The organism is Ahrensia sp. 13_GOM-1096m (genome assembly GCF_000620605.1).
GTDB lineage: Bacteria > Pseudomonadota > Alphaproteobacteria > Rhizobiales > Rhizobiaceae > Ahrensia > Ahrensia kielensis.
Genome location: NZ_JIAX01000012.1, coordinates 1 through 57,671, shown reverse-complemented (window position 1 = coordinate 57,671; position 57,671 = coordinate 1). Strand labels below are relative to the sequence as shown.

The following is a 57,671-nucleotide window of genomic DNA, read 5'->3' as shown; positions in this document are numbered from 1 at the left end:
TGCCCATTGGAACCAATTCCCAACAATTGCAGGTCAATCCCGCCATTCTCAGCAATTAAGGCCTCATAACGCTTTGCTTCTGCCTCTGGGTTTGGCGCATCGCCTAACGGTATATGGACGTTGGCATTATCAATATTCAGATAACGAAAGATATGCTTTGCCATATATTCATAGTATGATTGAGGATGGGTTTGGCTCAAACCAACATACTCATCTAGGTTGAAAGTTTTGAGCTTCGAACAATCAACGGCCTCACAATGTTCACGTAGTTTAACGTAAACGGGTTCCATCGTACCGCCGGTCGCTAAGCCCAAATTACAATCCGGCCTAGATCGGATTGTATTTATGATTTCTTCGCTAACTTTCTTTTCCGCAGCTTCTCGTGTTGGGAAAATTAGAACTTTCATTGCCGTTCCTCTTGGTCAGTCGATGCAAGTCGGTTGCCTTCGGCGTCGAAGATATGGAATTCTGAGCTACTAAAGGTCAGCCCAATGTTCTCCCCTATCTTAGGAGAATGCTTGGCAGAAACTTGCAGTGTGACCGGCGTTTTCGCTCCAACGTCAGCGATGATTGTTCGGCTTCCCCCATGGAATTCGTTAAGCGTCACTTTACCTGAGAATTGGCCTGAACCCGGATCGGTTATTGATATTAATTCTGGACGGACACCGAGCTGAATAGGCTGTTTCTTCTGAGAATGAGTGAATTTAATCTTTTGCTGTCCTGAAACCTCAATGGCATTGTCAACCAATTGCGCATCCAAAATATTCATCTTTGGTGCCCCCAAAAACTGTGCAACGAATACACTGGCAGGCTTATCATAAAGATCGGTCGGCGAGCCAATCTGCATGATGCGCCCGTCCTTCAAGACAACGATCTTATCGGCGAGCGTCATTGCCTCGGTTTGATCGTGCGTCACATAGATTGATGTTGCTTTTAAGGAACGATGCAGGGCCGCGATCTCTACCCTCGTTTCAGAACGCAAAGCAGCATCTAGGTTTGACAATGGTTCATCAAACAAGAACGCGGCTGGTTCGCGAACAATGGCTCTACCGATCGCCACGCGCTGCCGTTGCCCTCCTGAAAGAGCAGAAGGTTTACGATCTAGGTAATCTTCAAGTCGAAGAATTCTTGCCGCTTCTGTGATCTTTTCAGTGATCTTCGCTTCAGGCATTTTCTCAGTGCGCAGGGCAAATGCTATATTCTCCCTAACATTCATGTGAGGATACAGAGCATAGCTTTGGAAAACCATTGAGAGCTGACGATCATAGGGTTCTAAATCAGTAACGTCTCTTCCCCCAATGTAAATTTGCCCTGAAGACGTTTCTTCTAGTCCTGCAATAAGCCGTAGGAGAGTTGATTTTCCGCAGCCTGAAGGGCCAACAAAAACGCAAAATTCCTGTTCTTCGACGGTGAGCGAGACATCCTTAATAACTTCAACTTTTCCAAAGGATTTGGTTAGGTTTTCGATACGAATTTCTGACATGAGTTAGCCTTTCACAGCCCCAGCCACCATCGATCCGGTAATCCGGCGATACATGACAAGGCCAATTATAAGTGGAGGTAAGGCGGCGATTACCATTACAGCAGCGGCCACGCCCCATTGGACGCCTCCGCCTGATGTTGCAAAAAAGAATGATGCACCAACGGTCATTGGCACGGCTTTACTTGTGGTCAGCATCAAGCCGAATAAAAACTCGTTCCATGCTGTTATAAAACCGAAAACAAATGTTGTTATAAGCGCAGGACGACACAGCGGAAACACAATACGAACAAGCAGTCGATGGGTACGTGCCCCATCCATTCGAGCAGCTTCTTCCAGCTCAATGGGAAGATCTGCAATCGCATTGACCAAGAGCATTAATGTGAGCGGTAGATTGACAATCGCCAAGATCAAACCGAGCCCCAGCTTGGTATCCAATAGCCCAATCGCGGCATACATCATGTAGAGAGGAATCGCGAATATTATCAGAGGTAATGCTCGCAGATTAACCACGAGTGGAAACAGTATACCGCGACCATAGCCACGCCGGACCATCGGCCAAGCTAATGGAAAAGCAACGAGCATTGGCAAAATTGCGCCAATCAGAGCTGCAACCGTAGAGTTCCACAAATAGTGATACACATTGAGTCTATCGCTGATGGTCAGGACTGTTGCAAAATTCTCTAAAGTTGGGGCTTCTATCCACAGAGAGGGGTTTCTACTAACTTCTTTTGAACTTTTGAATGCAGTTACAAAAGTGGAGAAAACGGGGAAATTTAAAATAAAGGCTGCAATTGCAAACACAACCCAACGTGGGGCTAAACGACTTTTCATTGTGAAGCCCTCCGCATTAGTTTTTGAGCAACAGTTAAAACGATAAATGCTGAAGCAAACAGCAAAATGGCAGCTGCCATTGATTTTCCGATTTCTCCACGCCGCAGGAACGTTTCATAAATATAGATCGACATCGACGTTGTAGATCCACCGGGGCCGGATCCGACAAGCGTGTAGATATTGTCAAAAACCCGAAATCCATCAATGAAACGGATGAAGATTGCGACAAATACAGTTGGCATCATCAGTGGAAGCTCAAGCTTCCAAAAGAGCCGCCAAGGGCGTGTCCCGTCTACGGCTGCAGCTTCACGCATCTCACGTGGTATGGATTGATAGCCAGTTAAGAAAAGAAGGAATGCAAATGGAGTCCATTGAAGTGTTTCTGCCACGACAACGGTCGAAAAAACATTGTTGGGCCCTAAGAACGCAGGTGACCACCCCAACCAACTATAGAAATAGTAAGGAATAGGGCCTGCAAATTCATGTAAAACAAGACGATACATTAACCCCATCATTGCAGGTGCAACGATCATGGGAATTATCAAAATTGCGACTACCCAACCATGCCTTTGAATAAGAGGTGCTAGATAGACAGCCAGTGCGAGCCCGAAAAGACACTCCAAAACTGCCGTTATCACTCCAAACCGAAGTGAGAACCATGCGGCTTTCCAAAATGTCGCGTCCTCAATCACATCCCGGAAATTGCTCAGACCTGAGAATTTTGGAGAGGTCAACGTCTGAAAGGTAGTTTCAGAAAAAGCATATACCAAGCTCAAGATTACTGGAAATCCAAGAATTGCCAAGAGAAACAGGATAGCTGGGCTTGCGAGAAGAGTACTCTCGGAGAATTTGTTATTGGCCATAAGACAGCTCCAATGTGTTGGAAGACACGGCGCACTAAAACATAGCACGCCGTGTCAGGCTGATGCATTACTTCAAGAGATCGGACATTGCCTTCGTGGTATTGCTCAAAGCAGTGTCGAGGTCTTGGGTTCCGGCCCAATATCCAGTGAACTCTTTAGCTTGGGCTTCATAAACAGTAAGCGCGTTAGCAGATGTTCCTCCGGTCATGACAAATCCATAATTGGAAGCGAACTCACCAACTTGCACCAAGTCAGGGCGCACATCGGCAATTTTAGCTGCTGTCGCGGCTGCAAGACCTGGTGCACCACCAGCCTTAGCGTAAGCTAAAGAAGCTTCTTCACTTGAGAGCCACTGCAAAAATGATACAGCACCATCTTTGTTAGTTGCTGCCGCATTCAAGCCCAATCCGAGGCCGTGAATATGCGTGAAACGACCTTTTGGCCCTTCTGGCAGTGCAGATATTCCTGTGTCGGATTGAGCATCTTTGAGATCACCCGCAGCAGCATTCCACTGAACCATGGCTGCGACTTGACCTGCGGAATAAGCTGCATTTGCTTCAGCATATTCATAAGAGGTGGAATCGGGAGGGGTTGCACCTAACTCAAAGAGTTTGTTCGCCATCTCCAAAGCAGTCCGATAGGCTTCACTGTCGACGGTGATGTTTCCATCTGCATCCATCCAGTCAGCACCATAGCTACGTGGCCATGAGTGAAAGACCATCATATTGAAGAGCAGGTTCTTTGCCTGAATAACGGTGCCATACCGTGTTGGGCTATCAGGATTTACAGACTGGCTAAAATATAGAGCATTGGCGACAAAATCCTCCCAAGACCAATCTTCAGGCAATTTTGGCTGAAGCATTTTTCCAAGATGTTTTTGTGAAATTTCACCGTAGAGTTTCTTAGCAGCATCATCGCTCAGTAGTGCATCAATCAGTTCACTTCGATAGTAGAGGAAATGAAGCGAAAGATCGGTCGGAACACCATATTGAGAACCATCAAACTTCATAGTCTCAAGCACTGTATCACCAAAGACTGCTTGAGCTTCGCTCGATAGCGTTAAAGGCTCCATAAAAGGCGCGTACTTGCCGATGGAATATGTTGCAATCAGGTTCACATCAAAAGCGGTACTGCCTGCAGCTAGATCGACTTGCAGCTTATCAAAAAAACCGTCACGTGAAGTAAAGAGCAGTTTCACCTTATTCTCATCAGATACATCTGTTCGAGAATTGTAGATTTCGGAGACGGCTCTTAGGGCTGCCTCTTCAGGGCCGCCCGGCCATCCAAGCACAGTCACTTCAGCCTGGGCAGATAAGGTGCCCGCCATCAATGCTATTGCAGAAATACTCCCATATATCTTAAGTTTAGATTTCATTTTACTTCCTCCTTGTTGAATTTTAATTGTCTTGATAAGTCCGCGACACCTATTACTCCCGCATCGTTTCCAAGCGCAGCTTTTCGAAAGGTTGGGCGCATAAGCGGCTGCAAGTGATCAACACTTTTTTTCAAACGCTCAATGTATCCAGGCGCAAGCCCAACGCCTCCCCCAATGACTGTGATATCGGGATCAAATATAAGCTGCAGATTACAGCAAAGGCGTCCTACTCGGTGAGCTGAGACATCAACGATCTCTTCTGCCCATTGATGGCCTTGTCTTGCTGCTTCAAAAACTGAGCGCGCATCAAATTCATACCCTTGACGACGCGCTTCGCTCGCCATCCAACGTCCTGAAGCACTGTCCTCAAACCGGTTTTCGTCGCCATCAGGCAATGGATAAGTCTGCCCAAAGTGCCCCGCTAAGCCGCTTCTGCCATGCAGAATTTTGCCATTCGAAACCACCCCTCCACCGACCCCGGTTGAAATGGTAAGGAAAACAATATTCAACCCCTGACCAGCACCATGGAGGTATTCACCCCATGCAGCTGCCTGTGCGTCGTTGCAAAGTGCAACAGGTACACCAAGCGCCGTTTCTGCAGCTCTGTGCAGAGCAAAGCGGCCTGGAATTGATAAGGTTTCCGAATTTAGCGTCTGCCAACAATTGTCCTTGATCAAACCGGTCACTGTAATGCCAGCACGATCAAACTGACCCGCCCATCTTTTCGCTAGGATCGCTATCTGGTTAACCCAGTCTTGCGGCTGAGCGTCGCGTTTCGTTGGCGCGACAATACGATCCATCACATTTGGACCATCAACCAGTGTCAAAAGTGTCTTTGTTCCGCCTATGTCAACAGAAAGCACTTTCATTGGTTTTGCTCAATTTTATGCAGAGCAGATCGAATACCTTCTGCGAACCACGATGTTATATGTTCAGGACGGGTGATGGCTGAACCAACGACGACTGCGTTGGCACCTGCCATGACGGCCTGAACCGCGAGATCAGGTTTGTTGTAGCGCCCCTCAGCGATGACGAATTTATCCAGCTTTGAAAGAGCTTCAACGAGTGCCAAATCGGGAGCGACAGGCACTTTCGACCCTACATAGCCAGACATCGTCGAGCCTAGAATATCGCAGTTCAATCTTGCCGCCTCCTCTCCTTCAGCAGCATTAGAGCAATCGGCCATGACCAATTTACCATGAGAGTGGATTCGCTCGACAAGCGCTCTTTGTGTAACAGGACGCGCACGATCAGTTACATCAATGGCAATAATATCAGCACCGGCCTGCGCGAGTGCATCAACATCTTCCAGAGTTGAGGTAATACGCACCTCCGTATCATCGCGGTCGGTTTTGATGAGTCCAATAATCGGGGCCTCAGTCACGCCTCGAACAGCCTTAAGATTTGCCACTCCCTCAATTCGGAGCCCGCTTGCCCCCCCGGCTAGAGCAGCCAGCGCGAAGCAGGCTACAATATCTGGCCTGTCCAGCGGACCTCCATCCACGGGCTGGCAGGAAACCACGAGACCTTCACGGAATTTATTCAAAACTTGGTGCACGCATTCCTCCAAAACTTTTCTCTAAGCAACACCACTTTAATACCAGTTGTCAAGATCATGTTAACTGGTATGCATCACAAAGTGCTTAAATCGAGCAAGCGATGCTGGCATTGGTAAGGGGAGATGCGACCAGAGAAGCCGCATAGAGGGAAATTTAAGGCTAAAATTTCAAGCTGATAGCCAGCAAAGAACCTAGGCGAATTGCTGGCTTTGAAGATCTGAAATAAAGTCGTATCGCTCACCGTGGTAACGGGTTTCTGTGAACTCGACAGCCCGCTCATCTGTCAAATAACAGCGGCGCTCGACAATAAGTAGGGGCTTGCCCAATTCGCTTTCTAAAGCCTCAGCATCTGAACGGGTCATGACACCGGCTCTAATGCGTTGCACACCTCTGACAGGAGAAAAGTCGCTTTTTCTGAGCGCTTCATAGAGTGAATCATTGACAAGATCAGGACTCTTCAGAAACGTTTGCGGAACGACTGCTTTTTCTATTGCGATCGGGATATCATCAGAAAAACGAACGCGGGTCATCCTGACAACATGGTCATTCGGAGAGATACCCAACGCCATTGCTTCGTTGGGTGTGGGCAGAACAACTTGCTTGAACAGCCACTTTTGCCCTGGCGATGCTCCTCTAGCTTTTAATTCTTCAGAGAAACTTGTCAGGCTGGATAAAGTCTTTTCAACTCGCGCAGCAACTGAACTGCGTGTTCCTTGGCGCCTATTCAAAAGACCGCTTGCAGTTAAATCATCTAATGCTCTGCGTATAGTCACACGACTGACCGCAAGACTATTGGCAAGAGATCGCTCGCTAGGAAGAACACTATTGGTTCCAAGCAAATCGGATTTTACAGCTTCCGACAGTGCATCAGCAATTTTTTGATAAAGCGGACGGTTATCTTCCTTATCGTTGAGTCTAAGTTTTACGAACTCTGAAATTTGATCGCTGATAGTCATCTGCACTCCCGTCGACTGGTATGCACCACTACTGCAATGGTATTCAACCCTCCTTCAAGAAAATTGTGAGATTATTTTTTAATAATGATAAGATCGTACCCTTAGCGCGCGGGTCTATAGCGCCATTATCCCCCAAATTTGTCCGCGTCTACAGCGCCCCCACAACCAACTGAATCGAGCACACACAGAAAAACTCGCTTGCTCTTTATTCCTGCTTTGATTGGAGACGCACTATTGTGATCCCCAAAATCATTTAAGCTATCAGTCATGAATACCGATCAATCTATGGCTCAAGCAATACAATCGGATCAGGCCTCATTACGCATTAAATATGCGCCCTCCGGGCCTGAAACCCTACTAGAGAACAGCAAAATTAGTGGTACTGAAAAAAGCGGCTAGACAAGGTTCGTTGATGCTTATGACGATCAGCCTTTGGTGAGCACTTTGGCTCATTGCGAATTTTTAAATTTCAAAAGCTATGTTGCTCAACTCCATGCCGTTGAGCGGGAAGCTGATCCAGCAAAGTAATTGAACGCTTTGAACCGTGTTGCATCAGAAATTGCTAAAATTTCCCAGACTTAACATCTTTTCAAAGCTGACCTATGAAAACGGGCTGAACTACGAAATAATCGTTTTGAAAAAAGTGGAGAACGAACGGCCAATGTCTGACCTAAATAAGCCATGTATCATTTGTGTTGCGATTACCGGATCATTGCCGCGCAAAGCGAATAATCCAGCCGTACCAATCACCATCACTGAACAGGTCGAATCCACGCACGCCGCATTTGAAGCCGGCGCTAGCATTGTCCATGCCCATGTGCGCAATGACGATGAAACACCAACGTCCGATCCCGATAAATTTGCCAAATTACAAGAAGGCTTGCTGAAACATTGCCCCGGCATGATCATTCAATTTTCGACAGGCGGCCGTTCCGGTGCGGGCAAAGAACGCGGTGCTATGCTTTCATTAAAGCCGGACATGGCTTCACTATCGGTAGGCTCGAACAACTTCCCGACGCGTATTTATGAAAACGCGCCTGATCTGGTTGATTGGTTAGCGCATGAAATGATCACTCATAATGTCAAACCAGAGATCGAAGCATTTGATCTATCGCACATCCATCAAGCAGCCTTGATGCACAAAGACGGCCGCATAAAAGACACGCCTTATATTCAGTTTGTCATGGGCGTTAAAAATGCGATGCCTGCCGATAAAGACGTCTTTGACTACTATGTCAAAACAGTAAAACGCCTTTCGCCCAACAGTCAGTGGTGCGCAGCCGGTATTGGTCCAAACCAGATTATCCTCAATGAATGGTCTGTTGCCGCAGGCGGTCACGCCCGCACAGGATTGGAAGATAATGTGCGCATAGACAAAGATACGCTTGCGCCATCCAATGCAGCACTTGTTAAACGCGTAACCGACTTATGTGAAAAATATGAGCGGCCTGTCGCGAACTGGCGTGAAGCGCGAACCATGCTTGGCTTAGATTAAGTTTCCTGTTTTTCGCCTTAGTCACATACCGCATTAAGCAGGGGGTACGTTGGGGTGCAATATTCCCCTTTCAGAACATAGGATTGCGCCATATAACAGCGCCATCTTATGACTTGGCGAAGGCGAAACATGGCGAACGGCATTAAATTAGAAACCGTTGCGCCAGCATTGTTTGTGCTGCTTTGGTCAACCGGTTGGATCGTTGCAAAATACGCCAATGACTATGCAGGGCCGCTAACATTTTTAACTTGGCGCTTTGCAATTGCAGCCCTTGCTTTCGCAATCATCGCCGTCATCATGTCTGCCAAATGGCCGACAACACGCGCTGGCTGGCTACATGCCTTCATCTCCGGCCTATTTCTCCACGCGATATATCTTGGCGGTGTTTGGTGGGCAATTAAACAAGGCGTTCCGGCATCCATCTCTGGCTTACTGGCAGCATTGCAGCCGCTAATGACCGCCATGATTGCATTCTGGATCATCAAAGAGCGCCTGACCGTTCGCCAACGTATGGGCATCGCCGTTGGTCTGATCGGGCTGCTCATTGCAATCGGACCACGATTATTATCGCTTGATACCGATGCATTGCTGACCGCCAGCCTGCCACTCATTATCAATGTCATTGCAATGGCGAGCGTCACCTTTGGCACGATTTATCAAAAACGGTTCTTACAAGAAGGTGATTTGATACCAGTTGCCACGCTGCAATATGTCGGTGCGTTTATTTTTATTGCGCCAGCTGCCATGATTTTAGAACCATCGCTCGTATTTGATCTTAATATTCATTCCATATTGGCGATGATCTGGTCTGTATTTGGCCTTTCACTTGGCGCAATTCTTTTGCTGCTTTATTTGATACGCCGCGGACAAGTCAGCCGTGCAGCATCGCTCATATATCTTGTACCGCCAGCCGTTGGCATAGAGGCTTGGATACTCTTTGGAGAAACGCCAACCATACCATTTATCATTGGCACTTTCATCGTTGTCGCAGGTGTCTGGCTGGTCAATCATAAAAGGCCCGTGCAAAAATCTACTTGATTGCACATTGCCAGACTGCCAAAACGCCAATTATGACCAAACGCACAATCACACTCGAAGATATTCCAAACGCAATCGGCACTGTTGTCGGCACATCCGATTGGCGTGTTATCACGCAAGAGATGATCGATAAATTCGCTGACGCCACTGATGATCATCAGTGGATTCATTGCGACCCTGAACGGGCGGAAAAAGAAACACCCTTCGCTTCAACCATCGCGCACGGCTTTCTAACGCTCTCAATGCTTTCAACACTGACCTATGAAGCACTGCCCGCGCTGGAAGGTGCCACGATGGGCATCAATTATGGATTTGATAAAATCCGCTTCATGGCACCTGTGCGTTCTGGCGCAAAAGTGCGTGCGGTGTTCAAACTTCAAGATGCCGATATCAGGCCGTCGGGCCGCGTTCTATCGACCTATGACGTCACGCTTGAGATCGACGGCAGCTTAAAGCCAGCATTCACCGCAACGTGGCTAACGCTCGCCGTTATTGAACAGCAGGATTAAGCCCGGTGCGGCGCGATTAACGCGCCGCCAAAGCACTTTGATCTTTTGCAGCTGTGCTTAAAAACTCGAATACATAAGGCGAAAAAGAACGCCAACATTCCACATGGAATATATCGGCTTTGGAGCGGCACAAAACAATTTCGACCTTGCCTAGAATTGTGCGCGAACATGCGCCTACCGGAAACACTTCCAATGACAAATCCTGCGGACAGCCAGCGTTAATCACGCCAGCGGCCAAAGAACCGCTGACCTCTATGGCCGTATTTCGGTGCGATACATCAACGCCAGCACACGCCACATCGACATTCTTTAGGTCATCAATGGGATTGTTTTTTGAATCATAGATCAACCATTCATCCGGCCCAAGCCACATAGCAATTCTGCTGGCTGAGCGCGCAGATGTCTTGGGTGTTTGCGGCAGGTCAACGCCAAGCGCTTGCGATAGTGCCGCAACATCATCTGCTGCAACCCGCAGGCTGCAACGATATCCCGTCCCCATCGGCGTAACGCTTACGCCAGAAGCGCCAAACGCTTTTTCGACAAGCGGAAGCGAACGCCGCAATTTCACTGAATTATCCATGCAAACGGCCTCCTTCTTCGTCCACAAAGACAGCTTTGCAAACTTCAACTTCGATCACTTCATTGGCCATTGGCACATAAAGTTTTTTGCCCATCAAATTAAAACCATCTTCAATCAGCGCCATAGCAATAGGCTTTTGCGCATTTTCCGACCAATAGCTTGATGATACCCAGCCGATCATTTTCATCGGCACTGGCTGGTTCGGATCTTCAACGATTTGCGCGCCCTCTTCCAGTACACTGCGCCCATCAATTGACTTTAAGCCAACCAATTGACGGCGCCCGCTAGCGACCAGATCAGGTCGCTTCAAGCCACGAATACCAACAAAGTCGGTTTTCTTTTTGCCAACAGCCCAATCAAGCCCCGCATCATGCGGCGTAACCGTGCCGTCTGTGTCTTGGCCAACAATGATGTAGCCTTTTTCAGCGCGCAGAACGTGCATGCTTTCCGTGCCATAAGCGCAGCCATCGGCAGCCTTTACAGCTTCATAAAGCGTATCCCAAACCGCACGGCCATAATTAGCAGGAACATTGATCTCAAAGCCCATCTCACCGGTAAATGACATGCGCATCAAACGCGTTGGCACTCCGCAAATTGTACCTTCCGCCATAGACATATGCGGCAGGGCTTCCGTCGAAAGATCAATTCCATCAACAAAGGGCGCAATAATATCGCGTGATTTTGGCCCTTGAACCGCAATGACAGCCCACTGCTCGGATGTTGATGTCAGCCAGACTTTCATATGCGGAAATTCTGTCTGCAAATAATCTTCCATCATGTTGAGCACACGCGGCGCACCGCCAGTTGTGGTCGTCACATGGAAACGATCTTCGGCAATACGTGCGACAACACCATCATCATAGATAAAGCCATCTTCGCGGCACATAATGCCATAACGCAATTTGCCAACACCCAATTTCAAAAATGGGTTGGTATAGATAAGGTTCAAAAACTCGGCGGCATCGGGCCCAACAACTTCGATCTTGCCAAGCGTTGAGGCATCAAACATGCCGACATTTGTGCGTGTTGTTTTGCATTCGCGATTAACCGCAGCATGCATATCTTCGCCGCCCTTAGGATAATACCAAGCGCGTTTCCAATTACCCACATCTTCAAACACAGCACCGATTGCAACTTCGCTTTCGTGCATTGGCGTTTTGCGGGTAGGTTCAAACAAAGCGCCCCTTGAGTGAGAAACAAGCGCGCCAAATGTGATCGGCGTATAAGGCGCACGGAATGTGGTGAGGCCCACTTCCGGCAGCTCCTTGCCAAGCGCTTCGGCCGCAATGGCCAAGCCATGCATATTGGACAATTTGCCTTGGTCCGTCGCCATGCCATTGGTTGTGAAACGCTTGACATGCTCAATGGATTGGAAGCCTTCTTGCACAGCAAGACGGATATCTTTTGCAGTCACATCGTTTTGGAAATCAACGAATGCTTTAACAACCTTACCAGCTTCTGCACCTGGGGCAGCGCCGATTAAAGTGCCTTCCCAAGCATTGCCGCCATTGGCCTCTATCGATATTGAAACTTGGCTGGCGTTTGGCCGCACATAAATTGCAGCCTCTTCGCCAGCTTTAATCGCTTCATCAATTATTGCGCTCAAATCATCGGTGCCATTGCAAGAACCAACGCTGACACAATCCTGCGCATAGACGCCCGGTACAAAGCGGCTTTTGGCAGCATCATAGGCAACCTTGCCGCGTGACTGCGAGAACATATGCACAGACGGTGTCCAGCCGCCGCTCATGATGATGCTGTCAACGGGAATAACTTCGCGCGCACCGCCGTTTACAGGCGCAACAGACATGGATGAAACGCGCAGCTTGCCGCCAGCGGCCATAATCCCATGGCCTGTCAAAACGCGAATACCAAGCGCCTTTGCTTTTGCCACTAATTCGGCGTTCGGGTGCTCACGTATATCAACGATCGCAGGAATGTTGATGCCAGCTTCTTTCAGATCAAAAGCTGCCGCATAAGCACTGTCATTGGCCGTATAGACACCGACATTTTTGCCAACAGCAACACCATAATGATTAAGGTAAGTGCGTGCAGACGACGCGAGCAATATGCCCGGACGATCATTATTGGCAAACACCATATGACGTTCAATGGAACCGGTTGCGATGATGACTTTCTTCGCACGAACCTCCCAAAGCCGTTCGCGTGGCAAATCGGCGCTAGGCGCAGATAAATGCTCGCTAACACGCTCTATAAGCCCCACATAATTTTGTGCGTAATAACCAAAGGCAGTTGTTCGGGTGAGCACACGCACATTGTCCATTGCGGCAAGTTTTGCCATGGTCTGCTGCGCCCAGCTAAAGCCGTCCATACCGTCAATAACAATATCAGTATCAAAGTGCAGCGCACCGCCAAATGTCGGTTGCTCATCACAAATGATAACACGCGCACCGTTTTTCGCTGCCGCCAAGGCCGCAGAAAGACCAGCAACACCGCCGCCCATTATCAACACATCGCAATGTTCATGCTGCGATGAATAACGGTCTGGATCTTTATGGACAGGCGCTTTACCAAGCCCAGCCGCATTGCGGATAAATGGCTCATAAACTTTGTCCCACGCTTTGCGCGGCCACATAAATGTCTTGTAGTAAAAGCCTGCAGATAAAAGCGGCGACACAACATCGTTGATTTCGCCAATATCATATTTCAGCGACGGCCAACGGTTCTGGCTTGTTGCCTCCAAACCATCGTAAACTTCTTGAACCGTAGCGCGAATATTGGGCGTATGACGCGCAACATCACGCTGAATACCAAGCAGCGCATTTGGCTCTTCTGGTCCAGCGGACACGATACCGCGCGGGCGGTGATATTTAAATGAGCGACCAACGAGATGAATATCATTGGCAATCAAGGCAGAGGCAACGGTATCGCCTTTAAGCGCAGGCAATGTTTTACCATCGAATGTGAAACGCATTGGATCGGCAACGCTTAAACGCCCCTTGCCTGCAATGCGGTTCGGCTGAATTAAAACAGGTGCGTTCATGATTTTGCTCCTGCATTTGTTTGGTCTTCAATTAATTTTGAAAGATCGGGCTTTGGTTCGCCAGCTTTGTAAGTCGTCAAAAACTTGTCAGACACGGTGTCCCGCGCCGCATTGAAATAACGTCCGCAGCCATGAATATGCCGCCAGCGCTCAAATGTCGTGCCTTTGGTATTGTCGCGGTAGAAAAAGAATTTTGAAAATCCCTCATCGGTCAGCGCATTCATTTCTGTCGAGCGCTCAATATGAGCTTCGCCTGCATGGGTAAATTCTGTTTCAGGGCGTTCTTCAGCGCAATAGGGGCAATGTATTAGAAGCATTATTTAAAACCTGATTCTTGTCGCATTTTGTCGCAAATTTATAACAAACCAGCCAATGGCTTAGTGTGATACGGCGGCGGCGGCGGCCTCATCAATCAAACGCCCCGTGGTAAAGCGTTCCATTGTGTAACCTTCATTGATTTTGTGCGGTGCAGCCTTGGCAATGGTGTGAGCAAACACATGTCCAGAACCCGGCGTGGCCTTAAAGCCGCCCGTGCCCCAACCGCAATTGACATAAAGTCCCGGCACCGGCGATTGCGCGATAATAGGCGAGCGGTCCGGTGTCACATCAACAATACCGCCCCATGAGCGCAGCATTTTCATGCGGCTAAAGATGGGGAAGATTTCGCAAATCGCGTCCAGTGTATGCTGAATAACATGCAAGCCGCCGGTCTGCGAATAAGACGTATATTGGTCAGTACCTGCACCAATCACCAATTCGCCCTTATCAGATTGTGATATATAGGCATGAACAGTGTTCGACATCACAACACATGGAAAGCACGGCTTCACAGGCTCGGAAACCAACGCTTGTAATGGGAAGCTTTCAAGCGGCATCTGAACATCGGCCATCTGCATAACATGAGACGTATTACCCGCAGCAACAACGCCCACTTTCTTTGCGCCAATAAAGCCGCGCGAAGTTTCAACGCCCGTTACTTCGCCGCCTTGGCCACGCTTAATGCCTGTCACTTCACAGTTTTGAATGATGTGCACACCGCGCGCCGCCGCAGCACGGGCATAACCCCACGCAACCGCATCATGACGCGCCGTCCCGCCTTTGCGTTGAAGCGCAGCGCCCATCACAGGGTATCGTGCAGATTTAGAAATATCGAGCGGCGGGCAATAGGCTTTAGCCTGCTCCGGTGTCAGCCATTCATTATCAACACCGTTCAAACGGTTGGCATGAACATGGCGCTTAAACACTTGTACGTCGTGCACATTATGCGCCATCATCATAACGCCGCGCTGGGAGAACATGACGTTATAATTTAGGTCTTGGCTCAGCCCTTCCCATAAATTCACAGCGTGATTGTAAAGACCGGCAGATTCATCGAACAAATAGTTTGAACGGATAATCGTCGTGTTACGGCCCGTATTACCACCGCCCAGCCAGCCTTTTTCAAGCACAGCCACATTGGTAATGCCGTGCTCTTTCGCCAAATAATAAGCCGTTGCCAGCCCGTGCCCACCAGCGCCAATGATAATGACGTCATAGCTCGATTTCGGCTCTGGGTTATCCCATTGTTGGCCCCACCCCTTGTGAGCACGCATCGCTTCACGAGCAACAGCAAATCCAGAAAATCGGCGCATAGAAACCTACCCAAACAGAACAAAATCACATTCACGCACAAAATTTGCATAAGTCACAGTCAAGAACCAGTCATTTTGCGACGGAGATCGACGTTAATTTATACCTCAAGCGCTTAAACGTTATGTTGTACATGCACTATTTCTCTCCTTGAAACGCTGGACTTCTAGACTCAAAGCTGGTATTCCCACCCCAACCGCTCGGCCTACGGCTTTGCGAGCAATACCGTTTATCCATTTGAACACAACGCCATTCGCGGCTTTCGTTCGCAGGAAATAACATGTTTGCCCGCATTCTGGTCGACACATATTTGAATTTGAACCGTTAAGGAATGGGATCAACGTGCAAGTACTCGTACGCGACAACAATGTAGACCAAGCACTCCGCGTGCTGAAAAAGAAATTGCAACGCGAAGGCGTTTTCCGCGAAATGAAATTGCGCGGTCATTATGAAAAGCCTTCTGAAAAACGCGCACGCGAAAAAGCAGAAGCTGTACGCCGCACACGCAAACTAGCGCGTAAACGCGCACAGCGTGAAGGTCTTCTTGGCGGCCGCCCGACTCCTGCCGCACGCTAAGGCTTGACCAACGCATCTAACTGGATGCGTTGCCGCGTTTTCGACGCTTTTTGTTTTCATTAGTGGTGCGTTCTCAGAACGCGCCACTTTTCGTTTGTCGGAAATCCGATAAACTGCTGTAATGACAGTGGCTTATCTTAAGGGGATATTGAATGACTTCGGTGACAAAGCTGCCAACATCAAATGGCTCCGGCAAACCACGACTGATTTTGCTGGCTAGCTTGTTAGGCACTCTAACGGTTTCAGCCTGCACCTCGTCAACATCAATACCCTCTGAAATTGCCCGCATCGAAACCGAGCAAGGCAGCGCAGAAAATATCGGCTCATTAACGGCCGTCATCCGCTCAAACCCTAACGATCCTGTTGCCTATAATGTGCGCGGATCTGCTTTCGGAAAATCCGGTAGTTATAATGATGCGCTGCGCGATTTTGATAAAGCGATTCAGCTGAACCCACGTTATTTTGAAGCCTATGCTAACCGCGCGCTTATCCATCGCATTAAAGGCGACCTAGCCGCTGCGGCTACGGACTATAATAATGCGCTTCAGATTAACCCACGCTATGACAAAGCCTATGTCGGTCGCGGTGAATTATATCGCCGTGCTGGTCGCACAAATGAAGCTTTCAATGATTTTCAAAAAGCTATTCAGCTTGATACAACCGATCCGCGCGCCTATCACCGCCGCGGTTTGATTTATCAAAGCCGTAAACAACATGACTTTGCACTGGATGACTTTGCAACGGCCATTTCATTAGCGCCCAATTCACCTGAGCCCTATAATGGCCGCGCCATTTCCTACATAGCCCTCGGCCAGATTGACAATGCTTTTGACGCCGTCAACTTTGCCATAAGCCTTGATGACAAGAACGCTGAGAGCTGGGCAAACCAAGCTCTGCTTTGGGAACAAAAAGGAGAAATTGATAAAGCGCGTAAATCATATCGCCGCGCCCTTCAGCTCAACGCAAATTTCGAGCCTGCAAGAAATGGCCTAAACCGCATCGGCGGCTAATAAATTCAAAGCATAAAAAAGCCGCCGATATTCATTCGGCGGCTTTGCCATATCAAAAATTATGCTAAAATTTTAGGCTAGGAATTTTGCAAGAACGACGCAAATAATTGCGACCAAAGTTCCACCAATAAGTCCTGCGCCTGCAAAAAAGCCAAAGGCCATGCCAATAAGGATTGCACAGGAAACAATCGTCACCCATTTAGCGCCAATAAGGAACATGCTGTAGGTGCGATCATGCTCTGCATAATCCATGATGTTTTCGTTGTTCGACGTTTTGGTGTCAGCCATTTTAGAAGCTCCAAAGGCAAAAATTAATTGATTCATGTTTACCCAAAACATGAGCGCGCCGCAATGGTCACATGGTCACACAAGCAACTGAATTCAAAGATTAGATAATCTTACGCCGCCTTAACAGCATAGCGCGCCGTTGGCCGCACGCAGAACGGCACTTGTTCGCGCTTATAATCACCAAACAACATACGCGCTTCCGAAGCTTTAAAGTTGAAAACCGGATAGCGCGCGAACAAATCCTCGCGCTGGTGAACGGAACCACCCAGCAAAACGGCATCAACATTCATGCCCGGCGGATTGTAGGGCCCTGCCAAAAGTGTGGACTTGAAAATGCGAAGATAAAAAGCGCGGTGCTCTTTTTTAACGGCGGACAAACAGTAATTTGAGTTAAAATATGCCGTTGCGATAATTGGCAAGCGAAGCGTCAGGATTGGCAGGCCAGGAATAAGCTTGGTGAACTGCGTTTCAATGGCCAGCCTACTCGGGTCAATGAACGTCATGCCTTGGTCAAGCAAAGGGTTCAACACATCCCCAAAAATATAGGTCGCTGGTGTATTGCGATTTGTTGCTGTCAGCTGTGAAACACGGATTGTGGATACAAGTTCATGTTGAAAATACACACCAAAGACGAATGAATCCGGATCATAATCAAGATCCTCAATAACGCTCTCGCCGAACTTGCGTTCATAGATGTCTCGCGCATCAAAGGCACGTTGCCGCAAGCGCCCAATCGCTTCAAAGTCTTCCGGTGTGACAGCCCGCCTGTATTCCAGCAAATCCAAGCCATCGAACATATCTTTCGATAGCTGTGTTGCTGGGTCCAGTACACCAATCTTCGAAGGAATTAATCCAGTCAACGCTACAATCCTCTGTATTCGCTGAATGTAAAAATCTCAGCAAAGAAAGTAAACGTAGTATTAATTTAACCTATAATTAAGGTTAATAAATGCGTAGACTGTGTGGATAAGAATAGCGCGCCATTAAGCAGCACGAAAAAAACAATGAATTACGTTAAAGAAAACAACGGCATATCAGCACTAAGCTGACGCATATTCCCGTGACTTGGCTGCTGGGAGCCTTCCCATTTTTGCCAAAGTGAGAATACCGCTTGATGGCAGGCCTGGTCCGTAGACATAACCCTGTATTCGGTCGACTTTACCTTCACTAATGACCAGCGCAAGCTGCTCTTCGGTCTCAACACCCTCAACAGTAACATCAAGGCCAAGCGTACGGCAAAGTTCCGTTACACCATGCAGAAGGGCGATTGGGGTCTCCCCCGTATCAATGCCGACAACAAAAGAGCGGTCAATCTTAACTTTATGCAATGGCAAACGGTGCAAATAGCTCAAAGATGAATGGCCTGTGCCAAAATCATCCAAGGCAATACGCACACCCAAATCACGAATCGCACGCAATTTACCGATCATTTCGCGTTCATTGGAAATAACGGCCGTCTCCGTGATTTCAATTTCCAATCGATGCGCCGGTAGCTTTGAAGCAGACAGAGCATGCTTAATGACAGATACGATTTCCCCGGTTCTAAAATCAACGGGTGAAAGATTTACAGAGACAGAAATATTGTCGGGCCACTTGGCACATTCCATTGTGGCTTTACGCAACATTTGCCCACTAATTTGGGTAACAATACCCATCTCTTCAGCAAGCGGGATATATTCTGCCGGAGAAACATTGCCATATTCATTATCATGCCAACGCGACAAAGCTTCACAAGAAACAAGACGTCCAGAATGCGCGTCCACAAGCGGTTGGTATACAATACTCAGGCTGTCAGCTTGAACGGCCTTGGCAAGATGGTTTTTAATACGTTGCCGGCGCTGATATTGGTCGTCCATGATTTTTTCAAATTCACGCCACGTACCTTTGCCATCATCTTTTGCAGCATAAAGTGCCAAATCTGCACGCACAATCGCATCATCATGATTATATTCATCGGCCTTCATCGTCACATAGCCAATGCTGCAGCTCACATATACCTGCTCAGATTTCAAATCATGTATCCGGCACAAGTCACGGTTAAGAGCAGCAACGGTCATATCCATGTGCTGAGGTTCTTTGACACCGCATATAAAAAGCAAAAATTCATCGCCGCCCAAACGGCAAGCTAAATGCTTAAATCTATTGCTTTTTAACGATAGCAGCGAAGCGATACTACGCAATAACGCATCGCCTTGCGCATGGCCTACAGCATCATTCACATGTTTAAAATCATCAACATCCACAACCAGTAATGCGCAATATTCATCGGGTTTCGCAGCAGCTGCAATATCTGCGATCATAGTTTCAAAATATTGGCGATTAGGAAGATTGGTTAGGCTGTCATACTGCGCCATACGCTCGATTTTTCGTGCCGACTGAACGCGGTCACTAATGTCTTCAAAAGTTAGAACCGTACCACCGTCAGAGCGCTCACTCACCGCTAACTCCAAATAGCGACCATCATCGAGTAAAACCTGTCGCCTATCTGCGACACGTCCAAGCAGCGCGTTAAACGCAATATCCAAATTTTCAATATTACGTTCAGCCAAGCCATCAAAACGACGGGCAAAACGCATCAACACCGAAAAATGCCGCCCGACGATATCAAGGTGGTCTGGAAACTCGAAAAGCTTACGGGCCTGCTCATTGGCGATTAATATTCGATTATTATCATCAAACATCATGAGGCCATGCGCCATATTCTTGAGTGCGACATCAAAGCGTCGACCAATCTCAATTTTATCCGCATTTCCTTCAACAGCGCTAACAACGGTACTGCGCACCGCTTTGACCATACTTAAAACAAGCACAATATACGGAAGGCAAAGAAGCGCCAATAGGATGTGCAACAAGCTACCATCAACCATAAAGCCCAAAATTATAGGGCCAAAAAGACCAAACAGCATGAAGCTTGCGAGCTTCATTGACCCATACAAACGCCCAACGATTGTAGGAACTGGTGCAAACAACAAGCAGTATACAGCGCCAATAGAAACGCCGCCTTCAGCTGCTTGAAAACCAAAATAGCAAAAAAGCCCAATGTTAATCGCTGTCAGCGTGCTAGGAACGACATATTCATGTTCCCATTGCCGCGTCATGGCGATCTGCACATTAATGGGACGTGATTTCACGTCATCATAGGCAACTTGATACAATTGCCCCAAACGCGCGCGCCACAAGGCAAAGCCAATAGCGCCAACAATAAAAATGCTAAAATAATAGACGCCGGTTGTAAGCAAAAAGAAAAATATAGTCGCAGCTTGAAGAAAGCCACCCACAAGAAGACCCCGCGTATCGCCAAACAACGAATTCACGAACTCTACATAGGCTTCATCTTCAATACGCTGGCTTTTCGCCTGGACTAAAATATTTCTCATAACAACCTCAGTACCCACACTAACATTGAGGTCTTAAAATTATGTGTATGGTTTAGACTAAAAAAGTTTAGCTTTAATTAAGCGTGACTGAGTAGGCACGCAGTCAATTTTTCAGGTTTCGCGAGCCACAAAAATTGATTTAAAATCAGATATATATCGAGATTGTACCGTCAGCTGATTAAGCTATAGCCACCATCAACAGTCAGGGTCGTTCCGGTCATATATCTTGACGCGTCACTCGCAAGTAAAAGACAAGCTCCATCCAAATCAGAAGCCTCCCCTAATCTTGCCAAGGGAACACGCGCTTTAAGCACCTGCCCGAGACCTTTGTTAAAATATTCATCGGTCATTGCCGATGGAAACCAACCAGGCGACAAATTATTGACGCGCACACCCGAACGCGCCCATTCAATAGCCATAGACTTCGTCAACTGGCTAAGCGCTGCTTTTGATGCTGAATAAGCAGCAAGCCCTGTCATGGATGAATCAGACATCACCGATGTGATATTAATGATTGAGCCCGCGACTTTATTTTTGCGCATTTGAGCTGATGCGCGTGTCGCAATATTTGTTGCCGCATAGACATTGAGATCAAAAATTTTCTGCAATTCATGCGTGGCTATTTTATCGAGGCGCTGGACCTGCGATATGCCTGCATTATTCACAACAACATCAACATTGCCATGAACATCATTCACATGCGCAAATAGCTTTTCAACAGCGCTCGCATCGGTAATATCGCCAATAAAATGCTCAAAATGATCAGCATGTGCGCCGACATCCCATCGCGGCTCTTCGCGCGATATACCTATGACTTTCGCGCCATGTGCAAGGTAAAGTTGTGCGATATGCGCGCCCAGTCCCCTCGAGACACCCGTCACAAGACAAACCTTGTCTTTTATTGAAAACAGCTCTTTGCTCATAGGCTATAGACAGCATCGCTATAAATAACGTCAAGCTGCAATGAAAATTTGGATTAAATACGCACCGATTTTCAACACTAGCCACAGAAAACACAGGCTGGTCAAAAATATTGACCACCGAATTGAATCTCGTTCTTTATGATGATAGCAAAACTATACGCTTTGAAATAACACATGATAAGCATTGGCATTTATGGGATAAAAGCCAGCCATTAGGCGCAAGGGGAGGAATATGACGGCACTTTTAAGGCTCTCATCAGCAATCGATGCAGTGACAGCATTCATCGGTAGATCGGTATCATGGCTAATTCTCGTCGCGGTACTGGTAAGCGCTGGAAATGCAATCATACGAAAATTATTTGATGCATCTTCAAATGCTTGGCTGGAACTTCAATGGTACTTATATGGCGCCGTGTTTCTTTTATCGGCGGCCTACACATTGCAACGCAATGAACATGTACGCATCGACATAGCGACATCCGGTCTATCCAAAAAGACCAGAGATTGGATCGACCTGCTCGGACATATCTTCTTCCTTCTACCTTTCTGTTTCTTGATGGTCTATTTAGGCTGGCCCTTCTTTTGGAACGCCTTTCAAAATGGCGAAACATCGCTGAACGCTGGAGGCCTGACCATATGGCCCGCAAAACTGCTGATTTTAGTCAGTTTCATACTTTTGACCGCGCAAGGCTTTTCAGAAATCATCAAGCGTTGGGCTGTCATCAAGGGCCTGATTGAAGACCCGACAATTCCAAAAGATTTACCGCCAGTCGTCCAGGAACTCGAAGCAGTTTCAGGCTCATCAAATCGGGTGGAAAAATAATGATTCAACTTATCGCCCACAACCTAGCGCCAATCATGTTTATATCTGTGATGGCCATGCTTCTCATTGGCTATCCTGTCGCTTTTACCCTTGCAGCTGGCGGCTTGATCTTTTTCATTATTGGCGTCGAACTTTCACAATATTCCAGTGAAATTCGTCTCTTTTACCCGCTGATACAGTCGCTGGCGAACCGCACATTTGATATCATGCGTAATGATACATTGCTCGCCATTCCATTCTTTACATTCATGGGACTTATTCTCGAACGGTCCCGAATGGCAGAAGATCTACTCGATACGATTGGTCAGCTGTTCGGCCCGTTACGCGGCGGATTAGCAATCGCCGTGATTATCGTTGGCGGACTTCTTGGCGCGACCACAGGTGTTGTTGCCGCATCCGTGATTGCAATGGGGCTGATCTCTTTACCCATCATGATGCGCTATGGATATGACCGCTCTGTTGCAAGTGGCACGATTGCCGCCTCAGGCACCTTGGCGCAGATTGTGCCACCATCACTCGTCCTGATCGTCATGTCTGACCAACTTGGACGCTCTGTGGGTGACATGTATGTAGCAGCGCTCTATCCAGCGCTCATGATTATGGGAATGTACTGCCTATACATTTTCTTACTCACGATCATCAGTCCTAAAAAAGTGCCGGCCCTACCCATTGAAGCACGCACGCTTGGCGGCGGCGTTACATCGCTGCTTGTCATGATCGCCTTGGCGGTCGGCCTTCATTACGCACTTTACAACTTTGTCTTTGCCGATCTTCGGTATGAGACACGATTTGTCTGGTCTGCTACGATCGCGACTTTGACAGCGCTTGGCGTTTCATTGCTCAATCGTCACTTGAAACTCGGCATCATTTCACGGCTTGCCGAACAAGTTATTATTGTTCTGATACCGCCGCTCGCACTAATCTTCTTGGTGCTAGGTACAATCTTCCTTGGTATTGCAACACCAACCGAAGGCGGCGCGATGGGCGCAACCGGTGCCTTGATACTGGCCATGTTCAAACGACGCCTTGGCATAAAAACACTCAAAGAGGCACTCGATTCAACGACCAAACTGACAGCATTTGTCATGTTTATCTTGATTGGCGCACGCGTGTTCGGCTTAACATTTTATGGCATTAATGGCCATATTTGGATTGAGGAGCTTCTTCTAGCGCTGCCAGGCGGCGAAACTGGTTTCCTTTTCGTCGTTACAGTGATCGTCTTTGTATTGGGATGTTTCCTCGACTTCTTCGAAATTGCTTTCATCGTGGTCCCACTATTGGTTGGTCCGGCAGAATCGCTCGGTATTGACCTAATTTGGCTCGGCATCATCCTTGGCATCAACTTGCAAACATCGTTCCTGACACCGCCATTTGGCTTTGCCCTGTTCTACTTGCGATCAATCTCGCCAACACAGGATTGGGATGATGAGGTTACTGGTGAGCGCATTGCAGGCATCAAAACAACACAAATATACAAAGGTGTTTTGCCTTATATCGTGATCCAATTTATCGCGATTATGGTTGTGATTTTCTACCCGCGTCTTGTAACCCACTACAAAGATGATGAAGTAAAATACAACATTGAAGATGTTCAAATTAATCTGCCAGGTATGGGCAGTGGATTACCAGGACTTGGCGGCAACGGAATGCCTGGCTTGAGCCTGCCCGCCCAAACAGGCGGTAATGGCGGCGGGTTAAGCTTGCCAGGAGGCCTTAATCTCAACGGCAGCCCTCCTTCTGGCTTACCGGGTCAAACCAATAATACGGAGCCGGCACAAAACGGCGGCTCCACTGGTAATAATGGTCAGCTTGGTTTGCCGGGGCAATTAAACCTCAATAGTCAGCCGCTTAATCTTGGCAACGAACCACCAAAAGTAAATTAAAGCATACGGTTTAATTTTATAACGCCGGACATATTGTCCGGCGTTTTTTGTTAGCCGCAAAATATTGATCTTATAGCTGAACGCTTCAATTTCTCCCGACCACGGCCAGAAAATTGGGAGGCAGAAATGCGCGATTCTAAAAAGTTCTTACGCATATTTTAATTCACCCGCGCCAAATAGTGGTGACAATCGCGCTTTACGCGAAAAAATTTTAAGCTTTCCAATTAAGCGCCGCTCATCACTTTTGCAGATGTAACCGCACCACTGAGCACAGGCGCAGAACACGTCATAGCACCTCACCATATAAAATTTCTCGTTAAAGTTGCACCTGATATCAGCTTTCAATTTCTATAGAAATTTCAATTATTTGTACGAAATATAATTTCGAGAGAATTTCAAGTTGAGCCAAACTCAAACACGATAAATGGCATTCGGATTCTGCTAACGCAGGCACATTAAATTCGCAAAAAATTTAAAACTGCACTGCCTCGCGTCACATGCAGCTTTTAATAAAACTGAAATTAAATCCAAAAATAGAGCTTTTCAAAGTTAAAAAAATGCGGTGTATTTTCTTTCACCACAACCATGTGGTGTAACCATAAGGAGAGAATATTATGGGACTATTAAGCAATGCGAATGAGCTCCTAGGGGACCTCGCTGAGGCAAATACTGAGATCGTTAATAACGACGTTCTTGGCGCGGATGGTCTTCTTGGTGACGTTCCTGACCTTGTTGAAGACGCTCTCACTGACGAAGAAGCTGGTGTTATAGGGGGCATAATGGACGGTGTTACTAACGTTGCCGAAGTCATGGACGGCGTCATAGATGACTTAATCTGATAGGACTGACGAACCATGTGCGCAGGTGGTCTGAGTGCTGCTTGCGCATATGGAGCTAACCTCAAAAGGTTGCGCAAAATATCAATTCTAAAATAGCGCTTTTCAAATTTAAAAAAGTACAGTGCATTTTCCACAACACAACTTATTAGTGTAAGCATAAGGAGAGAATATTATGGGACTATTAAGCAATGCGAATGACCTCCTAGGCAACCTCGCTGAAGACACTGCTGAGATCGTTGATAACGACCTTCTTGGCGAAGACGGCCTTGTTAAAAGCGCAGCTGAGCTTGCTGAGGAGTATGGCAATTTTGACGACGATGACGTTGTTGAAGAAGGTGGGCTTCTCGGAATGGTGGCCGATCTTCCCAAGATTGCCGACATGGTAGACGAGATATTCTAAAACTCGATCTAATAAGATTGAGAACCCATGTGCGCAGGTGGCCTGAGTGCTGCTTGCGCATATGGAACTAACCTCAAAAAGCCAAATTACCAGCATCAAGCTGTATATGCTGGACCAACCCCTACCCTTCTTGAGCAATGCTTAGCTTCATAGAAGCATATGAAATTAGCCCTTAAAGCAGCAAGGATAATTCAGTGAAGATTGAAGCCAACGATTCCCCCATCTCAATAAGAATGATCGCACCACAGCTGCTGCTCATGGCTTTTTTTTCCTTATTTATAAATGTGCTCTACTTAAGCTCCCCATTATACTTAATTCAAATATACAACAGAGTGCTTGTCGGCGGGAACGAAACCACACTCATATTACTTTCTTTCATTCTGTTTTTAGCAGTAAGTGTTATGTTTGTTCTGGACTTTGTCAGGGCAAAAATGCTGGTTCGATGTTCAATCGCTATCGATAGAAAACTTTCCGGCCGTATTTTTAAATCAACCGCAGAACGATCTTGGAGCAAGGGAGTATCTTTGGGTACGCGCGCCCTACGCGATTTTGATGAGTTCCGAAATTTTATAACCGGATCAGGCGCTTACTTTGCTTTCGATGCTCCATGGGCTCCATTATATTTAATCATATTATACATGATTAATCCCATTTTGGGCTATATCGGCACCTTTGGCTTTGTCCTTTTGGGCTGCCTTGCGTTCCTCAATGAATTCATAACAAGGGTCCCTATGAACAAAGGACAAGAGGAGACAAAACGAGCTTTTATTGTCGCAAATAATGTCATGCACAACTCGGATGTCGTTCGCGCAATGGGAATGCTCACGCCCATAGAACACCACTGGCAAGAAAGGCGCGCACAGATGCTTTTCTCCCAAGCTATAGCAAGTGACCGCAGCGCCGTAATGACTGCAGGGGTTCGCTCCTCAAGGCTCTTGCTGCAATCCATGATGCTTGGCGTCGGTGCTTGGCTTGCCCTAGAGCAGGTAATTATGCCCGCGACAATTTTTGCCTCGTCGATCATCATGAGTAGAGCGCTCGCTCCCATAGAACGTATGGTTGCAACTTGGCGCCAAGCGCGCTCGGCGCTTGCAAGTTATAAACGCATAAAATCGATGCTCGACGCCCCTTCAATTGAGGCACCTAAGCGCGTTGGAAATTCAAACAATGCTGTATTGGAAGGCAAAGACGTTTCCTATTCAGCACCTACAAAAACCAACCCCCTCTTTGAAAATATCTCGTTCAAGGTCGGCGAAGGTGAAGTCTTGGGAATTGCTGGCCCCAGCGGCTCAGGCAAAAGCTCCCTGATAAAAATGGTTATCGGCACGCGGCAACCAACGAACGGATCGCTACAATTTGGCGGATTGGCCATCCAAGATTGGGATGCAGCTGAGTTGGGCCGCATGACGGGTTATTTGCCGCAAAACACAGGATTATTTAATGGCACTATTAGAGAAAACATCGCCAGATTTGGCACATCTTCGATGGATGAGATCATAGAAGCTGCCGAAATGGCAGGCATTCACAAAGCTATATTGGACCTTCCAGATCAATATGAAACCATTATTGGCATGGGCGGCGAGAAATTATCTGGAGGCGAAATGCAACAATTAGCATTGGCGCGCGCACTTCTTTGCAAACCAAAATTATTGGTGCTTGATGAGCCCAGCTTAAAGCTTGATGAGGCGGGAAAATTATTCCTTCGCAACGCTCTGATCTCGATGAAGAAGAACGGATCAATCATTGTCTTAGTCACACAAATGGCGGAGCTTATCGAGTTTTCCGATAAAATTATTACGCTGCACAATGAAAAATCATCGGTCGATCATCAGCTCAATGCACTCCAAAACCCGCCTGAAAAGCGAATAGTGGCGCTACAATGAGTGAACTATATAGCAAGAAATTAGATAAATATCGCAACCCACTTGAACCAGCGATCACCGGCATATCAGCCTTTTTGCTTTTCATCGCAGTCTTGGTAATTTGGGGCAATATCGCGCCACTTTCCACCGCTGCAATTGCTCAGGGCAACCTTCAAGTTAAAACCCAAAGACAATCAATTCAGCATCCTTACGGCGGTATTATTGCACGGGTACTCGTATCTGAAGGCGATAGAGTTGCGCGCGATCAGCCCGTGATTGAATTGAACCGTACTGAGGTACAAGCAAAGCGAGATATTGCGACGGCAGAAGTCGTCACCCTGTTGGCACGCCAAGCAAGATTGACCTGCGAACGCGATGACCGAAAACCTGATTGTTTGCTGTCCTATGACAGATCAAAGTGGCCTTATGCTGAACTTGAACAAGCAATTTCTAATGAACATGCAGTCATGGTGGCACAGCGCCAACAATATGAGGCACAGATTGCGCTCCTAAAATCCCAAACCATACAAAACAAAGAGAAGATTGTCGGCCTAAGAGCGCAATCGAAAGGCTTATCCGAACAAAGCCGCATCCTTGAGGAAGAACTTCAAGGCGCTCGCAAATTGTTTTTGAAAGGCTACACGCCCAAAACGCGGATATTGGCGCTAGAACGCACAGCTGCAAGTTTGCTAACCGAAACAGAAGTCAAAAACTCTGAGATTACCAAAACGGAGCAAGCCGTTGATGAAACAAGACTTGCGATCTCGCAAATGCAATCTCAACGTATGAGCGACATTGTGGATGAGCTGCGCATCACACAAACAGCACTTACCAAGGCCCTTCCCGCACTCGTATTGGCTGATGATGCTCTTGATCGCACAATTATCAAAGCGCCTACGAGTGGATCGATTGTCGGTCTTTCAGTGTTCACTGTTGGCGGTGTCGTACAAAGCGGCGAAAGACTGATGGATATCGTACCGGACGACAATCCAATCATCGTTGAGGGCCGCCTACGGCTTTCTGACGTGACAACAGTTCAAAGCGGCGCGATTGCTGATATCGTATTGACGGGCGTGCCGCGCGGCAAACGCCCTTCTTTAAGCGGAAAAATTATCAGCATATCGGCTGACAAACTCACCGATACGAAATCGGGTGCCAGTTTTTTCTCAATACGCGTTGAAGTTGATCCCGAAGATATTCAAAACGCTGGAATACAGCTCCAACCGGGAATGCCAGCGGAAGTGATTATTTCCAATGGTACAAGAACACTTGTGGGCTATCTGTTTGAGCCGATGCTTGACGAAATCACACATGCATTTCGCGAGCAATAAATAATAAGCAAATGGTTTGATTGTAATGCGCGAGACATTTGTTAGTCGCAAAAATATTCATTCAATATTGCACTATACCATGCGCAACCCCATCTGACGTCTACCAACAACTGGGAGACATATATGTTCGACGCTAAGAAGCTTTTAAATGATCTTTTAAATTCACCTGTACCAGGCAGCAATGACAATGCCACAGTGCGCGATAAAGCCTCTCAAGTTGGCCAATTAGCCAAAGACAATCCGCTTGCCACCGGCGCACTCGCTGCCGTGTTACTGGGCACAGGGGCTGGACGTTCTATCACAGGCTCTGCTTTGAAAATCGGCGGCGTTGCAGCCGTTGCAGGCCTCGCATACAAAGCCTATCAAAATTACCAAAACGGCCAAAAGCCTGAAGCGACAAACGATGAGCAAGTTGTTTTGGCGCCGCCTAAAGATAGCGATTTTGCAACAGAATCCGCACCGCAAGGGGCTGATGAATTCACCCTATCGCTGGTTAAAGCGATGATTGCAGCAGCACGCGCCGATGGTCACATCGATGACATGGAGCGTAGCCGCATTGCTGATAAACTATCCGTGGGCGGCTATGATGAAGATGCGCAGAGCTTTATCCGCGCTGAACTTTCCAAACCCGTTGACCTTGATATGATTGTCGCTTCGGCAAAGACTGAAGCACAGCGTATTGAATTATATACAGCTTCACGCCTTGCGATCGATCCAACATCGCGCGCAGAACGCGGCTATTTAGATATGCTTGCTGGCCGTCTATCCTTGCCAGATCAGCTTGTCGATCACATCGAAGCGACAATAAAACAGGCAACGGTATAGTTAGTTCAAAGGCCGCATATGATTAATGAAAGTTAACCGTTAACTATTTATTAGGAAATTTGCGACATTATGGAACTAGAGATTACACGGGCTTGAGGTCTCCTCCCAACTTGGGTCCGCGCACTCGGGCGATCTACATCAGGTCGCCCGTTTTTTTATGCGCCTAATCTCTATCTCCCACTCAAACGCGCAACACGCCGCTGCCACAGCACAATCAATGGTGTAATGATCAGCTCCATAACCAACGCAAATTGATGGGGCATCGTGCCAAAACCGGTCAGCAGCCCTTCGTATAAACGCGCCAACCCGCCAATAAATACGATCACACCAAGGATTAAAAACCGATCCTTGCACTTCTCGACATTAGGAACGGAAATCACGAAGATCAGCCCAATGGCGAGCAAAAGGCCCGATAAATAGCCCACATGGCTTATCAGATCGACCGAATAGCTGCGCGCGCCAAACGTCCAAGGGCCGATTATAATTCCAGCCAACCCTGCCCCAATCGGCACGATAGAAGCGATAAGCACGGCAATTTGTAAAACGCGTTTTTCTAACATCACAGGTCTTTCATAATCGAGCCATCCTCATTGAGATCGGCATTGAAACCATGACAAGTTTTTCGTCCCTTTAGCAACTTTCCAATGGGTGAAAGATGCTTGATGTCTTATGGCAAGGGATATTTTGCGACACTATGGGTGATATGATGCAAGAAGATTTACAAAACTGGCAAGGTTGCAAAGCCCCAAAACCAGACATTCTTGATGGCAAACATATAAGACTTGAAGCCTATCAACCAGAAATGGCGGCAGAACTCTGGGATGCTTTTGGTGGCACAGCGTTCAACAAGCTGGCCTATTATTTCCCAAATCCAAATTTTGAAAACGCTGCTGAGTTTGGCGCTTGGCTGGATGGCAATCAAAGCAGCTATCACACAATGGTGTTTCGTGATCCGGCAACGCAAAAATTGCTCGGCATGGCATCATATATGCGCATGGACCCTGCCAATGGCGTTGTCGAAGTCGGGGCGGTTTGCCACGCCCCTATCCTTCAGCGCTCCATTGCAGCAACAGAAGTGCATTACCTTATGGCAAAACATGTGTTTGATGCGCTTGGTTATCGTCGCTATGAATGGAAACTTCACAATGAAAACGAACCATCGCACCGCGCGGCCAAAAGGTTTGGCTTCAAATTTGAAGGCATATTTCGCAATCACATTGTCTCTAAAGGAAAAAACCGTGATACCGCTTGGTATGCAATGACCAATCAGGACTGGCCTATTATCAAAGCCGCTTTTAAAGCATGGCTAGAGCCGTCAAACTTTGATAGTCAGGGCAATCAAAAAGCATCACTTGAAGAAATTCGAAATGCACTAACATAAAAGCAGCTGGTTTACGGCTGTAACGGCCATATCAATAATAAAGGGCAAGCACCTTGAACACGCCAGATAAAAATCAGAACTACGACCGCAAAACGATTATTACCGCTGCCGGTATTTTCATCGGGTTTTGTGCGGTGACGTATTTTCTACCAACCATTATGACTGCTGTTGGAACGAGCAATCAATATTTGACAGGCGGAATAATCGCCGCATTCTTGGTTCTGCCCTTTGTTGGCCTATGGCTGCGTGGCCGCAACAAATCGAAACACAAAGACTAAATCGCCATTGTTCCCGCGAGCAACAAACTGCCCAAGACGACCAGCAAAAGAGCGCCAAAAACCTCTATGCCCAAATGCAACCGGCTATTCATCAAGGCCGAGTTGGACATAGCCAAAGCCGCGTTTTTTGCCGTTACCGATAAGATCGCCAGCGCTGATACGGTTATCGCTGTGCCAAGGGCCATCGCGAAAACGGAAACAATGCCGCCCAAATAAAGACCGTTGAGCAAAGCAAAGCTAAACACAATAACCGCTCCCGAACAGGGCCTTATGCCAACGGCAAAAATAGCAGCTCCCGCCGAGCGCCAATCGAGCGGACGATCCAGTTGATCTGGGCTAGGCATATGCGCATGGCCGCAGCTTGAACAGACTTCAGCTTCGCCGTGATGATGATGATGCTCATCGTGATTATGGTGGTGGCCGTGGTCGTGACTGTGATCATGGGCGTGGGAATGACCGTGATCATGCGTGTCATGCTTGCGAGGATAAAACCCCTTTATTTTGCGCCACAAAAGCCAAATGCCGAACATAATAATTAGAATATAACTGGCAATTTCCAACCATTTTGAAGCATCGGTCATCGAAACCGATGTTCCGCGCAACAGCAAAAAGCCCGCGCCAACCAACACAATCGCTGAAAATGCTTGAAGAATAGAGGACGCAAGCGCCAGCACAATGCCCCGCCGCAAAGCTGTTTCATTCGCAACCATATAAGAGGAGATCACAACCTTGCCGTGCCCTGGACCAGCGGCATGCAACACACCATAAAGAAACGAAAGACCAACCAGCAGCCAAACCGCAGAGCCGTCCTCACGCATCGCTTTTAATGCGTTTGTCATTGAGCGATAAAACGCGCGCTGTTCGGTTCCAATCCATGTAAACAAAGAACCAAATAGGCCGCCACTCGGCATAATCGGTTGTTCAGCACCGCCAATACCAAGCGAAGACTGTGCATAAACGCTGCTACAAGCACCAATTAAAAGCACAGCCGCGACAATGAAACGGCGCTTCATGAGCATGAGACTTCCATGCGGGTCGCAAGAATTTTGCTCATATCATTCTCGGTCGTTGTATCGTAAAATGCTTCGGTCAAATTTTGCTCATTTTGTGCGAGCGCTTCATCAGGGTCCGGCACAACCATTTTGCGAGAGCAGCTTTTTGGCGCATCGATTAAAACCATGTCATCTTCGCTATAAAACTCGATAGCGGTATAAAAAGTCGTATCAAAAACACCAATTTTTGGCGCATCTTTGAGAGCCACTTCTTCAGCCGGAACAGTGGCAAACAAAATCAGCAACTGCCCATCTTCAATAGAGATCGCCATCTCTGTTACTTTTTTAAAGCCGACATCTCGGCCATTCACATCAATATTCTGAAAGTAATTAAAATCAGCGATTGAGGAAGAAACCGTATTGGCAACCTCATCCAGCTCTTTATCGTTCAAATCACCGCTTTCATCCATATCGAACTCGATCATGACAGTTGCAGTGAACAATTCATCAAACCGCCAAACATGGCGCAGTTCTTCTATCGTGCCCTGCGGTGTTGATTTGAGCTCCAGCCGCGCTTGAGCAAACACATGCGGGTGTGCAATTGCAACGGCAGGCAGGATTGCAGCAAACGCTGCGCCGGAAATTAATGTAGTAATTTTTTTGAACATATTTTGGGTCTGTTTTCTGAAATTGTTTTACAACAGCCAAAACCGGCTCTTTTATGGCAAGTCTGTTCTTAATTAAGAACGAATAGTCGCATCGTACTTTTTAAACCAATCTGCCAGAAAATCGACAAGGGCGCGAATTTTCGCAGGCAAATAGCGGCGATGCGGAAATACCGCATAAATACCACTTTCGATTTTCAAATAATCTTCCAAAACAGGAACCAGCAAGCCCTGCTCAACCTCATCGCGCACCACAAATTCTGGACACATGGCAAATCCAAGACCTGCTAAAGCCGCTGACTTCGTTGCCAATGGAGAATTAACAAACATCGCGCTTTTTACCTGTAAGGGCTTGGAATTACCCTCACCGTCGTGAAACGGAATGACATCGCGTCGCCGTGCATTAGTATCAACCACCCACGGCAAATTCACAGCATCTTCAGGCAGTTTCGGCATGCCATATTTTTTGATTGTTGCAGGCGAAGCGTAAGCTGCAACCCTAAATGCGGAAACCCGCTTTGCAATCAACGATGAATCATCAAGCGTCGACATTCGAATGGCTAAATCAAAGCCTTCCTCAACAAGGTCAACGAAACGGTCATCCAGCTCAATCTCAAGCTGAACTTCCGGATTTTGTTTGCAAAAATCAATCAAACTTTGGCCAAGCGACGTATCAGCAAATGTGCGCGGGGCCGAAAGACGCACCTTACCGCTAAGTCCAGCGCGCGCCTCACGCATCATATCTTGCAGTTCATCAAACTCACGAAGCAAGGCAACAGCACGTGCATAATATGTGTGACCAGCCTCGGTCAGCGAAAATTGTCGTGTCGTGCGATTAAGCAGAAGTGAGCTGACCTCATCTTCCAATTCCCGCACATATTTGGACAATAACGCTTTTGATCTGCCCATTGCTCGGGCCGCAGAAGAATAGCCCTCATGATCAACAACGGCCACAAAGGCACGCATCCGCGTTAGTGTATCCATCGACAAAACACCCTGTTTAAGGCCCGTATGTAGTTATCTAAGATCGATATTCCAGAGACGATATTGTATAAAATTCATCCGTTACATGACACAGCGTATTTCAAGCAATCATAAACGGGCTAGATTCTACTGAAACGCTTTAGAAGCTTGCCCATGATCTGCACGCAGTTTGGCCAAATCAACACCGACGGGATTAGCATCCTCAACAGTCCATTTTCCGGCAACCATAACACGGTCTGCAGTATGCGCGCCGCACAAAACAAGCGCTGCAAGCGGATCATGCGCACCTGAAAAACGCAAATCATCAAGCGTGAACATTGCAATATCGGCTTGCTTGCCCACATCCAAAGCACCCAGATCATGACGCCCAAGACATTGCGCAGAGCCTTGAGTGGCCCAGCGAAAAGCATCCATATGGCTGATTGTCGCGTCATATGTTAAGCGGTTAATCATCAAAGCGTGGCGCACGCCCTCCATCAGATTTGAAGAATCGCTGGAGGCAGATCCATCAACACCAAGGCCGACTTTTACACCGGCGGCTTCCAATTCGCGGGTTCGGCAATGCCCCGATGCAAGAACCATATTGGATGTTGGGCAATGCGAAACACCTGTGCCAGCTCTGCCAAGACGCTTGATTTCATCATCGTTGAAATAAATGCCATGCGCGAGCCATGTTTTATCGGTGAGCCAACCTGTCTCTTCCAAATAATCAAGCGGCCTGCAGCCCATCGTCTCCAAGCAAAAACTATTTTCATCTTCCGTTTCTGCCAAATGCGTGTGCAGCGCACATCCACATTTCTTGGCAAGCACAGCCGTATCTTTCATCAATTGCTTTGTAACCGAAAACGGCGAGCACGGAGCAAGTGCGACCTGCAACATCGCCCCTTCATCGGAACAATGATATTTCGATATTACGCGTTCGCAATCGGCAAGAATTGTATCGGCGTCCTGAACAATATTGTCAGGCGGCAATCCCCCATCTTTAACAGACATATTCATGGAGCCACGGTTTAAAACCATACGCACGCCGAGCTTGCGCGCGACTTCAGCCTGAATATCCATCGCATCGTCAAGGCCGTCAGGATATACATAGTGATGGTCAGATGCACAGGTGACGCCGCTCATCATCAGCTCCACGAGCGCTGCCTGTGTTGCCAATTCCAACGCATTAGGTGTTAGCCGCGTCCAAAGCGGATAAAGCGCTTGAAGCCAAGGGAAAAGCTCTTTGTTGATAGCATCTGGATGTGCACGCGTTAGCGTTTGGTAGAAATGGTGGTGCGTGTTGATCAAACCTGGAATCACCACATGGCGCGAAGCATCAAAAACATCATACTCACCTTGAGGTGATTGCCCCGAAGCAATATGCGCGATGATTTTGCCATCAGCGATAAGCAATCCACCACGCGCATCAACACCTTCTGGCACAAGTATCGCCAGTGGGTTTTTAATCCATAAAAGTCGATCAGACATCAAATTTCCCCTCATTTGAACATTCGACTATGACAATACGAATTGCAACAATTGCATTTATTCATTCGCCGACTTAAAACATTTTTATGGCTAGATACTTTATTGAAACTGCGGACGACGAATATACAGGAGCTGTGCTTGGCGCACTTCAAAATGCTGCGCGCTTTGCCCGCACGCATACAGCACGACATCTGTTAGAAACAGGGCTTTATGCCGGCCAAGAAACCATCATTTCATTATTAGCCGAGCATGAAACTCTCACGCCTAGCCAGATTGCCAAATATATTGGGGTACGCCCTCCAACGATCACAAAATCTATTGGCCGGCTAACAGAACAGGGATTTGTGACAAAATCCACAGGCCACACAGATGGCCGCCATGTGCACGTTGAGTTGACCGAGGCAGGCCGCGATATACTTAAAAAAGTTCGCAAGGCTGCCAAGAAAGCTGAAAAACAAGCCTTAAAAGGCTTCTCAGATTCACAGATAAAACAGTTCGAAATTGCCCTTAATCAATTATCGACTAATTTGGTCGAACGCGATGAAAAAGCGCTAAAAAAAGCAGCCAAACGCGCATCAAGCGACAGCTAATCCCTCTTTGGCATTTAAAGGCTTTTTAAAACACCTAAAATGTAATAAAACATTTTAAAATTTTGAATAGCATCTACTCTGGGGAATTAAGCGTGGCACAAAAGGTCAAACTATCAACGATTGGCGAAAGCCTTGGTGTTTCAACGGCAACAGTATCTCTGGCTTTACGCGATAGCCCGCTCGTTGCAGAAGCCACGCGCGAAAAGGTCAAAGCCCACGCGCTCGAAATGGGTTACATTTACAACCGCCGTGCAGCCAGCTTGCGCACATCAAAATCAGGCATTCTAGGCGTCGTCGTGCATGACATTATGAACCCGTTTTATGGCGAAATCTTACGCGCCATCGAAATGGAACTGGATCGCTCTCGCCAGACGTTTATTCTTTCCAATCATTATGACCGTGTCGAAAAGCAACGTGATTTTCTAGAGACCTTGATGCAGCTTGGTGCCGACGGTGTGATTATGTCACCGGCCATTGATACCCCTGCCAGCGACATGGAGCTGCTACAAAAAAACGGGCTTCCGACAGTTCTCATCGCCCGTTCTGTGCCAGAAGTTGAGCTGCCCGTTTTTCGTGGTGATGACAAATTTGGTATCAGCCTTGCGACCAACCATCTGATCTCGCTTGGGCATAAACGTATTGCGATGATTGGCGGTACGGACAAAACATCAACCGGCCGCGACCGTTATGAAGGCTATGTTGAGGCGATGCACAAAGCAGGACTTGAAGTCAAAGACGAGTGGCGCATTGTCGGTCCGCGCACCAAGGCTGCTGGATTTGAAGCTGCAGGACAATTCCTTGCATTGCCTGACAAACCAACAGCTGCTGTTTGCTGGAATGATTTGGCCGCAATCGGCTTGATGAGCGGTATTGCACGTGCTGGCCTGCGCCCCGGCATTGATATTTCAGTGACTGGCTATGACGATCTTGAAGAAGCATCAATTGCAACACCGGCACTGACAACAGTTCACAATGGACAACCAGAAGTTGGACGCCTAGCTGCACGTGCAATGCTTGACCGGATTGAAGGCAAACATTCTGCACATGGCGAACTGACTTTGATAAAACCTGAATTGCATATTCGCCAATCAACCAGCAAAGTGATTGAACGACTCTAGCGCCGAGAAATTTAATGTCTGTACTAAAATCTATCAAACTGCTCGCCGGAAATGGCGGTCATGTTGCAACACGTGCCCGCATCGAGGATATGTTTGATACCATCATTTCAACGCCCGATGACGTTGCGCAAATGTCCGCTGAAGACCGCGCCCAAATCCGCGCGATTGCATCGCTTTTTATTCCCGTTGACGCTGTGCTGATTGACCTGCTCCCAAACCTTGAGATCATATCATCGTTTGGTGTTGGCTATGACCATGTTGATGCGCAGCATGCAGCCAAGAAAAATGTTGTTGTCACGCACACACCATCGGTACTGGACGATGAAGTTGCTGACACGACGGTTGCACTTTTGCTCAATACAGTACGCGACCTGTTTCATGCCGAAACCTATTTGCGCGAAAACCGCTGGGAAAAAGAAGGTCCCTACGCTTTATCACCTCTTTCAATGCGCAACCGCACGATTGGTATATTCGGGCTCGGCCGCATCGGCCAAACCATCGCAAAAAGACTTTCAGGTTTTGATGTTCCTATACATTATCATAGCCGCAAGCCCGTTGATGGTGTTGACTTCACATATCACAGCACATTGGCCCAGATGGCTGAAGCCGTAGATACGCTCATTTGTGTGGTGCCGGGCACGGCTGCCACCCATCATGCAATTAATGCAGATATCTTGAAACTGCTTGGACCGCGCGGCGTGCTAATTAATGTTGGCCGCGGACCTGTGATTGACGAGCCTGCGCTCATTACCGCATTGCAAGACGGAACAATTGCTGCAGCCGGACTTGATGTCTTCGAACATGAACCAAAAGTGCCGCAAGCGCTGCGCACCATGAAGAATGTCAGCCTTTTGCCGCATGTTGCTTCCGCTTCGCACGACACACGCAATGCGATGGGCGCGCTGGTGATTGATAATTTGGAAAGCTGGTTCAACAAGGGCCAAGCCATAACCCCGACACCAGAAACAGCGCATTTAAACAGCAAGAATAAATGACGTAAAACATCCGGCTAACGCACAAAGTTAATCAATCGTTAACCATAAAAGTCTCATAAACCGATAAGGGAATATGAAGGGCTATCGGGCATGCGTTTTTCGGCTGTAACTATTATTAATTGCGTCACCGTAACAGGTGTCGCTTCCATGATGCTGGTGGGCGCCTACCAAAACAAAGATTATGTACCCGGTTCAGACGGTATCGACACAATATCGACAGCAAGCGTACAAGCCCATGTCGATACAAGACCCAAAGCACTGGCTGATCGGTTTACCGTTCGTAACCATGCCGATGGACGCTCATGTATCGTAAAATTGCACCGCGCCGATGGGTATAATGTCCACCGTGTTGAGCCAAGTGAAAATTGCGGCGCAGTGACAGCCTCACTGGCAAGTGCACGCGCATGGAGTGAAGGCAATGATGGTTTGGTCGCCATTACAGATCGCAGCGGTAAAAACCTAATGAAACTGGTCCCAAGCGACGGTTTTGCATGGGAAGTTATCGAGCCTAGAAATATTGCGATCTCACTGGAGGCTTTCTAACGAAAGCACTTAACTTTTAGCGGCGATGCGCTAGAGTTAAAATATGATCCTTAATATTGAAGCTTATCTTCACTACCATTTCGAACGCCCCTCTGATCTCATTTTACAGATCGAAGCCAGCAAAACAAAAGACCAGAAGATATTGGCCGCAAATATTGCGTTCTCAAAAATCGAGAACTTTGTGCGTGCGCCAACAGAAGCTGGAATTGGTGACCGTTTGCTCTTGCAGACAACCGGTCACTTTAATTGCCGGTATACATCTAAAATTGAGGTAAAGCGGGAGGCAACGGATATTGCCGCTCTGCCAGCAACGCCTATTCATCTTCTACCGGGCGAAGCCATTCGCTATTTAATGCCATCACGTTATTGCCCGTCCGATGAGTTTCAAGCCTTTGTCGCATCCGATTTCGGACACCTTGAAGGTGGTGCGAGAATCGCTGAACTAAGCGATTGGATTTACAGCCGCTTTTCCTATGTAGCAGGCTCCAGCAATGCGCAGACTACAGCGCTAGACACTTTTGTGCAGCGGAAAGGCATATGCCGTGATTTTGCACATTTACTAGTAACGCTTGCCCGCGCTTCTGCTATTCCAGCCCGTTTTACAAGCGTCTTTGCACCCTTCGTGAGCCCGCCGGACTTCCACGCTGTTGCAGAAGTCTTTTTGGACGGGGCATGGCATCTGGTGGACCCAACAAAAATGGCCCGCCAAGAAGAAATCGCCATAATCGGCGTTGGCATGGATGCAGCAGAAGTCGCCTTCATGACAAGTTATGGATTTGCCGATTTCCGCGAACAATCTGTTTCGGTCAGTGTTGAAGCTTAGGCGCTTTATTTAGCCTTAGCTGACGCATAAGCGCGAACAGCATCGCCGAAGGCCTCAAACAATTTGCGCGAAGTGTCATCTGTCTTTGCCCAATATTCAGGGTGCCATTGAACACCAACGGCATAGCCTTTCGCGTCAATAACAGACACCGCTTCAACCGTTCCATCTTCTGCCGACGCTTCAACCTGTAATCGTGGTGCAATATTATCAATTGCTTGACGATGCAGCGAGTTAACCCGCGCCTCACCACCGATGATCTTATTAATACAACCATCAGCCTTTGTTTTCACACTATGGGTTAGCGCGAAGCGTTCCGCTTGTTCAGATGATGTTGGCGCACGGTGATCCATAACGCCTTCGGCTTCCTGAATTTCAGTGGCCAATGTTCCGCCAAGAGCAACATTGAGCTCTTGAATTCCGCGGCAAATCGCAAAAAGTGGCACACCTTTATCAATAGCTGCCCGAATCAACGGCAAGGATGTTGCATCGCGTGCCTCATCATAAGGCTCATATTTCTCATCCGGCTCAGCGCCAAAGTTGGATGGATGCACATTGCTTTTAGAACCGGACAACATAACGCCATCGACACGCTCCAGCAGCGCATCAAAATCAATACCATCGCCAAAAGCAGGAACAAGTAAAGGCAAAACCCCAGAAACATTAAAGGCTGCCTTTACATATTGATCTGGCACACAATGCCAAGAGTAGTTTTCAAATTCACGAATATCGGCAACAACCGCAACAACAGGCTGCATTTTACGCTCCTTTAGATGATCTATCTTGTCCTAAACCGATCCGCAAAAAAGCCAAGTTAAATAATGCGAGGCGACAAAGTCAAAGCATCCACAGTGTCTGCACAAGCACCCTACTAAAGTGGACAATTTATTTTACCGGTTTGCCTGCCGCCTACTAGACTCGTGTTTCTAAAACTGTAAGTTACCTATGGGGCATCGGGGAGTCTGACTACTGTTTCCCCGATCAATATTATTATCCACGGGAGGATCTAATGGATCGACGTTCGTTTATTAAAAAAGCCGGAGTAACCGGCGCTGGTGCAGCTGTTGCATCAACTTTGGCAGCACCTGCCATTGCTCAAGAAACACCAAAAGTTACTTGGCGCTGTTCATCTGGCTTTCCAAAATCATTGCCAACAATTTACGGTGCAGCTGAAGTGTTTGCAGCAGCTGTTGCAGAAGCAACAGATGGCAATTTCGAAATTCAAACTTTTGGTGCAGGCGAAATCGTTGGCGCGCTTGAAGGTGCGGATGCTGTTAAAAACGGCACAATCGAAATGGCACACACAGCGTCTTACTACTTCACAGGTATCGACCCAACATATGCATTTGGTACAGGCGTTCCATTCGGCCTCAACCAGCGCATGACCAATGCTTGGATGTATGAAGGTGGCGGCCTTGAGCTCCTCAATAAGTTCTATGCAAAACAGAACATGATCTCATTCCCTGCTGGTAACACTGGCGCGCAGATGGGCGGTTGGTTCCGTAAAGAAATCAACTCACTTGAAGACATGAAGGGCTTGAAATTCCGCATCGGTGGTTTCGGTGGCCGTATCATGGAAAAAATCGGCGTTGTTCCACAAGGCTTGCCAGGTGGCGACATCTACCCAGCACTTGAAAAAGGCACAATCGACGCGGCTGAATTTGTTGGTCCATATGATGACCAGAAGCTTGGCTTCAATAAAGTGGCTCCATATTACTACTACCCAGGTTGGTGGGAAGGTGGCGTTACGCTGCTTAACATGATCAACCTCGATGCATGGAACTCTCTAACACCAGCATACCAAGCTATCGTAAAATCTGCGTCAGCGCTCGCAAACAGCGTAATGATGGCACGTTATGATATTTTGAACCCAACAGCATTGAAAGAACTTGCTGCTGGTGGCACGCAATTGCGTCCTTACAGCCAAGACATTATGGAAGCATGCTTTGATGCTGCTACAGAAACATATGCTGAAATCAGCGCAGAAAATGCTGACTTTAAAGAAATCCATGACAGCTACATGGCTTACCGCAAAGAAGGCTACCTCTGGTTCCAGTTGTCAGAATACAACTTCGACACATTCCTCATGCTTCAACAGCGTGCAGGCAAACTCTAAGCTTACGCTTTGAGTTGAACGAATTAAGCCCGGGAGAAATCCCGGGCTTTTTGTTACGTAGAAAGTCAGTTTAATAAGTAGCTTGCAGGTTAAATCCCTGCCGCAGCTTTCGCCAGCGCCGTGATGCCATCCCAGTCACCGGAAGTGATCATATCTTTTGGCGCAACCCATGAACCGCCAACGCAAAGCACATTAGGCAAGCTCAAATAATCATTGGCATTTTTAACCGACACACCGCCTGTTGGGCAAAATTTCACCTGACCAAACACCGTCGAACAGCTTTTAAGATAGGCTGCACCACCGGCTTGTTCCGCTGGGAAAAACTTCAAATGGGTGTAACCCGCTTCTAAAGCACTCATAATTTCTGATGAGGTTACAGAGCCCGGCAAGAGCGGCACATCATGGCCATTAGCAGCAGACACAAGCTCAGGCGTCAGACCCGGCGACACAATAAACTTCGAGCCAGCAGCAACAGCTTCATCAAAATTACGGCCATTGAGAATAGTGCCCGCGCCGACAATAGCTTCCGGCACTTCGGCGGCAACGCGCTTGATGCATTCCAGCGCTGCAGCTGTGCGCAGGGTAATTTCAACGGCAGGTAATCCGCCAGCAGCTAGAGCACGCGCCAAAGGCACCGCATCATCGGCATTATCCAAAACAATAACCGGAATAACCTTCTGGCCAGTCATAACGGGGATCAGTGCATCGACATTTTGTGCCATTTGTATTTCCAAATCTAAGATACGTTAAAACTGCCTTTTGGTAAGCCACTTTATCGCATGATGTCCAGCGCTCCCAGAAAATATATTAATCGATTTAAACTAACGCATAAACCGAATGATGTTCATGAGCATCTGTAAAAGGCTGGGAAAACGCCCGAACCTTGGCAAAGCCTTCTCCAATGCAGCACGGCTTTTCGCGCCATACACACCATCGACAGTTAGCTTTTGCTGCATCTGGAACTGCCGCAACGCGCGGTCCGTTTCCACGCCAAAAACACCGTCACTTTGAACAGCATAGCCAGCGGCCGTCAGCATTTGTTGTAAGGAGCGCACCGCCTCGACATCATTTGTAAGCGAAAAGGCTCGCAAATAAGGTTTCTCACTGCCAAGCTTGAGCAGCTTTGAAACCGAGCGTTTAAGCCTGCCATTGGAATGACGGGCATAAGCAGCAGCAAGACGCGTGTCATAGCTGTTTTTCTTATAAGCAGGGCCATTATAGCGACGCGCAAACCCTGCCCAATCGCTTTTCTCAATATAGGTCACCAAATCATTTTGGCGGATATAACGCATCATGAGCCGCACTTGCCCCGCAATCGACCCACGCGCTTCCTGAACCATAGCGTCGACTGAAGCATAACCGAGCGCTTTATAGTGCGAGCCCATGACCTGGCCAATTCCCCAAGAAACGGATTGCAACGCCGCAGCCTTATCAATGCCCATCGCCTTGTTCAGCAAGCGCCAGCGGTCAGCTTGTGAGCCTGGATTCTTGATCAACCCTGCTTTTGGCGACGAAAGACCCGCTTTGCGTGCTTTTTCACGGTCCGCCGCATTCAACAAGCGGTCAAAATAATGCCCTTCGAAGCGAATAAGCGGCTCTTTTTTACCGCCAATATAAGCAAAGGCTCGGCCACCACTTTCCACTTCGGCAATCGCCAACAACGCGGCTGGATCAATGCCTTCTTCGTGCGCCACTTTTTCTATCTCACCAATTGTCTCTTTGGAAAACATCGCATCTTGTCCATATGAAAAAGAGCCATTTTGCAATGATCAAACAGATGGTGGATAAATTGAGACAAAAAAGCCTATTCACTCATTTTAAAACACAGGCTAAAGAGCCGTTATGAATGAAACACCACACATCGTCGTCGCCGCACTTTATCATTTTGCACGTTTTGAACGCTTCGCAGAACTGCAAGCGCCTTTGACGCAAATATGTGAAGCAAACGGCATTGTTGGCACATTGTTGTTGGCCTCCGAAGGTATTAACGGCACCATCGCTGGCACACGCGAAGGCATAGACAGCATATTGTCTTACATCCGCTCACAGCCCGAATTTGCCGAATTGGAGCATAAAGAAAGCTTCGCCGACAAGCTGCCATTTTACCGGCTCAAGGTTCGCCTTAAAAAAGAAATCGTTGCTATGGGCGTGCCTGAGACCGATCCAACAAAGATCGTGGGCACTTATGTTGAACCAGAAGACTGGAATGATCTGATTGATGACCCAGATACGGTCGTCATCGACACGCGCAACGATTACGAGATTAAAGTCGGCACATTCAAAAATGCTATCAACCCTGAAACAGACGCATTTCGCGAGTTCCCTGATTGGGTAAAGCGCAATGAAAATCTGCTTAAAGGCAAAAAAATCGCCATGTTCTGTACCGGCGGTATTCGCTGCGAAAAATCAACCGCCTATGTAAAGTCGCTTGGCTATGATGATGTATTTCATCTCAAGGGCGGTATTTTAAAATATCTTGAAAATGTTCCGCAAGAGGAAAGCACTTGGGATGGCGAGTGTTTTGTCTTTGATGAACGCGTCGCGGTAAAGCATGGGCTTGAACTTGGCGATCATAAATTATGCCGCGCCTGCCGCCACCCGCTTTCACCAGAGGACTTGCGGTCTGACAAATTCATCGCCGGCATTTCTTGCCATAACTGCTATGATCAATACACCGACGAAGACCGTCAGCGCTTTGCAGAGCGGCAAAAACAAAGTGAGCTTGCAGCAAAGCGCGGCAAGCGTCACATCGGCGATGATACAGTCAAAAAGCTTCGTGCTTCAAAAAAGCAAGACAACGCTTAACCGCGAACGCTTCCACGGCGGTCGCCAAGCCGCTTCGCAAGTTTCAAACGCAGATCATTGCCAAGTTCTTTGTTACGTAACCCGAGTGCAATATTAGCCTCTAGAAAGCCAAGCTTAGAACCACAGTCAAAGGCTTCACCCTTAAAAGGCGTACCGTAAAACTTTTGCGTCTCCATGAGCTGGAGCATAGAGTCCGTAAGCTGAATTTCACCGCCAGCACCAGCTGCCTGCGTGCCAAGCAGCTTCATAATCGAGCCATCCAGAATATAGCGACCATTGATATAATAATTTGATGGCGCAGTACCTGGTTTAGGTTTCTCCACCATACCATTGATTTCAAAATGGCCGCCGAAATCTTCGCCTTTTGAAACGATACCGTAATTATGCGCTTCTTCTGGGTCACATTCAGAAAGCGAAACGATATTGCCGCCTGTCTCATTGTAGACGTCAACCATCTGCTTGAGAGCGCCCGGCTCTCCGGTCATCAACATATCTGGCAAAAGAACCGCAAACGGATCATCGCCAACAATATCACGTGCACACCAAACCGCATGACCAAGACCCAGCGGTGCCTGTTGGCGTGTAAACACAGCCTGACCAGCATCTGGCAATTCTTTGATGAGCTGCTCTAGCGTATCGCCTTTGTTGCGATCCTTGAGCGTTGTTTGCAATTCAAACGCCATATCAAAGTGGTCTTCGATGACCCCTTTATTGCGTCCTGTCACAAAGATCAGTGTTTCAATACCCGCTGCACGCGCTTCATCAGCAGCGTATTGAATGACCGGACGGTCAACAACTGTGAGCATCTCCTTCGGAACAGCTTTTGTCGCGGGTAGAAACCGCGTTCCTAAACCAGCGACAGGAAATACAGCTTTACGAATCGGTTTTGGCACAATTTTCTCCATCAGGAACTAAAATCTTAATTGTACCTAGCGCGACACCAAAAAAGTGCAATGAAAACTTATGATTTATTGGTCTGCAGTATTTACACCTGACAAGCGTTCCAGAATGCCAGACTTGGTTATCCGCCCAATAATCTTGCCGTTTTCTTCAACACCAAGCGCATTATTCGAACTCGCAGCAATCTCCATTACATTTTGAATAAGCTCGTTCGCGCCGACATTTTCGGTTGGCATAGTGCCATTGAGAGGCTCCATCACATCGCGCGCAGTGAGCACACCAAGCGGGTTCATATGGGCCACAAAATCTGCAACATATTCATTCACTGGATTAGAGAAAATATCGCGCGGCGTACCGATTTGCACGATGCGCCCGCCCTCCATAATCGCAATGCGATCACCAAGTTTAAATGCCTCATCCAAATCATGGCTCACAAAGATAATTGTGCGCTTCAAATTTTGTTGAAGCTCGATGAGCTCATCCTGCAGGCGATTACGGATCAATGGATCAAGCGCGGAAAACGGCTCGTCCATCAATAAAACAGGCGCTTCTGTTGCAAAGGCACGCGCAAGACCAACGCGTTGCTGCATACCGCCAGAAAGTTCTGATACTTTTTTGTCAGCCCATTCAGCAAGGCCAACCATCGCAAGCTGCCGTTCAATCTGCTCGTTGCGCTCGGGTTTCGCCATGCCTGCAAGCTCAAGTCCCAAGCCAACATTTTCGCGCACACTGCGCCAAGGCAGCAGGCCAAATTGCTGGAACACCATTGCCACACATTCGCGGCGCACACGGCGCAAATCCTCAGGTGAAGCATTGGTTACATCAGCGCTCCAATCTCCATCATGAATAGCCACACTACCGCGCACCACCGGATTAAGCCCATTAACCGCTCTCAACAGCGTTGACTTACCAGAACCGGACAATCCCATAAGCACAAGAATTTCACCTTGAGCGACTTCAAGCGAACAATTATGCACGCCTAAAATCTGGCCGGATTCGGTTTGCACTTCCGAACGAGTTTTATTCTCATCCATAAAAGGCAGTGCCGATTGAGGGTTGTCACCAAATACGATGGAGACGTTTTTAAATTCAACAGCGTTTGTCATGATCGTTCCACCCGCAAAATCCGGTCCAGCATAATAGCAACAACAACGATTATAATCCCGCTCTCAAAGCCAAGTGCCGTGTTCACTTGGTTAAGCGCTCGCACAACCGGCACACCCAGCCCATCGGCACCAACAAGGGCAGCGATAACAACCATCGATAGGGACAACATAATTGTCTGGTTTAAACCCGCCATAATTTGCGGCAGGGCGTAAGGCATTTCGACTTTCCAAAGCGTCTGGCTTGGCGTTGCGCCAAAGGCTTGGGCCGCTTCCAATAGCGGCTTTGGTGTCGTGCTAATGCCAAGATGGGTTAATCTGATCGGTGCAGGCACAACAAATATCACGGTCGCGATCAAGCCCGGCACCATACCGATGCCGAAAAACACAATCGCCGGAATAAGATACACGAAGGTTGGCAAAGTCTGCATTAAATCAAGTACAGGCCGCATCGCAGAAAACAGCCTTGGCCGGTGCGCTGTGGCAATGCCAATTGGCACGCCCACTGCCATACAAACAACACAGGCCGATAAAACAAGCGTTAGGCTTTCGGTTGTTTCTTCCCAATAACCCTGATTGAGAATGAATAAAAAGCCAAGAATAACAAACAGGCAGATCTTCCAGCTGCGTTGCAAATACCATGTCAGCGCCGTGACGATAGCGATAACAACAAATGGATGCGGCGTCTGAAACACCCACAAGATCGCAACAATCATATTTTCAAGCGCGACATCCAGCCCATCAAAGAACCACTCTCCATTTTCTTGCAACCACTCGAAAATAGTTTTCGCCGTTTTACCAACGGGAATTTTGGTCTCTGTTAGCCAATCCATATGTCCACCTGAAAATAATGAATGATGTTTGTGAATCCCCGCGGCAGGCAGCCGCGGGGAGATATATTTAGATTAAAGACCGAGTGATGTTTTAACCGCAGCCATAGCATCGCCGCCATCTTTGGTTGTTACACCCTCAAGCCATCCATCAAGCGCTGATGGATTTGCTTTTAGCCAAGCAGTTGCTGCATCGCTTGCTTCTTCACCATCGTTCAAAATAGCGCCCATGATTTCGTTTTCCATGGCAAGCGTGAACTCTAGATTTTGAAGCAACTTGCCAACATTGGGACACTCGGCAACATAGCCTGCACGTGTGTTTGTATGCACTGTTGCACCGCCAAAGTTCGGTCCAAAGAAATCATCGCCGCCCTCAAGATAACCCATCTCGAAATTAGCATTCATTGGATGCGGCTCCCAGCCAAGGAACACAATCGGTTCATCTTTTTTCGATGCGCGTTCAACCTGCGCCAACATGCCTTGCTCTGAACTTTCAGCAACTTTGAAACCAGCAAGCTCAAAAGCACCTTTTTCGATCATGTCTTGGATAAGACGGTTGCCGTCATTGCCAGGCTCGATGCCGTAGATTTTGCCTTCAAGCGCATCTTTGTGCTTAGCAATATCAGCAAATGTTTTAATGCCGAGCGCCGTACCCGCAGCATTTGTTGCCAGCGTATATTTTGCGCCTTCAAGGTTCGTGCGCACAATATCAACAGAACCATCTTCACGGTAAGCAGCAATGTCGCCTTCCATTGTTGGCATCCAATTGCCAAGGAAGACATCGATATCGCCTTCTTTCATTGATGCATATGTGACCGGCACAGACAGCACTTTAATATCGGTTTCATAGCCAAGCGCATCAAGCACAACTGTTGTCGCCGCTGTTGTGGCCGTAATATCGGTCCAACCAACATCGGAGAAAGTCACAGCATCGCACTGCGCTGAAGCAACGCCCGCTGACATCAGCAATGCGAACGCTGTCGTAATTAGTTTCTTTTGCATCGGTATCTCCCTTTTGAAATCATTCAAATTATTATTGATTGACGAGTCAATTAAAAACATTTTTTATCTAATGGCAACGTCAAGAGGTTAAAAATGCCAAAAGTTGGAATAGAGCCTATGCGCAGAAGCGCATTAGTGGAAGCGACAATTTATGAAATCGGACGTGCAGGCTCACTGGATGTAACGGTCAGTCAAATTGCAAAAAAAGCGGGCGTTTCCAGTGCGTTAGCCCATCATTACTTTGGCAGCAAAGAACAGATATTTCTTGCCGCCATGCGTCATATTTTGACGGTTTTCGGCGCTGAAGTACGCGGCGCATTAATGATGGCTGACACACCGCGAGAGCGCATTCAGGCGATCATAAAAGCGTGTTTTTCCCCGCAAAACTTCCGGCCAGAGATCGTTAGCGCTTGGCTAAGCTTCTATGTTCAGGCTCAAAACTCGCAAAATGCGCAGCGTCTTTTGCGTATTTATCAAAAACGTTTGATCTCTAATTTAACCTATAATTTACGCCCATTTGCGGGCGCAGAATCGCTTGAACTTGCTCATTCTATCGCAGCGCTGATTGACGGTCTTTATATCCGCCAAGCGCTGCGTGATGAGAAAGCAGATGGAAATTTCTGCGTCAAACTTGTCACCACGCATGTTGATAATGCTTTGAACATGCTGGAAGAAAACCAACACTTCCCAAGAGGTAAATAATGAACACGAAACCAACAGCCAGCCACTTCATTGACGGCGCCTATGTCGAAGATAAAGATGGCACACCAATCAATGTCATCTATCCGGCAACGGGTGAAACGATCGCAACGGTCTATTCGGCAACACCTGCCATTATCGACCAAGCGATAAAAGCAGCGCAAGCAGCGCAAAAAATCTGGGCAGCGATGAGCGGCACCGAGCGTGGACGGGTGTTGCGCAAAGCTGCCGATATTATCCGCGCGCGCAATCATGAATTATCTGTTCTGGAAACATACGACACTGGCAAACCGCTACAAGAAACGCTGGTAGCCGATGCAACATCAGGCGCAGACAGCATCGAATATTTCGGCGGACTTGCCGGAACTCTGACAGGCGATCACATTCCGCTTGGCCAAAGCTTTGCCTATACGGTGCGTGAACCGCTCGGTGTTTGTGTCGGCATCGGCGCATGGAATTACCCAACCCAGATCGCTTGTTGGAAGTCAGCACCGGCGCTTGCATGTGGCAACGCAATGATTTTTAAACCATCGGAAATGACGCCGCTTTGCGCGCTTAAAATCGCAGAAACATACATGGAAGCTGGTGCTCCAGCAGGGCTTTTCAATGTGATACAAGGTTTGGGCGATGTCGGCGCAAGCCTCGTCAATGATCCGCGCGTTGATAAAGTGTCGCTTACAGGCTCCGTACCAACGGGCAAAAAAGTCTATGCGGCCGCAGCAAGCCAGATCAAACATGTAACGATGGAACTTGGCGGAAAATCCCCCCTCATCGTGTTTGATGATGCCAATATTGAAGACGCAATCAGCGGCGCTATCCTTGGAAACTTCTATTCTTCCGGTCAAATCTGCTCAAACGGCACACGCGTATTTGTTCATAAATCGATCAAGGAGAAATTCCTTGCACGTCTTAAAGAGCGCACGCAAACAGCCATCATTGGCGATCCGATGGATGAGACAACAAATTTCGGCCCTATGGTTTCTAAAAACCAGATGGAAATTGCAGAGCGCTATGTTGCCAAAGGCCTCGAAGAAGGCGCAACGCTTGTCTATGGCGGCAAGCGCATTGAGCGTGACGGCTTTTACTTTGAGCCAACAATCTTTGCCGACGTAAAAGACGATATGGCAATCGCCCGCGAAGAGATTTTTGGACCAGTTATGTGCGTTCTTGATTTTGAAAGCGATGATGAAGTTATCGCCCGTGCCAATGATACTGAATTTGGCTTGGCGGCGGGAATTTTCACCAATGACCTCACCCGCGCGCACCGTGTTATCGGCCAGCTGGAAGCCGGTTCCTGCTGGATTAATGCGTATAATTTAACACCTGTCGAAATCCCGTTCGGCGGCGTCAAGTCCTCCGGTGTGGGGCGTGAAAACTCAAAAGCGGCTGTTGAACATTATAGCCAGCTAAAAACCGTCTATGTTGAAATGGGCCACATGGAGAGCCAATTCTAATGCAAGCTGATTATGTTATCGTCGGCGCAGGGTCTGCTGGTTGCGCCCTAGCCTACCGCCTTTCTGAATCCGGTGCCTCTGTACTCGTCATCGAGCATGGCGGCACAGATATCGGGCCGTTCATTCAAATGCCAGCGGCGCTGTCATATCCCATGGGGATGTCGCGCTATGATTGGGGATTCCAATCTGAACCAGAACCGCATTTAGGTGGTCGCCGCCTGGCAACGCCGCGCGGTAAAGTTATTGGCGGCTCGTCCTCCATCAATGGCATGGTTTATGTGCGCGGACACGCAGAAGATTTCAACACATGGTCAGACATGGGAGCAGACAGCTGGTCCTATGCAAATGTGCTGCCCTATTACAAACGCATGGAAAGCTGGGATAGCGGCGGGCATGGCGGCGATGCTGAATGGCGCGGCAAGTCCGGCCCGCTGCATGTCACACGCGGCCCGCGCGAAAACCCATTATTTCAAGCCTTTGTCGATGCAGGCAAACAGGCAGGCTATGCGCTGACAGATGATTATAATGGCCGCCAGCAAGAAGGCTTTGGCCCAATGGAGCAGACGGTCTATAAAGGCCGCCGCTGGTCTGGTGCCAATGCTTATCTAAGGCCTGCGATCAAGCGCTATAAATGTGAGGTGATTAACGCCTTCGCTGAGAAAATAATTATCAAAGATGGCGAAGCCAAAGGCGTTCAAGTTTCGCGCGGTGGCAACACTGAAATAATCACAGCAAACCGTGAAGTCATCATTGCCGCCAGCTCTATCAATTCGCCCAAACTTCTCATGCTGTCTGGCATTGGCCCCGCAGCGCATTTGGCAGAACATGGAATTGATGTCGTTTCCGACCGCGCTGGCGTAGGACAAAACCTGCAAGACCATTTGGAGCTATACCTTCAAATGGCATCAAGCCAACCGATCACACTTTATAAACATTGGAACATTCTTTCCAAGGCGCTGATCGGTGCGCAATGGTTGTTTACAAAAACAGGTCTTGGCGCATCCAATCAATTTGAAAGCGCTGCCTTTGTGCGATCAAAAGCAGGCATTAAATATCCTGACATTCAATATCACTTCCTGCCAATGGCAATTCGCTATGATGGTAAAGCACCCGCTGAAGGTCATGGTTTTCAGGCTCATGTTGGCCCGATGCGCTCGCCAAGCCGCGGCGAAATTACATTGCGTTCGAATGATCCGCGTGAAGCACCAAAAATCCTGTTTAACTACATGGCGCATGAAAAAGACTGGGAAGACTTCCGCAATTGTATTCGCTTAACACGTGAAATCTTCGCGCAGGATGCCTTCAAGCCTTTCGTCAAACATGAAATTCAACCGGGTAGCGCGCTGCAATCCGATGATGAGCTTAATGGCTTCATCAAAGAACATGTTGAGAGCGCTTATCACCCTTGCGGATCATGCAAGATGGGCAGTGCGAACGATCCGATGGCCGTCGTCGACAAAGACACCAAAGTCATCGGCGTTGACCGTCTGCGTGTTGCCGATAGCTCGATCTTTCCGCAAATCACAAATGGTAATTTAAACGGCCCATCCATCATGACAGGCGAGAAAGCCGCCGACCATATTTTGGGAAAAGATTTACTGCCCGCATCCAATGCCGAGCCGTGGATAAATCCTAATTGGGAAACAGCGCAGCGCTAAACGTCCTGTTCAAAAACTAGATACAAAAAAGGCGGCATCTCTGCCGCCTTTTTATTTGTTATATTGAGCTTAGCTGATCTTTTGTAGCAACAGATCAAGCGACGCTTTCGCATCACCATAGAACATGCGCGTATTGTCTTTAAAGAACAGCGGGTTTTCGATACCCGAGTAACCCGTTCCCTGTCCGCGCTTGGATACGAAGACTTGCTTGGCTTTCCAGCACTCAAGAACTGGCATGCCTGCGATTGGAGAGTTTGGATCGTCCTGCGCCGCAGGGTTTACGATATCGTTTGAACCAATAACAATCGCCACATCTGTTTCAGGGAAATCGTCGTTGATTTCATCCATTTCCAAAACGATGTCATATGGCACTTTTGCTTCTGCCAACAAAACGTTCATGTGGCCTGGCAAACGCCCTGCAACTGGATGGATCGCGAAACGAACATTCTTGCCTTTAGCACGCAAACGCTTGGTGAGTTCAGATACAGACTGCTGTGCCTGTGCAACCGCCATGCCGTAGCCCGGAATGATGATAACGCTGTCCGCATCATCAAGAGCCGCAGCAACGCCGTCTGCATCAATCGCGATTTGTTCGCCTTCAACGGCCATTTGCGGTCCTGATGCACCACCAAATCCGCCAAGGATCACCGAAACGAATTTGCGGTTCATCGCCTTACACATGATGTAGGACAGGATAGCACCAGAAGAGCCCACAAGAGCACCGACAACAATCAGCAAGTCATTGCCAAGCGTGAAGCCGATCGCCGCTGCTGCCCAACCTGAATAGGAGTTGAGCATGGACACCACAACAGGCATATCCGCGCCGCCAATACCCAAGATCAAATGCCAACCGATAAAGCCTGCAATCAAGGTTACAAGAACCATTGTCCAGACACCGGCGCCATTGAAGTACATGATGCCGAGGATCAGTGCAGCAATTAGACATGCAAGGTTGAGCATATGACCGCCCGGCAATTGCTTCGGCTTACCGTCAACTTTGCCAGCAAGTTTACCGAACGCAATCACAGAACCGGTAAATGTTACCGCACCAATGAAAATACCAAGAAACACTTCGACTTTAAGAATAGCGATTTCAACCGCATCTTTCGCCGCCAGCTTTTTACCAAAGCCAGTCAACAAATCCTGATTACCGCCAGCGGCAATAAGATCATGCACAGATGAAAGTTCAATATCTGCATTCAAACCAATGAACACGGCTGCAAGGCCCACAAATGAGTGAAGCGCTGCCACAAGTTGCGGCATCTCCGTCATTTGTACTTTGCCAGCCACGTAATAACCGGCAAAACCACCCGCCGCGATTGCGATCAGAATGAGGAAAACATTATAGACGCCCGGTCCAAACACTGTCGCAATAACAGCAATTGCCATACCGGCAATACCGTACCAGACAGCACGTTTGGCGCTTTCCTGATTGCTCAGGCCGCCCAGTGATAGAATAAATAGAACAGATGCCGCGATGTAGGCGGCTGATGAAACACCAATAGAAAACATGTTTCAGCCCCCCTTAAGATTTTTGGAACATGGCAAGCATCCGGCGTGTAACCAGAAAACCACCAACGATATTAATTGACGCGATAAGCACCGAAATGAAGCTGAGTATTACAACGAGCCAGCTACCCGACCCGATTTGTAACAACGCCCCGATAATAACGATGCCTGAAATAGCGTTCGTTACCGCCATCAAAGGCGTGTGCAACGCATGCGACACATTCCAAATGACTTGGAACCCGACGAAACACGCAAGTGCAAACACGATAAAGTGCTGCATGAAGCTAGCCGGAGCAAACATGCCGATGAGCAGCATGATCGCGCCGCCAACAGCCAAAAGCGTAACCTGTTGTTTGGTTGCGGCCTTAAAATTTGCAATTTCCTGTGCCTTTTTCTCTGCAGGCGTAAGCTCTTTGGCTTTCTCCTTCTTAGGCGCAGCAGCAATGGCTGCAATCTTTGGCGGTGGCGGCGGATAGGTAATCTCGCCCTTATATGTCACCGTTGAACCACGAATAACATCATCTTCCATATTGTGATTGATGACACCGTCTTTGTCCGGTGTCAGATCAGTCATCATGTGACGGATGTTGTTGGCATAAAGTGTCGATGATTGCGTTGCCATACGGCTTGGAAAATCAGTGTAGCCAACAATCGTAACACCGTTGTCGGTAACAATCTTTTCGTCCATTTGCGTCAGCTTACAATTGCCGCCTTTTTCAGCAGCAAGATCAATAATCACAGAACCAGGCTTCATGGCCGCAACCATATCCGCAGTCCAAAGCTCTGGCGCTTCGCGGTTCGGGATCAACGCTGTACAGATTACAATATCAATATCGGGTGCTAATTCACGGAACTTTTCGAGTTGTTTTTCACGAAACTCCGGTGATGAAGGTGCCGCATAACCACCTGTTGCAGAACTATCTTGGCTAGACTCTTCAAAATCAAGGAACACAAATTCTGCGCCCATTGATTCAATTTGTTCCGCAACTTCCGGTCGCACATCAAATGCATAAGTAATGGCACCGAGCGACGTTGATGTTCCAATCGCTGCAAGACCAGCAACACCTGCACCAATAACCAGAACTTTCGCCGGTGGCACTTTACCAGCCGCCGTTACTTGTCCAGTAAAGAAGCGGCCAAAATTATTGCCCGCCTCGATGACAGCGCGATATCCGGCAATATTTGCCATGGATGAAAGTGCATCCATTTTCTGGGCGCGCGAAATACGCGGCACCATATCAATGGCAATAAGCGTGCTTCCGGCATTTTTAGATGCCTCTAACAATTTCTCAGATGCAGCCGGATTAACAAAACTAATAACGGTTTGATCCGCTCTGAATTTTTTCACCTCGGCAGTCGATGGCGCACGCACTTTCGCAACAACATCTGCTTCTTTCCAAAGAGCAGCAGCCGTAGCAGCAATTTTTACGCCAGCATCCTTATAAGCATTATCAGAAAAGCCGGCAGCAATGCCTGCACCCTTCTCTATAATGCACTCATACCCGAGCTTTTGGAGATCTAGCGCTGATTGCGGCGTCATCGCGACGCGGTTTTCTCCAGCGAAAGTCTCTTTGGGAGCACCAATGACGGTCATATATATTCTCTCTCGTTAATACTTGGCGGAAATAAAGTCGTCCGCCGCTCTATGTTTCGAAGCTTAAACAGCTTTGATGTATTCTGCATAATGGTATTGTACCAAATTCCAGAAAACCAAACAGATAATCAACGATAGTATTAAGAGTGCAAGCCCTTTGAAGGCGTAGTTTGCCGTGAATTCAATATATAATCGTTTGAAGCATAATTTTGTAATTGATTTCACTATCTTGTTTAGCGCTGAGATTTCTTTTGAGCACCATTGCGCTGCACTGGCTGTAAAATCAGGTCATAAAAAAACCGCCAGACGATGTGCCTGACGGTTTATTTTGGTTGCGGGAGCAGGATTTGAACCTGCGACCTTCAGGTTATGAGCCTGACGAGCTACCGGGCTGCTCCATCCCGCGTTAAAAGCGAAGCTTTTGACGCTGCCTCGCCAGTTGCATTTTGTGAAACAAAATCAACGAGAGAGGTCTTCGACCTTGGCCCTAATTTTAAAGATACCTGCAAGCAAATACTTTAGAGGGCCGCGTCAGTACATCACCAATAAAGAACTGATGATGGTGTTCATCTTTGCTAATCAAAGTTGAACATACAAAAAAGCCGCTGACCTTACACCATAAGTGAGGTAAGCGGCCTTAAATGTAATGTTTATATTGTAATGAGAACACATATTGTCCTTTGCAGACCTGGCAGCGACCTACTCTCCCGTGCCTTAAGACAAAGTACCATCGGCGCTGGGGCATTTCACGGCCGTGTTCGGAATGGGAACGGGTGCAGCGACCCCGCCATAACCACCAGGTCAGCAAAGGACAATATGTAAGAAGCTGGTTAGCATTCTAGCGAAGCTAGAATGCTTATACATCGTTAGATGTCTTTTCGAAGTAATTTGTTGTTTTCACAAACGTGAATACAAGCAATGAGAATGATGAAGTCGATCGAGCTATTAGTAATGGTAAGCTTCATACCTTACGGTACTTCCACACCCATCCTATCAACGTGGTGGTCTTCCACGACTCTCAGGGAATACTCGTTTTTAGGCTGGTTTCCCGCTTAGATGCCTTCAGCGGTTATCCATTCCACACATAGCTACCCTGCAATGCTGCTGGCGCAACAACAGGTCCACCAGTGGTGTGTCCATCCCGGTCCTCTCGTACTAGGGACAGATCCTATCAATATTCCTACACCCACGGCAGATAGGGACCGAACTGTCTCACGACGTTCTGAACCCAACTCACGTACCGCTTTAAATGGCGAACAGCCATACCCTTGGGACCTGCTCCAGCCCCAGGATGCGATGAGTCGACATCGAGGTGCCAAACAACCCCGTCGATATGGACTCTTGGGGGTCATCAGCCTGTTATCCCCGGCGTACCTTTTATCCGTTGAGCGATGGCCCTTCCACTCGGGACCACCGGATCACTATGACCGACTTTCGTCTCTGCTCGACTTGTCAGTCTCGCAGTCAGGCGGGCTTATGCCATTGCACTCGACGAACGATTTCCGACCGTTCTGAGCCCACCATCGCGCGCCTCCGTTACTCTTTAGGAGGCGACCGCCCCAGTCAAACTACCCACCACACACTGTCCCGGATCCGGATAACGGACCGCGGTTAGATATCCACGAAGATAAGGGTGGTATTTCAAGGATGACTCCACGTGAGCTGGCGCCCACGCTTCAAAGTCTACCACCTATCCTACACATGTCTTGGCGAATACCAGTGTGAAGCTATAGTAAAGGTGCACGGGGTCTTTCCGTCTAACCGCAGGAACCCCGCATCTTCACGGGGAATTCAATTTCACTGAGTCTATGTTGGAGACAGCGGGGAAGTCGTTACGCCATTCGTGCAGGTCGGAACTTACCCGACAAGGAATTTCGCTACCTTAGGACCGTTATAGTTACGGCCGCCGTTTACTGGGGCTTCAATTCAGAGCTTGCACTCCTCCTCTTAACCTTCCAGCACCGGGCAGGCGTCAGACCCTATACGTCGCCTTACGGCTTCGCAGAGCCCTGTGTTTTTGATAAACAGTCGCTACCCCCTGGTCTGTGCCACCCTCATCTACTTGCGTAAATAAGGGTCACGCTTCTTCCGAAGTTACGCGTGCAATTTGCCGAGTTCCTTCAACATAGTTCTCTCAAGCGCCTTGGTATACTCTACCTGTCCACCTGTGTCGGTTTGGGGTACGGTTTATAATGGAGGAGCTATTTCCTGGAACCACTTCACCGCCAACTCAATCCGATAAGAATTGACGATACACGTGATCCGTCACTACCTCCAAGTACAGGAATATTAACCTGTTTCCCATCGACTACGCCTTTCGGCCTCGCCTTAGGGGCCGACTAACCCTGCTCAGATTAACTTTAAGCAGGAACCCTTGGACTTTCGGCGAGGGAGTCTCTCACTCCCTTTATCGTTACTCATGTCAACATTCGCACTTCTGATATCTCCAGGAGCCCTCACGGGTCTCCCTTCACAGACTTACAGAACGCTCTGCTACCGCTTACACTAATGTGTAAACCCGCGATTTCGGTGTGTAGTTTTAGCCCCGTTACATTTTCGGCGCAAAGACCCTTATTTAGACCAGTGAGCTGTTACGCTTTCTTTAAATGATGGCTGCTTCTAAGCCAACATCCTGGTTGTTTTGGGATCTTCACTTCCTTTCCCACTTAACTACAACTTGGGGACCTTAATCGACGGTCAGGGTTG

Annotated in this window: 54 protein-coding genes, 1 tRNA gene, 2 rRNA genes and 1 pseudogene (1 of these 58 running past the window's edge); 24 read left to right on the top strand and 34 right to left on the bottom strand. The window is 48.0% G+C overall.

Annotation, left to right across the window (positions count from 1 at the left end):
- The 8 genes from nagB to N530_RS0109575 all read right to left on the bottom strand — a co-directional run.
- On the bottom strand, nucleotides 1-407 hold the 5' portion of the coding sequence (gene nagB / locus N530_RS0109610; protein ID WP_026480535.1) for a glucosamine-6-phosphate deaminase. The gene continues 370 nt to the left of window position 1, outside the view; only the first 407 of its 777 coding nucleotides appear in the window; its start codon is at nucleotides 405-407; the stop codon falls past the left edge of the window.
- A complete protein-coding gene (locus N530_RS0109605; protein WP_026480534.1) occupies nucleotides 404-1,483 on the bottom strand; it encodes an ABC transporter ATP-binding protein in 1,080 nt (359 codons plus the stop codon). The genes nagB and N530_RS0109605 overlap by 4 nt, the downstream gene beginning before the upstream one ends.
- A 3-nt stretch (nucleotides 1,484-1,486) precedes the next feature.
- Nucleotides 1,487-2,314 carry a carbohydrate ABC transporter permease gene (locus tag N530_RS0109600; protein ID WP_026480533.1) on the bottom strand — a complete coding sequence of 276 codons (828 nt, stop codon included), beginning with the start codon at nucleotides 2,312-2,314 and terminating at the stop codon, nucleotides 1,487-1,489.
- Nucleotides 2,311-3,177: a carbohydrate ABC transporter permease gene (locus tag N530_RS0109595; RefSeq protein WP_026480532.1), complete on the bottom strand. Its 867-nt coding sequence runs from the start codon at nucleotides 3,175-3,177 to the stop codon at nucleotides 2,311-2,313. Before N530_RS0109595 ends, N530_RS0109600 begins: the two co-directional genes overlap by 4 nt.
- Before the next feature lie 67 nt (nucleotides 3,178-3,244).
- Entirely contained in the window at nucleotides 3,245-4,552 is a 1,308-nt protein-coding gene (locus N530_RS0109590) for an extracellular solute-binding protein (protein ID WP_026480531.1), read from the bottom strand.
- On the bottom strand, nucleotides 4,549-5,421 hold the full coding sequence (locus N530_RS19340) for an ROK family protein (RefSeq protein ID WP_026480530.1): 873 nt from the start codon (nucleotides 5,419-5,421) through the stop codon (nucleotides 4,549-4,551). The genes N530_RS0109590 and N530_RS19340 overlap by 4 nt, the downstream gene beginning before the upstream one ends.
- Nucleotides 5,418-6,110, bottom strand: coding sequence for an N-acetylmannosamine-6-phosphate 2-epimerase (locus N530_RS19335; protein ID WP_202899059.1), 693 nt, complete (start codon nucleotides 6,108-6,110; stop codon nucleotides 5,418-5,420). Before N530_RS19335 ends, N530_RS19340 begins: the two co-directional genes overlap by 4 nt.
- A 192-nt stretch (nucleotides 6,111-6,302) precedes the next feature.
- Complete coding sequence (locus N530_RS0109575) at nucleotides 6,303-7,067, bottom strand: GntR family transcriptional regulator (RefSeq protein ID WP_026480528.1); 765 nt, start codon at nucleotides 7,065-7,067, stop codon at nucleotides 6,303-6,305.
- Nucleotides 7,068-7,728: 661 nt separating this feature from the next.
- On the opposite strand from N530_RS0109575, the gene N530_RS0109570 reads away from it, so the two are divergent.
- From N530_RS0109570 to N530_RS0109560, 3 genes are all read left to right on the top strand, one after another.
- Nucleotides 7,729-8,562 (top strand): 3-keto-5-aminohexanoate cleavage protein, encoded by an 834-nt coding sequence (locus tag N530_RS0109570; protein WP_026480527.1) that lies wholly within the window; start codon nucleotides 7,729-7,731, stop codon nucleotides 8,560-8,562.
- A 129-nt stretch (nucleotides 8,563-8,691) separates the two neighbouring features.
- The gene (locus tag N530_RS0109565; protein WP_202899058.1) at nucleotides 8,692-9,600 is read left to right on the top strand and encodes a DMT family transporter; all 909 of its coding nucleotides are present in this window, start codon (nucleotides 8,692-8,694) and stop codon (nucleotides 9,598-9,600) included.
- 32 nt (nucleotides 9,601-9,632) lie between these two features.
- Nucleotides 9,633-10,109 carry a MaoC family dehydratase gene (locus N530_RS0109560; protein WP_035266886.1) on the top strand — a complete coding sequence of 159 codons (477 nt, stop codon included), beginning with the start codon at nucleotides 9,633-9,635 and terminating at the stop codon, nucleotides 10,107-10,109.
- A gap of 16 nt (nucleotides 10,110-10,125) precedes the next feature.
- On the opposite strand, the gene N530_RS0109555 is transcribed toward N530_RS0109560, so the two are convergent.
- The 4 genes from N530_RS0109555 to N530_RS0109540 are packed head-to-tail and all read right to left on the bottom strand — an operon-like array spanning nucleotide 10,126 to nucleotide 15,324.
- Entirely contained in the window at nucleotides 10,126-10,689 is a 564-nt protein-coding gene (locus N530_RS0109555) for a sarcosine oxidase subunit gamma (RefSeq protein WP_026480524.1), read from the bottom strand.
- Nucleotides 10,682-13,693 carry a sarcosine oxidase subunit alpha gene (locus tag N530_RS0109550; protein WP_026480523.1) on the bottom strand — a complete coding sequence of 1,004 codons (3,012 nt, stop codon included), beginning with the start codon at nucleotides 13,691-13,693 and terminating at the stop codon, nucleotides 10,682-10,684. The genes N530_RS0109555 and N530_RS0109550 overlap by 8 nt, the downstream gene beginning before the upstream one ends.
- Nucleotides 13,690-14,010 (bottom strand): sarcosine oxidase subunit delta, encoded by a 321-nt coding sequence (locus tag N530_RS0109545; RefSeq protein ID WP_026480522.1) that lies wholly within the window; start codon nucleotides 14,008-14,010, stop codon nucleotides 13,690-13,692. Before N530_RS0109545 ends, N530_RS0109550 begins: the two co-directional genes overlap by 4 nt.
- Nucleotides 14,011-14,070: 60 nt before the next feature.
- Entirely contained in the window at nucleotides 14,071-15,324 is a 1,254-nt protein-coding gene (locus N530_RS0109540) for a sarcosine oxidase subunit beta family protein (RefSeq protein ID WP_026480521.1), read from the bottom strand.
- A 340-nt stretch (nucleotides 15,325-15,664) separates the two neighbouring features.
- Here N530_RS0109540 and rpsU point away from each other — a divergent pair, with 340 nt between their 5' ends.
- A complete protein-coding gene (gene rpsU, locus N530_RS0109535) occupies nucleotides 15,665-15,898 on the top strand; it encodes a 30S ribosomal protein S21 (protein ID WP_018689111.1) in 234 nt (77 codons plus the stop codon).
- 152 nt (nucleotides 15,899-16,050) lie between these two features.
- On the top strand, nucleotides 16,051-16,908 hold the full coding sequence (locus N530_RS0109530) for a tetratricopeptide repeat protein (protein ID WP_026480520.1): 858 nt from the start codon (nucleotides 16,051-16,053) through the stop codon (nucleotides 16,906-16,908).
- A 72-nt stretch (nucleotides 16,909-16,980) separates the two neighbouring features.
- Here the strand turns inward: N530_RS0109530 and N530_RS0109525 are convergent, their stop codons facing one another.
- From N530_RS0109525 to N530_RS0109510, 4 genes are all read right to left on the bottom strand, one after another.
- Entirely contained in the window at nucleotides 16,981-17,196 is a 216-nt protein-coding gene (locus N530_RS0109525; RefSeq protein ID WP_026317360.1) for an aa3-type cytochrome c oxidase subunit IV, read from the bottom strand.
- A gap of 110 nt (nucleotides 17,197-17,306) precedes the next feature.
- Nucleotides 17,307-18,056 (bottom strand): hypothetical protein, encoded by a 750-nt coding sequence (locus N530_RS0109520; RefSeq protein WP_026480519.1) that lies wholly within the window; start codon nucleotides 18,054-18,056, stop codon nucleotides 17,307-17,309.
- A 180-nt stretch (nucleotides 18,057-18,236) separates the two neighbouring features.
- The gene (locus tag N530_RS0109515; RefSeq protein ID WP_026480518.1) at nucleotides 18,237-20,573 is read right to left on the bottom strand and encodes a bifunctional diguanylate cyclase/phosphodiesterase; all 2,337 of its coding nucleotides are present in this window, start codon (nucleotides 20,571-20,573) and stop codon (nucleotides 18,237-18,239) included.
- A gap of 170 nt (nucleotides 20,574-20,743) precedes the next feature.
- Nucleotides 20,744-21,496: an SDR family NAD(P)-dependent oxidoreductase gene (locus tag N530_RS0109510; protein WP_035266834.1), complete on the bottom strand. Its 753-nt coding sequence runs from the start codon at nucleotides 21,494-21,496 to the stop codon at nucleotides 20,744-20,746.
- A gap of 232 nt (nucleotides 21,497-21,728) precedes the next feature.
- Between N530_RS0109510 and N530_RS0109505 the strand changes: the two genes are divergently transcribed.
- The 7 genes from N530_RS0109505 to N530_RS0109475 all read left to right on the top strand — a co-directional run bounded on the left by N530_RS0109505 (nucleotide 21,729) and on the right by N530_RS0109475 (nucleotide 29,459).
- Complete coding sequence (locus N530_RS0109505) at nucleotides 21,729-22,319, top strand: TRAP transporter small permease subunit (protein ID WP_026480516.1); 591 nt, start codon at nucleotides 21,729-21,731, stop codon at nucleotides 22,317-22,319.
- Nucleotides 22,319-24,202 carry a TRAP transporter large permease subunit gene (locus N530_RS0109500; protein WP_026480515.1) on the top strand — a complete coding sequence of 628 codons (1,884 nt, stop codon included), beginning with the start codon at nucleotides 22,319-22,321 and terminating at the stop codon, nucleotides 24,200-24,202. The genes N530_RS0109505 and N530_RS0109500 overlap by 1 nt, the downstream gene beginning before the upstream one ends.
- A gap of 614 nt (nucleotides 24,203-24,816) precedes the next feature.
- Nucleotides 24,817-25,041, top strand: coding sequence for a hypothetical protein (locus N530_RS0109495; RefSeq protein WP_026480514.1), 225 nt, complete (start codon nucleotides 24,817-24,819; stop codon nucleotides 25,039-25,041).
- 172 nt (nucleotides 25,042-25,213) lie between these two features.
- Nucleotides 25,214-25,441, top strand: a complete 228-nt coding sequence (locus N530_RS0109490) for a hypothetical protein (RefSeq protein ID WP_026480513.1) — start codon at nucleotides 25,214-25,216, stop codon at nucleotides 25,439-25,441.
- Nucleotides 25,442-25,674: 233 nt separating this feature from the next.
- Nucleotides 25,675-27,324 carry a type I secretion system permease/ATPase gene (locus N530_RS0109485; RefSeq protein ID WP_026480512.1) on the top strand — a complete coding sequence of 550 codons (1,650 nt, stop codon included), beginning with the start codon at nucleotides 25,675-25,677 and terminating at the stop codon, nucleotides 27,322-27,324.
- Nucleotides 27,321-28,634: an HlyD family type I secretion periplasmic adaptor subunit gene (locus tag N530_RS0109480; RefSeq protein WP_026480511.1), complete on the top strand. Its 1,314-nt coding sequence runs from the start codon at nucleotides 27,321-27,323 to the stop codon at nucleotides 28,632-28,634. The genes N530_RS0109485 and N530_RS0109480 overlap by 4 nt, the downstream gene beginning before the upstream one ends.
- Nucleotides 28,635-28,757: 123 nt before the next feature.
- Complete coding sequence (locus tag N530_RS0109475) at nucleotides 28,758-29,459, top strand: tellurite resistance TerB family protein (protein WP_026480510.1); 702 nt, start codon at nucleotides 28,758-28,760, stop codon at nucleotides 29,457-29,459.
- Between the two features lie 170 nt (nucleotides 29,460-29,629).
- On the opposite strand, the gene N530_RS0109470 is transcribed toward N530_RS0109475, so the two are convergent.
- Complete coding sequence (locus tag N530_RS0109470) at nucleotides 29,630-30,019, bottom strand: DUF4345 domain-containing protein (RefSeq protein WP_035266831.1); 390 nt, start codon at nucleotides 30,017-30,019, stop codon at nucleotides 29,630-29,632.
- Between the two features lie 134 nt (nucleotides 30,020-30,153).
- Between N530_RS0109470 and N530_RS0109465 the strand changes: the two genes are divergently transcribed.
- On the top strand, nucleotides 30,154-30,840 hold the full coding sequence (locus tag N530_RS0109465; RefSeq protein WP_026480508.1) for a GNAT family N-acetyltransferase: 687 nt from the start codon (nucleotides 30,154-30,156) through the stop codon (nucleotides 30,838-30,840).
- A 53-nt stretch (nucleotides 30,841-30,893) separates the two neighbouring features.
- On the top strand, nucleotides 30,894-31,118 hold the full coding sequence (locus N530_RS0109460) for a hypothetical protein (protein WP_051540870.1): 225 nt from the start codon (nucleotides 30,894-30,896) through the stop codon (nucleotides 31,116-31,118).
- On the opposite strand, the gene N530_RS0109455 is transcribed toward N530_RS0109460, so the two are convergent.
- The 4 genes from N530_RS0109455 to N530_RS0109440 all read right to left on the bottom strand — a co-directional run bounded on the left by N530_RS0109455 (nucleotide 31,115) and on the right by N530_RS0109440 (nucleotide 35,229).
- Nucleotides 31,115-32,137 carry a nickel/cobalt transporter gene (locus N530_RS0109455; protein ID WP_026480506.1) on the bottom strand — a complete coding sequence of 341 codons (1,023 nt, stop codon included), beginning with the start codon at nucleotides 32,135-32,137 and terminating at the stop codon, nucleotides 31,115-31,117. The genes N530_RS0109460 and N530_RS0109455 overlap by 4 nt on opposite strands.
- Nucleotides 32,128-32,778 (bottom strand): DUF1007 family protein, encoded by a 651-nt coding sequence (locus N530_RS0109450; RefSeq protein ID WP_026480505.1) that lies wholly within the window; start codon nucleotides 32,776-32,778, stop codon nucleotides 32,128-32,130. The genes N530_RS0109455 and N530_RS0109450 overlap by 10 nt, the downstream gene beginning before the upstream one ends.
- A 72-nt stretch (nucleotides 32,779-32,850) precedes the next feature.
- Entirely contained in the window at nucleotides 32,851-33,759 is a 909-nt protein-coding gene (locus N530_RS0109445; RefSeq protein WP_026480504.1) for a LysR family transcriptional regulator, read from the bottom strand.
- 126 nt (nucleotides 33,760-33,885) lie between these two features.
- Complete coding sequence (locus N530_RS0109440; protein WP_155851960.1) at nucleotides 33,886-35,229, bottom strand: 8-oxoguanine deaminase; 1,344 nt, start codon at nucleotides 35,227-35,229, stop codon at nucleotides 33,886-33,888.
- Between the two features lie 86 nt (nucleotides 35,230-35,315).
- On the opposite strand from N530_RS0109440, the gene N530_RS0109435 reads away from it, so the two are divergent.
- The 5 genes from N530_RS0109435 to N530_RS0109415 all read left to right on the top strand — a co-directional run bounded on the left by N530_RS0109435 (nucleotide 35,316) and on the right by N530_RS0109415 (nucleotide 39,298).
- Complete coding sequence (locus N530_RS0109435; RefSeq protein ID WP_051540869.1) at nucleotides 35,316-35,819, top strand: MarR family winged helix-turn-helix transcriptional regulator; 504 nt, start codon at nucleotides 35,316-35,318, stop codon at nucleotides 35,817-35,819.
- 92 nt (nucleotides 35,820-35,911) lie between these two features.
- Nucleotides 35,912-36,937 (top strand): LacI family DNA-binding transcriptional regulator, encoded by a 1,026-nt coding sequence (locus tag N530_RS0109430; RefSeq protein WP_026480502.1) that lies wholly within the window; start codon nucleotides 35,912-35,914, stop codon nucleotides 36,935-36,937.
- Nucleotides 36,938-36,951: 14 nt separating this feature from the next.
- Nucleotides 36,952-37,932, top strand: coding sequence for a 2-hydroxyacid dehydrogenase (locus N530_RS0109425; RefSeq protein ID WP_026480501.1), 981 nt, complete (start codon nucleotides 36,952-36,954; stop codon nucleotides 37,930-37,932).
- 90 nt (nucleotides 37,933-38,022) lie between these two features.
- Entirely contained in the window at nucleotides 38,023-38,475 is a 453-nt protein-coding gene (locus N530_RS0109420; protein WP_026480500.1) for an AprI/Inh family metalloprotease inhibitor, read from the top strand.
- A gap of 43 nt (nucleotides 38,476-38,518) precedes the next feature.
- Nucleotides 38,519-39,298 (top strand): transglutaminase family protein, encoded by a 780-nt coding sequence (locus N530_RS0109415; RefSeq protein ID WP_026480499.1) that lies wholly within the window; start codon nucleotides 38,519-38,521, stop codon nucleotides 39,296-39,298.
- Nucleotides 39,299-39,303: 5 nt separating this feature from the next.
- On the opposite strand, the gene N530_RS0109410 is transcribed toward N530_RS0109415, so the two are convergent.
- A complete protein-coding gene (locus tag N530_RS0109410; RefSeq protein WP_035266828.1) occupies nucleotides 39,304-40,053 on the bottom strand; it encodes a gamma-glutamyl-gamma-aminobutyrate hydrolase family protein in 750 nt (249 codons plus the stop codon).
- A gap of 251 nt (nucleotides 40,054-40,304) precedes the next feature.
- Here N530_RS0109410 and N530_RS0109405 point away from each other — a divergent pair, with 251 nt between their 5' ends.
- Nucleotides 40,305-41,411, top strand: coding sequence for a TRAP transporter substrate-binding protein (locus N530_RS0109405; protein ID WP_026480497.1), 1,107 nt, complete (start codon nucleotides 40,305-40,307; stop codon nucleotides 41,409-41,411).
- A gap of 89 nt (nucleotides 41,412-41,500) precedes the next feature.
- Here N530_RS0109405 and N530_RS0109400 read toward each other — a convergent pair whose 3' ends face one another.
- The 3 genes and pseudogenes from N530_RS0109400 to N530_RS19500 form a co-directional block, all read right to left on the bottom strand.
- Nucleotides 41,501-42,133, bottom strand: coding sequence for a 2-dehydro-3-deoxy-phosphogluconate aldolase (locus tag N530_RS0109400; RefSeq protein ID WP_026480496.1), 633 nt, complete (start codon nucleotides 42,131-42,133; stop codon nucleotides 41,501-41,503).
- A 99-nt stretch (nucleotides 42,134-42,232) separates the two neighbouring features.
- Entirely contained in the window at nucleotides 42,233-42,466 is a 234-nt protein-coding gene (locus N530_RS19505) for a peptidoglycan-binding protein (RefSeq protein ID WP_371179701.1), read from the bottom strand.
- A gap of 93 nt (nucleotides 42,467-42,559) precedes the next feature.
- Nucleotides 42,560-43,141, bottom strand: a pseudogene (locus N530_RS19500) (N-acetylmuramidase family protein); the annotation flags it as partial.
- A 112-nt stretch (nucleotides 43,142-43,253) separates the two neighbouring features.
- Between N530_RS19500 and N530_RS17785 the strand changes: the two are divergent.
- Entirely contained in the window at nucleotides 43,254-44,216 is a 963-nt protein-coding gene (locus N530_RS17785; protein ID WP_035266826.1) for a rhodanese-related sulfurtransferase, read from the top strand.
- Here N530_RS17785 and N530_RS0109380 read toward each other — a convergent pair.
- From N530_RS0109380 to N530_RS0109365, 4 genes are all read right to left on the bottom strand, one after another.
- On the bottom strand, nucleotides 44,213-45,109 hold the full coding sequence (locus tag N530_RS0109380; protein WP_155851959.1) for a UTP--glucose-1-phosphate uridylyltransferase: 897 nt from the start codon (nucleotides 45,107-45,109) through the stop codon (nucleotides 44,213-44,215). The two genes, N530_RS17785 and N530_RS0109380, sit on opposite strands and share 4 nt — an antisense overlap.
- Nucleotides 45,110-45,184: 75 nt before the next feature.
- A complete protein-coding gene (gene choV, locus N530_RS0109375) occupies nucleotides 45,185-46,222 on the bottom strand; it encodes a choline ABC transporter ATP-binding protein (RefSeq protein ID WP_026480493.1) in 1,038 nt (345 codons plus the stop codon).
- Nucleotides 46,219-47,052, bottom strand: coding sequence for a choline ABC transporter permease subunit (gene choW / locus N530_RS0109370; RefSeq protein ID WP_026480492.1), 834 nt, complete (start codon nucleotides 47,050-47,052; stop codon nucleotides 46,219-46,221). Before choW ends, choV begins: the two co-directional genes overlap by 4 nt.
- Nucleotides 47,053-47,124: 72 nt before the next feature.
- Nucleotides 47,125-48,012: a choline ABC transporter substrate-binding protein gene (locus N530_RS0109365; RefSeq protein ID WP_247869187.1), complete on the bottom strand. Its 888-nt coding sequence runs from the start codon at nucleotides 48,010-48,012 to the stop codon at nucleotides 47,125-47,127.
- A 132-nt stretch (nucleotides 48,013-48,144) separates the two neighbouring features.
- On the opposite strand from N530_RS0109365, the gene betI reads away from it, so the two are divergent.
- The 3 genes from betI to betA are packed head-to-tail and all read left to right on the top strand — an operon-like array spanning nucleotide 48,145 to nucleotide 51,862.
- The gene (betI, locus tag N530_RS17780; protein WP_051540868.1) at nucleotides 48,145-48,753 is read left to right on the top strand and encodes a transcriptional regulator BetI; all 609 of its coding nucleotides are present in this window, start codon (nucleotides 48,145-48,147) and stop codon (nucleotides 48,751-48,753) included.
- Complete coding sequence (betB, locus tag N530_RS0109355) at nucleotides 48,753-50,204, top strand: betaine-aldehyde dehydrogenase (protein ID WP_026480489.1); 1,452 nt, start codon at nucleotides 48,753-48,755, stop codon at nucleotides 50,202-50,204. Before betI ends, betB begins: the two co-directional genes overlap by 1 nt.
- Nucleotides 50,204-51,862: a choline dehydrogenase gene (gene betA, locus N530_RS0109350; RefSeq protein ID WP_026480488.1), complete on the top strand. Its 1,659-nt coding sequence runs from the start codon at nucleotides 50,204-50,206 to the stop codon at nucleotides 51,860-51,862. Before betB ends, betA begins: the two co-directional genes overlap by 1 nt.
- A 69-nt stretch (nucleotides 51,863-51,931) precedes the next feature.
- On the opposite strand, the gene N530_RS0109345 is transcribed toward betA, so the two are convergent.
- The 5 genes from N530_RS0109345 to N530_RS0109325 all read right to left on the bottom strand — a co-directional run.
- Nucleotides 51,932-53,374: an NAD(P)(+) transhydrogenase (Re/Si-specific) subunit beta gene (locus N530_RS0109345; RefSeq protein ID WP_026480487.1), complete on the bottom strand. Its 1,443-nt coding sequence runs from the start codon at nucleotides 53,372-53,374 to the stop codon at nucleotides 51,932-51,934.
- 13 nt (nucleotides 53,375-53,387) lie between these two features.
- Nucleotides 53,388-54,965 (bottom strand): Re/Si-specific NAD(P)(+) transhydrogenase subunit alpha, encoded by a 1,578-nt coding sequence (locus N530_RS0109340; protein ID WP_026480486.1) that lies wholly within the window; start codon nucleotides 54,963-54,965, stop codon nucleotides 53,388-53,390.
- Between the two features lie 329 nt (nucleotides 54,966-55,294).
- Nucleotides 55,295-55,371, bottom strand: a tRNA-Met gene (locus N530_RS0109335).
- 280 nt (nucleotides 55,372-55,651) lie between these two features.
- Nucleotides 55,652-55,766, bottom strand: a 5S ribosomal RNA gene (rrf, locus tag N530_RS0109330).
- 123 nt (nucleotides 55,767-55,889) lie between these two features.
- Nucleotides 55,890-57,671: ribosomal RNA gene (locus N530_RS0109325) — 23S ribosomal RNA — on the bottom strand; the annotation flags it as partial.

Bases quoted from the DNA above. Each gene is read 5' to 3' on its own strand.
- N530_RS0109540 (WP_026480521.1), bottom strand. From the start codon at position 15,324: ATGCGCCGATTTTCTGGATTTGCTGTTGCTCGTGAAGCGATGCGTGCT.
- N530_RS0109500 (WP_026480515.1), top strand. From the start codon at position 22,319: ATGATTCAACTTATCGCCCACAACCTAGCGCCAATCATGTTTATATCT.
- N530_RS0109480 (WP_026480511.1), top strand. From the start codon at position 27,321: ATGAGTGAACTATATAGCAAGAAATTAGATAAATATCGCAACCCACTT.
- N530_RS0109420 (WP_026480500.1), top strand. From the start codon at position 38,023: ATGCGTTTTTCGGCTGTAACTATTATTAATTGCGTCACCGTAACAGGT.
- N530_RS0109525 (WP_026317360.1), bottom strand. From the start codon at position 17,196: ATGGCTGACACCAAAACGTCGAACAACGAAAACATCATGGATTATGCA.
- betA (WP_026480488.1), top strand. From the start codon at position 50,204: ATGCAAGCTGATTATGTTATCGTCGGCGCAGGGTCTGCTGGTTGCGCC.
- N530_RS0109565 (WP_202899058.1), top strand. From the start codon at position 8,692: ATGGCGAACGGCATTAAATTAGAAACCGTTGCGCCAGCATTGTTTGTG.
- N530_RS0109415 (WP_026480499.1), top strand. From the start codon at position 38,519: ATGATCCTTAATATTGAAGCTTATCTTCACTACCATTTCGAACGCCCC.
- N530_RS0109410 (WP_035266828.1), bottom strand. From the start codon at position 40,053: ATGCAGCCTGTTGTTGCGGTTGTTGCCGATATTCGTGAATTTGAAAAC.
- N530_RS0109495 (WP_026480514.1), top strand. From the start codon at position 24,817: ATGGGACTATTAAGCAATGCGAATGAGCTCCTAGGGGACCTCGCTGAG.
- N530_RS0109485 (WP_026480512.1), top strand. From the start codon at position 25,675: ATGATCGCACCACAGCTGCTGCTCATGGCTTTTTTTTCCTTATTTATA.
- choV (WP_026480493.1), bottom strand. From the start codon at position 46,222: ATGACAAACGCTGTTGAATTTAAAAACGTCTCCATCGTATTTGGTGAC.
- N530_RS0109570 (WP_026480527.1), top strand. From the start codon at position 7,729: ATGTCTGACCTAAATAAGCCATGTATCATTTGTGTTGCGATTACCGGA.
- betB (WP_026480489.1), top strand. From the start codon at position 48,753: ATGAACACGAAACCAACAGCCAGCCACTTCATTGACGGCGCCTATGTC.
- N530_RS0109345 (WP_026480487.1), bottom strand. From the start codon at position 53,374: ATGTTTTCTATTGGTGTTTCATCAGCCGCCTACATCGCGGCATCTGTT.
- N530_RS0109555 (WP_026480524.1), bottom strand. From the start codon at position 10,689: ATGGATAATTCAGTGAAATTGCGGCGTTCGCTTCCGCTTGTCGAAAAA.
- N530_RS0109340 (WP_026480486.1), bottom strand. From the start codon at position 54,965: ATGACCGTCATTGGTGCTCCCAAAGAGACTTTCGCTGGAGAAAACCGC.
- N530_RS0109470 (WP_035266831.1), bottom strand. From the start codon at position 30,019: ATGTTAGAAAAACGCGTTTTACAAATTGCCGTGCTTATCGCTTCTATC.
- N530_RS0109450 (WP_026480505.1), bottom strand. From the start codon at position 32,778: ATGTTCAAAAAAATTACTACATTAATTTCCGGCGCAGCGTTTGCTGCA.
- N530_RS0109465 (WP_026480508.1), top strand. From the start codon at position 30,154: ATGGGTGATATGATGCAAGAAGATTTACAAAACTGGCAAGGTTGCAAA.
- N530_RS0109600 (WP_026480533.1), bottom strand. From the start codon at position 2,314: ATGAAAAGTCGTTTAGCCCCACGTTGGGTTGTGTTTGCAATTGCAGCC.
- N530_RS0109490 (WP_026480513.1), top strand. From the start codon at position 25,214: ATGGGACTATTAAGCAATGCGAATGACCTCCTAGGCAACCTCGCTGAA.
- N530_RS0109365 (WP_247869187.1), bottom strand. From the start codon at position 48,012: ATGTCAGCGGGCGTTGCTTCAGCGCAGTGCGATGCTGTGACTTTCTCC.
- N530_RS0109530 (WP_026480520.1), top strand. From the start codon at position 16,051: ATGACTTCGGTGACAAAGCTGCCAACATCAAATGGCTCCGGCAAACCA.
- N530_RS0109425 (WP_026480501.1), top strand. From the start codon at position 36,952: ATGTCTGTACTAAAATCTATCAAACTGCTCGCCGGAAATGGCGGTCAT.
- N530_RS0109605 (WP_026480534.1), bottom strand. From the start codon at position 1,483: ATGTCAGAAATTCGTATCGAAAACCTAACCAAATCCTTTGGAAAAGTT.
- N530_RS0109515 (WP_026480518.1), bottom strand. From the start codon at position 20,573: ATGAGAAATATTTTAGTCCAGGCGAAAAGCCAGCGTATTGAAGATGAA.
- N530_RS0109550 (WP_026480523.1), bottom strand. From the start codon at position 13,693: ATGAACGCACCTGTTTTAATTCAGCCGAACCGCATTGCAGGCAAGGGG.
- N530_RS0109445 (WP_026480504.1), bottom strand. From the start codon at position 33,759: ATGGATACACTAACGCGGATGCGTGCCTTTGTGGCCGTTGTTGATCAT.
- N530_RS0109505 (WP_026480516.1), top strand. From the start codon at position 21,729: ATGACGGCACTTTTAAGGCTCTCATCAGCAATCGATGCAGTGACAGCA.
- N530_RS0109575 (WP_026480528.1), bottom strand. From the start codon at position 7,067: ATGACTATCAGCGATCAAATTTCAGAGTTCGTAAAACTTAGACTCAAC.
- N530_RS0109405 (WP_026480497.1), top strand. From the start codon at position 40,305: ATGGATCGACGTTCGTTTATTAAAAAAGCCGGAGTAACCGGCGCTGGT.
- choW (WP_026480492.1), bottom strand. From the start codon at position 47,052: ATGGATTGGCTAACAGAGACCAAAATTCCCGTTGGTAAAACGGCGAAA.
- N530_RS0109435 (WP_051540869.1), top strand. From the start codon at position 35,316: ATGGCTAGATACTTTATTGAAACTGCGGACGACGAATATACAGGAGCT.
- N530_RS0109510 (WP_035266834.1), bottom strand. From the start codon at position 21,496: ATGAGCAAAGAGCTGTTTTCAATAAAAGACAAGGTTTGTCTTGTGACG.
- N530_RS0109475 (WP_026480510.1), top strand. From the start codon at position 28,758: ATGTTCGACGCTAAGAAGCTTTTAAATGATCTTTTAAATTCACCTGTA.
- N530_RS0109590 (WP_026480531.1), bottom strand. From the start codon at position 4,552: ATGAAATCTAAACTTAAGATATATGGGAGTATTTCTGCAATAGCATTG.
- N530_RS0109455 (WP_026480506.1), bottom strand. From the start codon at position 32,137: ATGCTCATGAAGCGCCGTTTCATTGTCGCGGCTGTGCTTTTAATTGGT.
- N530_RS0109440 (WP_155851960.1), bottom strand. From the start codon at position 35,229: ATGTCTGATCGACTTTTATGGATTAAAAACCCACTGGCGATACTTGTG.
- N530_RS0109400 (WP_026480496.1), bottom strand. From the start codon at position 42,133: ATGGCACAAAATGTCGATGCACTGATCCCCGTTATGACTGGCCAGAAG.
- N530_RS17785 (WP_035266826.1), top strand. From the start codon at position 43,254: ATGAATGAAACACCACACATCGTCGTCGCCGCACTTTATCATTTTGCA.
- N530_RS0109545 (WP_026480522.1), bottom strand. From the start codon at position 14,010: ATGCTTCTAATACATTGCCCCTATTGCGCTGAAGAACGCCCTGAAACA.
- N530_RS0109595 (WP_026480532.1), bottom strand. From the start codon at position 3,177: ATGGCCAATAACAAATTCTCCGAGAGTACTCTTCTCGCAAGCCCAGCT.
- N530_RS19340 (WP_026480530.1), bottom strand. From the start codon at position 5,421: ATGAAAGTGCTTTCTGTTGACATAGGCGGAACAAAGACACTTTTGACA.
- betI (WP_051540868.1), top strand. From the start codon at position 48,145: ATGCCAAAAGTTGGAATAGAGCCTATGCGCAGAAGCGCATTAGTGGAA.
- N530_RS0109560 (WP_035266886.1), top strand. From the start codon at position 9,633: ATGACCAAACGCACAATCACACTCGAAGATATTCCAAACGCAATCGGC.